At 38.1% G+C, this 57,671-nt stretch carries 56 protein-coding genes, 1 tRNA gene and 1 pseudogene (1 of these 58 running past the window's edge); 50 read left to right on the top strand and 8 right to left on the bottom strand.

Going from position 1 to position 57,671, the window contains the following annotated elements:
• The 35 genes from IYQ23_RS03980 to groL all read left to right on the top strand — a co-directional run.
• Positions 1-183, top strand: partial view of a hypothetical protein gene (locus IYQ23_RS03980; protein WP_195674152.1) — the 3' portion only. The gene continues 408 nt to the left of window position 1, outside the view; the window shows 183 of its 591 coding nt (coding positions 409-591); the start codon falls outside the window, past its left edge; it ends in the stop codon at positions 181-183.
• Positions 180-476, top strand: coding sequence for a hypothetical protein (locus tag IYQ23_RS03975; protein ID WP_003074161.1), 297 nt, complete (start codon positions 180-182; stop codon positions 474-476). Before IYQ23_RS03980 ends, IYQ23_RS03975 begins: the two co-directional genes overlap by 4 nt.
• A gap of 38 nt (positions 477-514) precedes the next feature.
• Complete coding sequence (locus tag IYQ23_RS03970) at positions 515-748, top strand: hypothetical protein (RefSeq protein ID WP_195674151.1); 234 nt, start codon at positions 515-517, stop codon at positions 746-748.
• Between the two features lie 72 nt (positions 749-820).
• Entirely contained in the window at positions 821-3,361 is a 2,541-nt protein-coding gene (locus IYQ23_RS03965; RefSeq protein ID WP_195674150.1) for an SEC10/PgrA surface exclusion domain-containing protein, read from the top strand.
• A 159-nt stretch (positions 3,362-3,520) separates the two neighbouring features.
• Positions 3,521-7,489 (top strand): SspB-related isopeptide-forming adhesin, encoded by a 3,969-nt coding sequence (locus IYQ23_RS03960; protein ID WP_195674149.1) that lies wholly within the window; start codon positions 3,521-3,523, stop codon positions 7,487-7,489.
• Positions 7,490-7,554: 65 nt separating this feature from the next.
• Positions 7,555-7,860: a cytoplasmic protein gene (locus tag IYQ23_RS03955; protein WP_195674148.1), complete on the top strand. Its 306-nt coding sequence runs from the start codon at positions 7,555-7,557 to the stop codon at positions 7,858-7,860.
• A complete protein-coding gene (locus IYQ23_RS03950; RefSeq protein WP_195674147.1) occupies positions 7,860-8,318 on the top strand; it encodes a conjugal transfer protein in 459 nt (152 codons plus the stop codon). Before IYQ23_RS03955 ends, IYQ23_RS03950 begins: the two co-directional genes overlap by 1 nt.
• Positions 8,319-8,339: 21 nt before the next feature.
• On the top strand, positions 8,340-10,070 hold the full coding sequence (locus IYQ23_RS03945) for an FtsK/SpoIIIE domain-containing protein (protein WP_195674146.1): 1,731 nt from the start codon (positions 8,340-8,342) through the stop codon (positions 10,068-10,070).
• Between the two features lie 283 nt (positions 10,071-10,353).
• On the top strand, positions 10,354-11,595 hold the full coding sequence (locus tag IYQ23_RS03940) for a replication initiation factor domain-containing protein (protein ID WP_195674145.1): 1,242 nt from the start codon (positions 10,354-10,356) through the stop codon (positions 11,593-11,595).
• Complete coding sequence (locus IYQ23_RS03935) at positions 11,574-11,963, top strand: hypothetical protein (protein ID WP_195674144.1); 390 nt, start codon at positions 11,574-11,576, stop codon at positions 11,961-11,963. Before IYQ23_RS03940 ends, IYQ23_RS03935 begins: the two co-directional genes overlap by 22 nt.
• A 99-nt stretch (positions 11,964-12,062) precedes the next feature.
• The gene (locus IYQ23_RS03930; protein WP_003074182.1) at positions 12,063-12,353 is read left to right on the top strand and encodes a hypothetical protein; all 291 of its coding nucleotides are present in this window, start codon (positions 12,063-12,065) and stop codon (positions 12,351-12,353) included.
• 60 nt (positions 12,354-12,413) lie between these two features.
• Positions 12,414-12,782 (top strand): hypothetical protein, encoded by a 369-nt coding sequence (locus IYQ23_RS03925; RefSeq protein WP_195674143.1) that lies wholly within the window; start codon positions 12,414-12,416, stop codon positions 12,780-12,782.
• Between the two features lie 15 nt (positions 12,783-12,797).
• Positions 12,798-13,079 (top strand): hypothetical protein, encoded by a 282-nt coding sequence (locus tag IYQ23_RS03920; RefSeq protein WP_195674142.1) that lies wholly within the window; start codon positions 12,798-12,800, stop codon positions 13,077-13,079.
• A 41-nt stretch (positions 13,080-13,120) separates the two neighbouring features.
• On the top strand, positions 13,121-13,600 hold the full coding sequence (locus tag IYQ23_RS03915; RefSeq protein WP_195674141.1) for a hypothetical protein: 480 nt from the start codon (positions 13,121-13,123) through the stop codon (positions 13,598-13,600).
• Positions 13,601-13,657: 57 nt separating this feature from the next.
• Entirely contained in the window at positions 13,658-14,608 is a 951-nt protein-coding gene (locus IYQ23_RS03910) for a conjugal transfer protein (protein WP_195674140.1), read from the top strand.
• A 16-nt stretch (positions 14,609-14,624) separates the two neighbouring features.
• On the top strand, positions 14,625-14,852 hold the full coding sequence (locus IYQ23_RS03905; RefSeq protein WP_195674139.1) for a TcpD family membrane protein: 228 nt from the start codon (positions 14,625-14,627) through the stop codon (positions 14,850-14,852).
• Between the two features lie 10 nt (positions 14,853-14,862).
• On the top strand, positions 14,863-15,297 hold the full coding sequence (locus IYQ23_RS03900; RefSeq protein ID WP_195674138.1) for a TcpE family conjugal transfer membrane protein: 435 nt from the start codon (positions 14,863-14,865) through the stop codon (positions 15,295-15,297).
• Positions 15,275-17,782 (top strand): ATP-binding protein, encoded by a 2,508-nt coding sequence (locus IYQ23_RS03895; protein ID WP_195674137.1) that lies wholly within the window; start codon positions 15,275-15,277, stop codon positions 17,780-17,782. Before IYQ23_RS03900 ends, IYQ23_RS03895 begins: the two co-directional genes overlap by 23 nt.
• A complete protein-coding gene (locus IYQ23_RS03890; protein WP_195674136.1) occupies positions 17,782-20,166 on the top strand; it encodes a DMT family transporter in 2,385 nt (794 codons plus the stop codon). The genes IYQ23_RS03895 and IYQ23_RS03890 overlap by 1 nt, the downstream gene beginning before the upstream one ends.
• Positions 20,163-21,233 (top strand): phage tail tip lysozyme, encoded by a 1,071-nt coding sequence (locus tag IYQ23_RS03885; protein WP_195674135.1) that lies wholly within the window; start codon positions 20,163-20,165, stop codon positions 21,231-21,233. The genes IYQ23_RS03890 and IYQ23_RS03885 overlap by 4 nt, the downstream gene beginning before the upstream one ends.
• Positions 21,234-21,266: 33 nt before the next feature.
• Positions 21,267-22,016, top strand: a complete 750-nt coding sequence (locus IYQ23_RS03880) for an LPXTG cell wall anchor domain-containing protein (protein ID WP_195674134.1) — start codon at positions 21,267-21,269, stop codon at positions 22,014-22,016.
• A 34-nt stretch (positions 22,017-22,050) separates the two neighbouring features.
• Positions 22,051-22,320 (top strand): DUF3850 domain-containing protein, encoded by a 270-nt coding sequence (locus tag IYQ23_RS03875; RefSeq protein WP_195674133.1) that lies wholly within the window; start codon positions 22,051-22,053, stop codon positions 22,318-22,320.
• Positions 22,298-22,531 carry a hypothetical protein gene (locus tag IYQ23_RS03870; RefSeq protein WP_195674132.1) on the top strand — a complete coding sequence of 78 codons (234 nt, stop codon included), beginning with the start codon at positions 22,298-22,300 and terminating at the stop codon, positions 22,529-22,531. The genes IYQ23_RS03875 and IYQ23_RS03870 overlap by 23 nt, the downstream gene beginning before the upstream one ends.
• A 51-nt stretch (positions 22,532-22,582) precedes the next feature.
• A complete protein-coding gene (locus IYQ23_RS03865; protein WP_195674131.1) occupies positions 22,583-23,734 on the top strand; it encodes a tyrosine-type recombinase/integrase in 1,152 nt (383 codons plus the stop codon).
• A 191-nt stretch (positions 23,735-23,925) separates the two neighbouring features.
• On the top strand, positions 23,926-24,912 hold the full coding sequence (locus IYQ23_RS03860; protein ID WP_195674130.1) for a sugar ABC transporter substrate-binding protein: 987 nt from the start codon (positions 23,926-23,928) through the stop codon (positions 24,910-24,912).
• Positions 24,912-26,225: a sensor histidine kinase gene (locus IYQ23_RS03855; protein WP_195674129.1), complete on the top strand. Its 1,314-nt coding sequence runs from the start codon at positions 24,912-24,914 to the stop codon at positions 26,223-26,225. Before IYQ23_RS03860 ends, IYQ23_RS03855 begins: the two co-directional genes overlap by 1 nt.
• The gene (locus tag IYQ23_RS03850) at positions 26,218-26,901 is read left to right on the top strand and encodes a response regulator transcription factor (protein WP_195674128.1); all 684 of its coding nucleotides are present in this window, start codon (positions 26,218-26,220) and stop codon (positions 26,899-26,901) included. The genes IYQ23_RS03855 and IYQ23_RS03850 overlap by 8 nt, the downstream gene beginning before the upstream one ends.
• The gene (locus tag IYQ23_RS03845; RefSeq protein ID WP_195674127.1) at positions 26,898-28,184 is read left to right on the top strand and encodes an ABC transporter substrate-binding protein; all 1,287 of its coding nucleotides are present in this window, start codon (positions 26,898-26,900) and stop codon (positions 28,182-28,184) included. Before IYQ23_RS03850 ends, IYQ23_RS03845 begins: the two co-directional genes overlap by 4 nt.
• Before the next feature lie 198 nt (positions 28,185-28,382).
• A complete protein-coding gene (locus tag IYQ23_RS03840) occupies positions 28,383-28,817 on the top strand; it encodes a PTS sugar transporter subunit IIA (RefSeq protein ID WP_049516995.1) in 435 nt (144 codons plus the stop codon).
• 24 nt (positions 28,818-28,841) lie between these two features.
• Positions 28,842-29,336 carry a PTS system mannose/fructose/N-acetylgalactosamine-transporter subunit IIB gene (locus IYQ23_RS03835; protein ID WP_049513158.1) on the top strand — a complete coding sequence of 165 codons (495 nt, stop codon included), beginning with the start codon at positions 28,842-28,844 and terminating at the stop codon, positions 29,334-29,336.
• A 32-nt stretch (positions 29,337-29,368) separates the two neighbouring features.
• Complete coding sequence (locus IYQ23_RS03830; RefSeq protein ID WP_195674126.1) at positions 29,369-30,220, top strand: PTS mannose/fructose/sorbose/N-acetylgalactosamine transporter subunit IIC; 852 nt, start codon at positions 29,369-29,371, stop codon at positions 30,218-30,220.
• A gap of 1 nt (position 30,221) precedes the next feature.
• Positions 30,222-31,052, top strand: a complete 831-nt coding sequence (locus tag IYQ23_RS03825) for a PTS system mannose/fructose/sorbose family transporter subunit IID (protein ID WP_003026914.1) — start codon at positions 30,222-30,224, stop codon at positions 31,050-31,052.
• Between the two features lie 13 nt (positions 31,053-31,065).
• Positions 31,066-31,356 carry a PTS fructose transporter subunit IA gene (locus IYQ23_RS03820; RefSeq protein ID WP_106383925.1) on the top strand — a complete coding sequence of 97 codons (291 nt, stop codon included), beginning with the start codon at positions 31,066-31,068 and terminating at the stop codon, positions 31,354-31,356.
• 144 nt (positions 31,357-31,500) lie between these two features.
• A complete protein-coding gene (gene groES, locus IYQ23_RS03815) occupies positions 31,501-31,782 on the top strand; it encodes a co-chaperone GroES (RefSeq protein WP_003030877.1) in 282 nt (93 codons plus the stop codon).
• A 31-nt stretch (positions 31,783-31,813) separates the two neighbouring features.
• Positions 31,814-33,436: a chaperonin GroEL gene (groL, locus tag IYQ23_RS03810; protein ID WP_195674125.1), complete on the top strand. Its 1,623-nt coding sequence runs from the start codon at positions 31,814-31,816 to the stop codon at positions 33,434-33,436.
• An 89-nt stretch (positions 33,437-33,525) separates the two neighbouring features.
• Here the strand turns inward: groL and IYQ23_RS03805 are convergent.
• A pseudogene (locus tag IYQ23_RS03805) lies at positions 33,526-33,723 on the bottom strand (tyrosine-type recombinase/integrase); the annotation flags it as partial.
• 444 nt (positions 33,724-34,167) lie between these two features.
• Here IYQ23_RS03805 and IYQ23_RS03800 point away from each other — a divergent pair.
• The 3 genes from IYQ23_RS03800 to IYQ23_RS03790 all read left to right on the top strand — a co-directional run bounded on the left by IYQ23_RS03800 (position 34,168) and on the right by IYQ23_RS03790 (position 36,483).
• Positions 34,168-34,935 (top strand): epoxyqueuosine reductase QueH, encoded by a 768-nt coding sequence (locus tag IYQ23_RS03800; protein WP_195674124.1) that lies wholly within the window; start codon positions 34,168-34,170, stop codon positions 34,933-34,935.
• A 185-nt stretch (positions 34,936-35,120) separates the two neighbouring features.
• On the top strand, positions 35,121-35,759 hold the full coding sequence (locus tag IYQ23_RS03795) for a deoxynucleoside kinase (RefSeq protein ID WP_003026903.1): 639 nt from the start codon (positions 35,121-35,123) through the stop codon (positions 35,757-35,759).
• Between the two features lie 64 nt (positions 35,760-35,823).
• On the top strand, positions 35,824-36,483 hold the full coding sequence (locus IYQ23_RS03790) for an HD domain-containing protein (RefSeq protein WP_195674123.1): 660 nt from the start codon (positions 35,824-35,826) through the stop codon (positions 36,481-36,483).
• A gap of 71 nt (positions 36,484-36,554) precedes the next feature.
• Here the strand turns inward: IYQ23_RS03790 and IYQ23_RS03785 are convergent, their stop codons facing one another.
• From IYQ23_RS03785 to IYQ23_RS03775, 3 genes are all read right to left on the bottom strand, one after another.
• Positions 36,555-37,070 carry a DUF308 domain-containing protein gene (locus IYQ23_RS03785; protein WP_195674122.1) on the bottom strand — a complete coding sequence of 172 codons (516 nt, stop codon included), beginning with the start codon at positions 37,068-37,070 and terminating at the stop codon, positions 36,555-36,557.
• 346 nt (positions 37,071-37,416) lie between these two features.
• Positions 37,417-37,489: transfer RNA gene (locus tag IYQ23_RS03780), tRNA-Lys, on the bottom strand.
• A 272-nt stretch (positions 37,490-37,761) separates the two neighbouring features.
• Complete coding sequence (locus tag IYQ23_RS03775) at positions 37,762-39,033, bottom strand: replication-associated recombination protein A (RefSeq protein ID WP_195674121.1); 1,272 nt, start codon at positions 39,031-39,033, stop codon at positions 37,762-37,764.
• A 101-nt stretch (positions 39,034-39,134) separates the two neighbouring features.
• Here IYQ23_RS03775 and IYQ23_RS03770 point away from each other — a divergent pair, with 101 nt between their 5' ends.
• From IYQ23_RS03770 to dtd, 8 genes are all read left to right on the top strand, one after another.
• Positions 39,135-39,605, top strand: coding sequence for a DUF3013 family protein (locus IYQ23_RS03770; protein WP_195674120.1), 471 nt, complete (start codon positions 39,135-39,137; stop codon positions 39,603-39,605).
• 49 nt (positions 39,606-39,654) lie between these two features.
• Positions 39,655-40,098: an NUDIX hydrolase gene (locus IYQ23_RS03765; protein WP_195674119.1), complete on the top strand. Its 444-nt coding sequence runs from the start codon at positions 39,655-39,657 to the stop codon at positions 40,096-40,098.
• Positions 40,095-40,574: a GNAT family N-acetyltransferase gene (locus IYQ23_RS03760; RefSeq protein ID WP_195674118.1), complete on the top strand. Its 480-nt coding sequence runs from the start codon at positions 40,095-40,097 to the stop codon at positions 40,572-40,574. Before IYQ23_RS03765 ends, IYQ23_RS03760 begins: the two co-directional genes overlap by 4 nt.
• Before the next feature lie 3 nt (positions 40,575-40,577).
• The gene (gene prmA / locus IYQ23_RS03755) at positions 40,578-41,531 is read left to right on the top strand and encodes a 50S ribosomal protein L11 methyltransferase (RefSeq protein ID WP_195674117.1); all 954 of its coding nucleotides are present in this window, start codon (positions 40,578-40,580) and stop codon (positions 41,529-41,531) included.
• Complete coding sequence (locus tag IYQ23_RS03750) at positions 41,532-42,272, top strand: 16S rRNA (uracil(1498)-N(3))-methyltransferase (RefSeq protein WP_195674116.1); 741 nt, start codon at positions 41,532-41,534, stop codon at positions 42,270-42,272.
• Positions 42,273-42,438: 166 nt separating this feature from the next.
• Complete coding sequence (locus IYQ23_RS03745) at positions 42,439-42,585, top strand: hypothetical protein (RefSeq protein ID WP_003070706.1); 147 nt, start codon at positions 42,439-42,441, stop codon at positions 42,583-42,585.
• 173 nt (positions 42,586-42,758) lie between these two features.
• Entirely contained in the window at positions 42,759-44,975 is a 2,217-nt protein-coding gene (locus IYQ23_RS03740) for a RelA/SpoT family protein (RefSeq protein WP_195674115.1), read from the top strand.
• A gap of 88 nt (positions 44,976-45,063) precedes the next feature.
• The gene (gene dtd / locus IYQ23_RS03735) at positions 45,064-45,507 is read left to right on the top strand and encodes a D-aminoacyl-tRNA deacylase (protein WP_195674114.1); all 444 of its coding nucleotides are present in this window, start codon (positions 45,064-45,066) and stop codon (positions 45,505-45,507) included.
• Between the two features lie 121 nt (positions 45,508-45,628).
• Here the strand turns inward: dtd and IYQ23_RS03730 are convergent, their stop codons facing one another.
• The 4 genes from IYQ23_RS03730 to IYQ23_RS03715 form a co-directional block, all read right to left on the bottom strand.
• The gene (locus tag IYQ23_RS03730; protein ID WP_117645186.1) at positions 45,629-46,276 is read right to left on the bottom strand and encodes a metal-dependent transcriptional regulator; all 648 of its coding nucleotides are present in this window, start codon (positions 46,274-46,276) and stop codon (positions 45,629-45,631) included.
• 153 nt (positions 46,277-46,429) lie between these two features.
• Entirely contained in the window at positions 46,430-47,359 is a 930-nt protein-coding gene (locus IYQ23_RS03725) for a metal ABC transporter substrate-binding protein (RefSeq protein WP_195674113.1), read from the bottom strand.
• 34 nt (positions 47,360-47,393) lie between these two features.
• On the bottom strand, positions 47,394-48,242 hold the full coding sequence (locus IYQ23_RS03720) for a metal ABC transporter permease (protein WP_021001264.1): 849 nt from the start codon (positions 48,240-48,242) through the stop codon (positions 47,394-47,396).
• A gap of 1 nt (position 48,243) precedes the next feature.
• Positions 48,244-48,963 carry a metal ABC transporter ATP-binding protein gene (locus tag IYQ23_RS03715; RefSeq protein WP_195674112.1) on the bottom strand — a complete coding sequence of 240 codons (720 nt, stop codon included), beginning with the start codon at positions 48,961-48,963 and terminating at the stop codon, positions 48,244-48,246.
• A gap of 176 nt (positions 48,964-49,139) precedes the next feature.
• Between IYQ23_RS03715 and IYQ23_RS03710 the strand changes: the two genes are divergently transcribed.
• The 4 genes from IYQ23_RS03710 (at position 49,140) to leuS (ending at position 57,382) form a co-directional block, all read left to right on the top strand.
• On the top strand, positions 49,140-51,035 hold the full coding sequence (locus IYQ23_RS03710) for a M13 family metallopeptidase (RefSeq protein ID WP_195674111.1): 1,896 nt from the start codon (positions 49,140-49,142) through the stop codon (positions 51,033-51,035).
• 221 nt (positions 51,036-51,256) lie between these two features.
• Entirely contained in the window at positions 51,257-53,020 is a 1,764-nt protein-coding gene (locus IYQ23_RS03705) for an ABC transporter ATP-binding protein/permease (protein ID WP_195674110.1), read from the top strand.
• Entirely contained in the window at positions 53,010-54,677 is a 1,668-nt protein-coding gene (locus IYQ23_RS03700) for an amino acid ABC transporter ATP-binding/permease protein (protein ID WP_022526993.1), read from the top strand. Before IYQ23_RS03705 ends, IYQ23_RS03700 begins: the two co-directional genes overlap by 11 nt.
• Positions 54,678-54,880: 203 nt before the next feature.
• Entirely contained in the window at positions 54,881-57,382 is a 2,502-nt protein-coding gene (leuS, locus tag IYQ23_RS03695; protein ID WP_195674109.1) for a leucine--tRNA ligase, read from the top strand.
• Positions 57,383-57,671 lie beyond the last annotated feature (289 nt).

Genomic DNA, 57,671 nt, shown 5'->3' with positions numbered 1-57,671 from the left:
ATTTATAAAACAGATGATTTCTTAAGAGAAATGCGTAAAATTTTTGGGTACAAAATAAGTGGCAGAAAAAAGTTGAATGATATTATTAGTTTTTTATTCTTAAGTGAAGGCATTTTATATGATAAAAAGATAAGAAAAATTTTACTTTTAAGAAGTATTGAAATTGAGGTAGTTTATGAATGATATTTAAAGAATGGTTGAAAAAGCAACAGTTACTATTGCTTTTGAGAGACAGAGGCAAAAAGAATGATGTAGCTGTTTATTTTGATAATGATAATTTAATTTTTGTTAAAACAGGGAAGCATTTGAATAAGTATTTTGCGGTTCGTTTACCTAAACATGATATAGAGATGATTCATCAGTATTTATTGGATGGATCTTTTTTAATTTATTCTGGAGTAGTTCAATCAGGAATTTATAATTATGTGATGAAGACTAGATGGAAATGGCGAGATATAGTGACTTGGGAAGACTAAGTTAGAAATTGATAGATAGTGAGGTTGAGTAAAATGTGATGGAGAATTATGAGTATTTTGAGAAAGGATATGAGCGAATTTGGCAAAATTTTAAATTTTCTTTTAGAGTGTATCAAGCAAATATTGTTTTTCAGCGTCGTTTGTGTGTAGAGACATTGGAGGAAATTGATAGATTACATAAAGAATATTTGCGTTGTTATGGTGTTTCAACTTATGGATTGTATCGACGTTATTTGAATATGGTGGAGAAAAATTATGAGTTAATTAGATAGTAGTATATAATTTTTGTAGAAATGTTTATATTGTTATAAAATAAATAAAAAATAGATTTAGGAGAAATTAAAATGAATAAAGTTAGTAAAACATTGATGACAACAGTTGCGACTGTTGCTGTGGTGGGCGCTGGTCAAGTGGTGCAGGCAGAAGATGTACAACCAAAAGAAATTAAAGGTACAGAAGTCACTCAATCAAAAGCAACTGTAACCAAAGAAGAGGTGGCAACCAGTCAAACAAAAGTAGATACCGCAACTGCAGCAGTCAAAGCACAAGAACAAGTAACTAATCAAGCAAAAATAGAAGCAGAAAATGCTGAAAATACGGTCAAAACAGAAACAACGAATGTCGCTCAAGCTGAAAAAGTCGCTCAAGAAGCGACTCCAGAAAATGTGGCTAAAGCAGAAACTTCTGTTAAAGAAGCTACTGGTCAAGTCACCCAAGCTGAAAATGCTGTATCTGCTAGTCAAACAGCCCAACAAACAGCTCAAAGTGAAGTGACTAAACAAACAGAAGCGGTCGCAAAAGTACAAGAGACAGTTACTAAAAAACAAGCAGAAGTAACTCAAGCAGAAAAGAAAGTAGCCGAAAAACAAGCCATTTTAGATGGTACGGGTACTAAAGAAATTATTGCTAAAGCTGAACAAACACAAGCAAAAGTAAACGCTGATAAAGAAGCAGTTGCTAAGGCTCAGACAGATTTAGCTAAAGCAAAACAAGATGACCGGAAACGTACTTCCGATTTAGATGAAGCAGAAAAAGTAGTAACTCAATCTCAAAAGGTGGTAACTACTTTCAAAGCTGATTTAGATAAAAAGGTTGCTATGGCAAACAAAACAGCAGAAGCTTTAGAAAAGGCAACAGTTGATTTGACAAAAGCTAATCAAGATGTTGAAGCTATCAACCAAATCAAATTGACTCAAGAATATATTGCCGCTTTAAGAGACTATGCTTCAAAAGTCGCCACAGCTTCTCCAGCTGAAGAAAAAGCCATGACGGATAAATTAGTGGCTCTTGGAAAAGTCTTGGCGAAACAAAATCGCTTTAAAGCGAATAAAAATGATAGCCAAGAAAAACTTGACTTGAATAATCTTTCAGAAGCAACGAGAGAAGAATTGTCCCTCTTTGCAGCGGACTTATTAAATCAAATTCATGCAGCTTTTGGTACATCAAAGGTTGAAGTGACAAAAGATGTAACTAAAATTATTAACGACCATGTTTCAACTTCTAAAACAAATGGCGTGAAAGGTCATGACACTGAACATCTTAATAAACTTCTAGCACAATACAATATTACTTCTTCAGAAACAGATGAAAATATTGGCTTAATGGGCGGTAGTGGTATTTATAGTGCGAAAAAGTTTGTAACAAAAGCAGAATTAAAGCGTTTGGTGTATAACACTATTTTGAATTTGATGTTTAATGCTTTTGATGATGTAGAAGATAATGTGAATAATGAATTCCTACATGCCTCAAGTATGGCAGGGTTGTTTGCCCCAGAAGCTAAAACTTCTTATCTTGGGGTAGGAACTTCTTACAAAGATGATTTTTGGCAGGTTGTTAATTTCTTGTTTGTACATGATAAAGCACTAACAAACAGTACCTTTAATCGTACAGCATTAGCTAATCCATTTGATAGCCAAGAATTATTGAATACTCAAAAAGAAGCTCAAAGTACTTATGATGCTGCAAAACAAGATGATGAACGTGCACAAGCAGATAAGTCGAAAGCAGAAACTTCTGTTAAAGAAGCTACTGCTTATTTAACAGGAGTAACGGCACAACGTGACGCTATTAAAGCTATAGAAGTTAAAACTCCTGCAGCACAAACTCAATTGGATCAAGCACAGGCAACTTTAAAAGCGGATGAAGTTGAAAATAAAGCAGCCCAAGAAGCCGTTGCTCAATTGAATGCGGACGTGAAAGCTAAACAAGCAGCTTTAGCACAAGCCAAAGCTGAATTAGCTCAACAACAGTCAGAGCTAGAAGTTCTTAAAAATGACCTTTTGATGGAACAAAACAAATTAGCTACTAAGAAAGCTGATTTAACAAAAGCACAAGCATTGGTTAGCCAACGTAACAATGAGTTGGTTCAAGCTAAAGCACGTTTGACAGCGGCTCAAGAAAAAGTGCGTCAATTGAAAGATGCACCTGCACGTTTAGATCAAGCAAAACAAAGCTTATTGACAGTTAAACAAACTTTAGCAGAAAAGAAAGTTCTGCTTGAGAAAGAAGAAGCAAAATTGCAAGTGTTAAAAGCAACTCAAGCAGAAGTGGTCGCTCAACATACTAAGCTTGTAAAAACATATCAGGCTCAATTGGAAGCAGAACGCTTGGCAAAATTAGCAGCACAAAAAGCAGCGATTGAACAAGCAGGCGGACAAGCAATTCCGGTTGTGGACGAAACAGGAAAAATTACAAGTTATGTGGACGGAAAGAAACAAGCTGTTACACCAACACTCACTCCAATCAATCATAAGCAAGTGAAAGTTAATTATAATGTATCCACTAATCACTTGCCTTCTACTGGAGAAACAACTTCTTTATTGGGATTGTTTGGAGGAGTCATTCTTTTAGCTCTTAGTTTTGTTTTTCGCAAACGTGTAAAATAACGATAAAACAAAGTCATCCTATGTGATGGCTTTTTAAAATAGTTAAAGAAGGATAAAAAATGGTTGTATTATTTTTGAAGAAGGCTCGTGCGCCTTCTTCTGTTTTTTTAGAAGCATAAGAGTAAAAAAATAAAAAATAGATTTAGGAGAAATCAAAAAATGAAATCAAATGAAACAAAAACGTATGGTTCTATCCGCAAAATTAAAGCCTATGGAGCTTGTGGAGTTATTTTAGGGCTTGCAGCACTAGCTGTAGCGACAACTAATGGTGTACAAGCAGATGAAGTCGCTAAAACAGAGCCTACAACGGTTGCACCTGCAAATACAGCTACTAATTTGCCAGATAGTCAACCAGCTAAAACAGCTGAACAACAAAATCAGTTGAATCAAGCTGGTCAAGCACAAGGTACTGTACCAGCGCAAGTTGACAATAGTCAAGTGAATCAAGCAGCACAAGCAGCTCAAAATGAAGGTGTAAAGGTTGTTCAAGATGCTCCTGTTGATAAAGGGACTACAAATAGCCTAGCTGAAACTCAAAAGGCTCAAGCGGAAATTGCGCAAGACCAAGCAAAACAAAAAGCTGAAGTTGAAAAAACAACTGCAGATTATGCAAAAGCAAAAGAAGACCATGCAAAAGCGGTTGAAGAAACTAAACAAGCAAATGCTAAAATCAATGCTGATAATGCAGCATTGAAAGAAGCGCATGATAAAGCTGAAAAAGCAGGTCAAGATGTCAATCAAGCTACCGCAACTGCGAAAGAAAAGGTAAAAGCTGAGTTTAAAGATGCTCAAGTATCTGAAAGTTCTAAAACCCTTAAAGTAGAAGCGACCAAGGATTCTTATGACGCTTATACAAAAGAAGTTACCAAGGTAAAAGAAGACAACCAAAAGGCAACTGATACTTATGTTGTAGAAAAACGCAAAGAAAACAAGGATATTGCGGATACAAAGGCTTATAATGAAGGTGTTCGGAAACGTAATGTAGAAGGAAAAGCAAAAGTAGATGCAGAAAATGCCGAAATTGCTAAACGAAACAAGGCTCAATTAGATCATAAGAAATCAGTTGAAGCAGAAAATGCAGAAATTACTAAACGTAACGAAGCAGGTAAGGCTAAAGTCGATGCAGAAAATAAAGTAATTGACGCCTATAATAAGACAGTCACTGAGCACAATAAAGCGGAAGATGCTCGTGTTGCAAAAGAAAAAGCAGAAGCTGAGAAAAACAGAGTAAAAGATGGGTATTTGAGTGAAGTTGTTTCCCAAGGTCTTGTTTTTAAGAATGAAGCTGACGCTCATATTGATGTAAAAGGTGCTGATAGTTACATTAGTGCTAAAGGTTTGCATGAAGCATTTAAAGATATTACGAAATCTATGGGTCTAGGAGAAGATCAATTACAACAATATGTAACATACTTCTCTTTACCAAGTGCACAAGATTTAAAAATTAGTAAAGATCCTAGTCGTCTAACTTCAAAATTTGAGTTGTATAAAGCTAAAGCAGGCTTTGCCTTCGGTGGAGAAGGTAATCAGTTTGGTGCAGTTAACTCTAAAGTTGGTAAAACAGTTACTGTTACTTATACAAATCTAAAAAATTCATCATATAAAGGTAAAGCTATCTCTAAGATGGAATTAGATATTACTGTTAAATCTACTTCTGAGAATATCCAAGATGATGTGGTCTTTGGTTTTTCTAAAAATCCGTCTAAGGGTATTGAGGTAGCAGCTCGCTATAAAGATACTAATAAAGATTATAAGTTAGATCTTGGTTTAAGAACTCGGTTCTATGATGCAGATGGAAATCTTATTAACTTTGAAGATAATAAAGATAATCCTAATGAAGCAAAAGGTCTTTTGTCTCTATCAAGTTTGAATGCTTATAAGAATCACGTAGAGACAGCCCGTCCATCAGATACTGCTCGTTTCATTCAGATTTCTGGTTCGTCTATTGTTAAGCATGATAATGGGTTGGTTTACTCAAACGAACGAGATAATTCAAATGGTAATCACTTTGGATTAAACCAACATAACATTATTGATAGCACTACCAGTCCTTATTATTGGTATCTTGCAGGTGCTTTAGCCTTGAAGGGTACTAACCCAGAATATGGTATTACAGTTACATCTTGGGATAAATTAGGTGATCGTAAAGGTGAAGGTCGCTTTACACCATCTATTTGGTTCACAGTTACAAGTGAGCTTGCGGCGACTGGTGTTCCAACACCTCCACGTTATCAAAAGACAAAAGAACCTAAGAACTTCATACCAGAAAAATTGAAAGAAGTTCCAACTCCTAAATTGGAAACTCCAAAGAACTTTACTCCAGAAAAGGAAAAAACAGTTCCAACTCCAAAAGCTAAATTGAATTTGGTAACAGTGAATGGTGTTCCAGCTCCAACTTATAAACCAAATGAAAAGATGCCAACTCCTCCGGTAGTACCAACAGTACATGTGCATGATTACAAGTTATCTACTCGTCCTCAAGTGCAAAAAGCAGTTGAAAATGCAGATAAGGTGAACATCAATGGTCAATATGTTGCGAAGAACTCATTAAATAGATTTGTTTTGCAAACGGAAACTTTGCCATCTTCTCGTAAGACAACAACACAGCTAGTCTTTAATGATCATTTACCTCAAGGATTTAAGTTGGATGTAGAGAAAACCAAAGAAGCCAACAAGGGGTATGATGTTTCTTATGATGAAAAGGCAAACTTGCTGACATTTAGGGCAACTATAGCTACTCTTACTTCGGTTAATAAAGATTTAGCTAAAGAGTACAAATTAGCTGACTTGTCTGTTTGGGGTCGTCCTCAAAATGACGCAGCTGACTACGAAAACGTTTTTGAAATGGTCGTGAACGGTGGTGGTTCAAATGGCTATGTTCGTAAGTCGAACAAGGTCTTGGTTCACACTCCTGGTAAACAAGATCCAAACAAACCAAATGACCCTAAGAACCCTAATCGTGACCCATTGAAACCAGAAAAGCATAACTATAATGAACAAGGAAAACTTGTTGACGGGAAAGAAATGTTACCTGAAGGAATCAACTACTACGTTTCTAAGTGGACGAATCGTCCAAATAAGGGTGATAAATCTGGTAAAGAAGCGATTGCGAAAGGATTTGCTTACATTGAAGATTATCAAGATGATGCCGTCACACCGCTTGAAAGTCGTTTCCAAGTAAAAGATGCTGAAGGCAAAGCTGTGAATGGATTGAAGATGTATCATGTATTAGACCGTAAAACACTTTCTAAGGCTTTGAATGACATGATTGACAAATCAGGTATTTCCCCTAAAGGCGCATTTTACATGTGGGTAGTAGAAAAACCAGAAGAGTTTTACAAAGCCTACGTACAGACGGGAATGGATTTGTATTTCCATACACCAATGCAAAATAAGAAAGGTTTTACTGGAAAATATACCAACCAAACTTTCCAAGTACAGTTCGGCAATGGTTATTATTCAAATGTGGTGGTAAATCATGTACCAGAGCTAAAAGTCCAAAAACAGGTTTATAATAAACTTGGTGATGGTCAAAATCTTGATGGTAAATTGATTAAGCTGGGTGATAAATTCTATTACTATTTAGATGGAGCTAAATTGCCATCTGACCGTGGAGAAGCACTCAAAGAATACCGATTCTTTGATGATTTTGACCAAAAAGGTGATGAATTTACTGGCGAATATAAAGCTATTGCAGGGGTTGATATTAAGCTCAAAGATGGTTCAGTGATTAAAGCTGGTACAGACTTGTCACAATACGCTTCATTGAAATACGATAAAGCAAAAGGTATTGTTGAAATTTCAATGAAGCAAGATTTCTTGGATAAAGTAGACAATGCTTCTGAGTTTGACGTGAATGCGGCTATTCAGATGAAACGGATTTCAGCTGGAACATTTGAAAATACCTACAAAAATGTGGTAAATGGTCATGAGCTTGTTTCTAACACAGTTAAGACAACGACACCTGAACCAGAGAAACCACAACCTAAGAAACCAACTCCAGCTCCAAAAACACCAGCTCCAGCTTTACCACAAACAGGTACAGCTTCATCGGTTGGACTTTCAGTTTTGGGAATGATTCTTGCAGGCTTTGGTCTGTTTGGTTTGAAAAAACAAAAAGAACATTAAGAATGAAAGTAGGCATGATAAATAAGTTGTCATGCCTTTTATTTATAGAAAAGAGGAAAAATAGTATGGATATTGCAACTTTAAAATTAGATCCAAAATTTATTGGACAAGCATATTATGAATGTTTAGGGACTGCCCCTCGTCAAGTTGAAGGACAGGCAGGACAGTATCAACGTCATGTTTTAAGTAATGAAAAACATGGGGTATTTCATGTGATTACACCAGCTTCTAATGAAGTATTTGAGGAAGATTCTTTGGTAGAAGTGGTTGAGCCACGTTTCTTTGAAGATCGTAGTTTGAATGGTCGTAATGTTGCGCCAGCGTTGAATGTATTGGCGAAAGGTTTGAAAAAAGTGGGAGGAGTTAACTAATGGCAAAAGTAGGATTGAATTTTGGTGAAAAATTGCAGATTGCTGATAAACAGTATCGTGTTTTAAATGATGGTTTGATTGATTTAAAACAAATTTTTGGGAAAATGGTGTTTTTGAGTGTTGAAGGGCAAGATGTTATTTATGAAGAAGATACAACTCAACCACGTCGTCAAGATGGCTCTTATCCTACAGTTTCTACTGGGGAAGTTCGTGGAATTGTGGTTGGTGTGAAATCTTATGTACAACATCAACCAATTTTTGTAACAGTTACAGATCAATCTTTATCAGATATTGAAGCTTTAAAATTAAAAAATCGTGAAGAGGTAGATTTTGATAATATTGTGGTAACGTATTCTTCTGTTGGGAATAATCAGTTTAAGTTGTTTGCTTCTGCAATTAAACGTGTAGGAACTAATCAAGCTCCTAAACAACAGAAACAAGAGGAGCATAAAGGATAATGTGAAATAAGGAGGAATTAGATGGTACGTTTGTTACCGCAATATCGTGGAGTAAGGATAAAACCTTATATGCGGCATATGAATTATATTTTATTTGGTTTCTTTTTTTCTCCTTTTTTTATGGCTGTATTATTTTATATGTATATACATATAAAAGATTATCAAGTTCTTGATTATGTTCAAATTGGTTTAACAGTAGGTTTCTTTTTATTATCTGTTTTTTTCTCAATTTATTTAACTTGGTTTTTGCAGGAAGTCACACCATTTTTTAAGAAAATGGAACGATTGGGCAAATTGTCTTTTTATTTATTTGAACATGGTTATGTTTATGAAAAGACGAAGCAGGGGAGTAAGCAGAAGTCTATTAAATTTCCGCCTGTTTATATGCAACAAGGTAAATATGACTTATCTATCTCATTTAAAATGGCTGGAAATAAGTTTCAGGAAAAATTTAAAAAAATGGGTGGAGAACTAGAAGATACATTTTTTATGGATTTCATGGAAACGTTAGATGAACCAAAGTTTAAAACCTATAAACTGGCTTATTCCGCTTATTTGAATCGGATTTCAATACCAGAAGTTATTTGGGATAAGGAAAAAGGGGTTCGTTTAATGAAAAATCTTTATTGGGATTTTATTAGTGATCCTCATTTGCTTGTTGCAGGTGGTATTGGTGGAGGTAAGACGGTTTTACTACGTTCATTGATTGATTGTTTGGCAAAGATTGGTGTAGTAGATATGTGTGATCCAAAACGTGCAGACTTTGTGACTATGACAGATATGCCAGCTTTTCAAGGTCGTGTTGTTTTTGAAATTCAGGATATTGTTCAGCGTTTTCAAGATGCTGTTGTTATAATGATGGCTAGATACGATTTTATGCGTAGTGAAATGAAACGTTTGAGGCATAAGGATTTGAAGAAATATTATGAGTATGGGTTAGAGCCATACTTTTTTGTTTGTGATGAGTACAATGCTTTAATGTCTATGCTGGATTTTAAACAAAGGAATTTAGTAGATGATGCAATTGGTCAATTTCTATTGTTAGGACGTCAAGCTGGGTGTTTTGGGATTATAGCTATGCAAAAGCCATCTCGTGATGATTTAGGTTCGAAATTACAAGCAAATATTAACTTTCGGATTTCTGTAGGTCGATTGGATGAGTATGGTTATGATTCTTTATTTGGTGCTGAAAATCGTAATAAGGAATTTAAGTATGTGAAATACGTTTCTGGTCGTCGTGTCTATGGGCGAGGATATGCAGCTGTTTTTGGAGAAGTAGCACGAGAATTTTATTCACCATTGTTGACAAAAGGTTTTTCATTTTATGATGAATTTGTGAAAATTAAACGTCATGAAAATCAATTTGATCCAGTGGAGAATACACAATTACAAGCAGATTTGCTGATGAGTGATGATTTGTTAGAGTTTGCGAAGAAGGCGACGGAAGGTCAATCTATTGTTCAAGAGAAATTAGAACCATTTGATGTAGAAGAAATGGAGGAAATGCCATTGGAAGATGAAGTATTGTTTAGTGTAATGGATGTGGCTAAGGAATCAAAAAAATCCTTTAGTCAAGTTACAAAATTGGTAGCTCTCCTGGAAGAGGAAAACTATCATCAGTTTACACGTGAGGAAGGAAATATTATTTTTTCAGATGATGAATTGCAGTTGGTAAGTCGTCTTTTTGAAAAGAAAGAGAATTTTACAGGCACGTGGAAACAACTATTATCTCAGTATTTTACGGGAGAATAGTAGAAGAAGGGCTATTGAGCTCCTTCTGATGAGAGATAGGATAGGTGTAGGGATAGGTCTGACCGTAGGGCAGCCGTTTATCCCGATACACCGGTTATCCTATCTCTCATCAGAGGGATTTTCAATTTTCAACCCCCGATTTCTAATAGGGGGGTAATATTTGAAAAAATACAAATTACAACCCGCCTTGTCCTAAGTGTATCAAGGGTTTGCGAGTTTTTGATACTGTAAACTTTTGGGCAAAAAACTGTAAACTTTATGAAGAAAAAAGGAGAAAATTTGCATGAATCCAATGTATTTAAAGGATTTTAGGAAGAAACGAAAACTAACTCAAAAGAAGTTTGCATTATCTGCAGGGATTAGCTTGCAGAGTTTAAAATTCTATGAAACTGGTCGTCGTGAATTGACACTAGATAAGTTTCGTGAAATAAAGTCTAAGTTTGGTTGTTTAGAACATGATCCGTCTCGATTACGTGTGATGGTGGACTATGTGAGAATTACGTTAATGAGCATACGAGACTTAGAATTTTTTTGTAAGAAATTTTTGCATGTTGCTTTTAAAGATTTTCAGTCGTATGAATCTAAGCTGATGAATTATAACCACTTGTGGAAACGGGGTGATATTTGGATTTTTGATTATTTTGATAAATTTGAAACGGGTAATTATCAAATCACAATGCAGCTGTCTGGGAAAGGTTGTCGTCAAATGGAACTCATTTTTGAAAATGAGGGAATTACTTGGCTTGATTTTTTTCAAGAATTAAAGATAGCTTACGGAGAAGATATGCGTGTTACTCGCTTAGATTTAGCAATTGATGAATTATATCAAGGATATGAAAAGGAAACAGAACAATTCTTGTTATCAGATATGATTACAAAGTATTATCATAAAGAATTGGATTTTAATAGTATGCGGACATGGAATTACATTGGTGGTGGTTCTTTAAACTTTGAAGATGAACAGGAAATTGAGGAAAATCGTCAAGGTATTTCTCTTTATTTTGGCAGTCGTCAATCTGAAATGTATTTTAACTTTTATGAAAAACGATATGAGTTAGCGAAACAAGAAAATCTAAGTGTAGAAGAGTCCTTGGAAGTATTTGGAATTTGGAATCGGTATGAAATTCGTTTATCTCATGGAAAGGCTCAAGGAGTAGTGGAAGAATACTTGTTAGGTGTAGACCTAGCAGAAATTGCACGAGCTTTAATCAATAGTAAAATCAATGTTTATGACGGTTTGAATGATTATGGCGCTTATCTTATGGATAAAAAATGGCAATTGTTATTTGGCGGAGTTGAACCGTTGAAATTATCAACTCAGCCTGAATCGTATAACATTGAACGTACGATTCGCTGGTTAATGCACCAGGTATCTGATTCACTTGCTTTGGTAGAAGAATATGACAAATTAGTTTGTGAAGAAAATTTGCGAATGATTATCAATTCAGGAGAGCTAAATGATCGAGGTGAGAAAATTTTAAATTCAGTAAGGAGCAGTCTTTCATGTATGCAGAAAAGCAGTTGAAGTTATTTTTGGAAAGCAGAAAGGACTTAGAACCAATTGTAAAAAGTTGTGTTTTGATGATTCCAGATAGAGTATTTTATCATCCTGAAATAGAACAAGGGACAATGAATACTTATCAGATGGATATTCAAGAATTGGTTCGTCAAGCTCGTTCTTCTTGTGATAAAGATACTTTTGCAGGTTTATTTGTTTTACAACAAGATTATGAACGGGATTTAAGACAGTTAGTTACTTTGAAAAGAAGGTTATTGATTTTTGGGATTTTAATGCAGTCTGAGAAAAAACAAAGGGAAGTTGTATTAAAACTTTGTGCGGAACATCGTTTGTATAAGCGCTTGTTAGCACGAAGGGAATCCTTTAGAAAGTAGAGATAAAAAAGATGAGAATGATTCGTTCACCTACAAAAAAGAAAGTTAGTTGATATAAAAGTAAAGCTATAAATAATATAATAAAAAGGAGAAACAAAAATGGCTGAAACAACAAAAACATTTATTAAACAAGTAAAAGGCACTTCTTCTGAATTGGGCGAACTTTTACAGGCAAATAAATTTGAGGAAGCATTTGACGCTTCCCAACGTTTAAATAATCTTTTGAAAAGTGAACAGTTTGAGGAATTGACTGGAAAACAGATTAAAGAATCAGGACTTGAAGATATTCAAAGCGAACTTAAAAAATACTGGTGGGCTAATAAAGAAATGCGACGTTTCCAAGGGATTCTTCGTGGGCGTGGGAAAGCATTGTCTGAGTTGGCGAATTAGTTAAAAAAACTTGAGAGGTAAAAGCCTCTCTTTTTTTATTTAAGAATAGGAGATGACGAGATGTCTGTAAAAGTGACTTATAACTGTTATATCAATTTATGCGAAGATTATATGTATGGTAAAAACTTTTTGGATTTACCAGAAGAAATTCAAGATGCTGTAGATGAATATTTTAATGGTGCAGAAATTGAAGCGTTTGGAGATGGAAATCCAGATGATATGTGGGTGAATCATTATGAAGGTTTAGATGCAGAAGATGTTTTGACTTATCAGACAAGGATGTTGACTGACGAAAACTATCAAGAACTTCTTGAAAGTGGTGAGTTAGAGGGCTATATTGAACAGCACTTAGAAGAAATTAATGAGCGATTAAGTGATAGATGTTCTCTTTTGGGTTATGTTGATAATCAATGGCATGTGTTTGTATGAGAGAGAGAAAATGAAATGACTGCAGAAGAGATATTTGAACGATTGGTTTCGTTGGCACATGGCAAGAGAATGTCTTATCATCGTGCTAAAGTTCGCACTAATGCTAGGAAAATAAGATATGATTTGACGTTTTTTAAAAATGGCAAATATGTCTTAATGGTATTTTTTGTACTTGATGAAGGTGGTCAAGAGATAGTTAGAGATTTTGGCTATATGCCTTCTGTCTTTGTGGAAATTTTTGGTGAAGAGCAGCTTGAGGAAGTGAAAAGTATTGTTAAAAGATGGAATGGAAAATAAAAATGTAAGAAATCTTATTTTCTTATTTATGAGGTAGAAGGATGATTGCAAATATTCGAGTGCATGCAGACGGTCAATCCAGTTCATTGTGTCAGTTAGATATTATGAAATATCCTAAAGAGGTTATTGAGGCTAGAATGGTAGAAAGAGGATTCAGTGGTGAATCATTTTTTATTTGTGGCTTTGAAGATTGGCAGGTAGATACAATGATGAGCCTTGATGAAGCGTATTTGTTAAGACGGGTGATTGAAGGATTGTACGCTGGAGATGATTTTATTATTGTTCATTGTTTGAAAAATCATTGGTCGGTTAGTGACATCATTAGTCATCATTATTGTTTTGTGACAAAGGACGAAGTGCAGCTAATGACAAAAATTTTGAATCAATGTGAAATGTCCTCGGTTGTTGAGTTTTTTTACAAGGCTAATAATTGGGTGACAGCTGTTCAGGCTTATATAGAGAAAGGAGTGGTACTCAATACAACACGAGGGTTTTATGTAGATGTAGACAATTTCCTTTAGAGCGGAAATTTTCAAAAATTTCCGCTCTAAAGGAAATAATTTGAAAGGAGAAAACAATTGAGAGGGTTGAAATTCTTTTCTTCTAGGAAAGAAAAGAAAAAAATAAAGTTTCCAAAACGGAAACAAGAAAATGTGCAGATAAGACCAAGAAAGATTAGTCAAAGAGCGGCTAATTTTTTATTGCTTGGTTTTATAGTTGGTGTGGTTGGCTTGGCTGGTTTAGTAATTGTTTCTAATGCAGTTAGAACGTTGCGAGGTGAAAAGAAAATAGTCCAGGTAACAAATCAAGATTCACGGAACTTGTCAAATAAAGTTGGTTTATTCATGACAGATTTCTTAAACTCTTATTTTTCAGATAATAGTCCTGAAAATCAAGAGAAATTAAAGAAGTTTTATGGTGCAGGAATCGATGTGAAAAGTACAAAAACAACGAATCTTGAAAGTAAATTGACAGGTGCAGTTTTGATTGAAATTACAAATCATCTTGCGACTTATCGTGTGGGTTATTCCGTAAATGTCAATGATGAATGGAAAAATAATGTTGGAGTGATCAATATTCCTTATGGAGTAAAAAATAACAAATATTATGTTTCTGACTTGCCTTATTTTACAGATGAAGATTCTTATATTGCGAAAAATCCGAAAAATAAGGTGCAGTTGAATCTTCAAGCGGATGATTCAAAATACTCTAAGGCTAAAGAATATGTAGAAGCATTTTTCAAGGCTTATGCAAGTGGTGACGAGACGCAAATGTCTCCTTTTTCTAAGGAAGTTCGTCCAGTAAAAGGTTATGTCTTTAAGTCCGTAGATTATTTTTATTTTATTCAGGATAAGCAAAAAGAAGATGTGCTAGTGAATGTGGTACAGGTTACTTTTACAGACGGATTAGGGCTAACTCACCAAGAGAATTTCGTAGTAACTTTACAAGTAGATAAAAAAGAAGAAACGTATCGTGTTCAAAAACTAGAGCATGGTATCTCAAAAAAATATGCAGCAGAATTGAAATAGTGGAGGAAAAGAATAAATGAAAGATTTAGTAACAACGTTTTTAAAGGAACAAGGAGTATGGGTTGCGTTAGGAATTGGTGTTGGTGCTGGGATTTATGAATTTATGAAAACCAAGAGCTTTGGAAAAGCTTTGACGGTTTTGTCGGCTGGTTTTGTGATTGCATTTTTCTGTTTATATCCAGAACAAGTTTTAGCGAAATTTGGGGAATTCATGAATTGGGCATTGAGTCATCTTAAATTTTAAGGGGTAAGTAATGGCAGAAAAACAGCGAGTAGATAAAAAAGTCTATAATTATCGGTCGGCTTTGGAACAACCGATTTGGATTCAGAAGCTGTCTGAAAAAATATCTCTGTCAAATGCGATTAAACTATCAACGATTGGTTGGAGCTTAACTTTGTATGTTTTGTATTTGTGGATTATGTCTCGTGTAGAAAAGGCGATCCCGATTCCGTTGATTTTTTGGGCAACCCTGGGATTTCTTCCAATCTGGAGTTTGGGAATCATTTTATCAGATTTGAAAATTGAACAACAGCCAGTGGTAAAGTTTTTAAAAGATTATGTTCGTTTTTATTGGAGATATGGACGAAAGCGAAAACGTTTCTATTTGAATGATGGTTTATTGTATTTTAAACCATCTTATATTTTAAAGAAAGAGAGGAAAAAGAATGGCATTAAACAACGAAGTTGAAGATATTGTTGAAAATCTGATCTTAAAGAAAGATGGAAGTGTCTTTGCTTTGTATGAAGTTGAACCACAAGTTCTCAATCCAGTGGATGAAGTTAAAAAAGAAGCTTCTAAGAATTTAGTGGTAGATTGGTTGCAAGAAATAAGAGGGTATGGTGATTTTGATGTTGTCATGTTACCTTTTCCAAAAGATTTGTTGGGGAAATTTAGACAGTTATCTTATAAATTTTCTAAAGATACGGAAGAAATGGCGTATTCTGTGTTGGAAAAGTCCTATGATTATTTGATGTCTACGAAAGAATTGTGTGATTATCATTATTTTATTTCGATTCCGTTAAAATCTTTTTCTATTTCGGTAGATGTAAAAGAAGTGATTCAATCTTCTATTCAAGCCGCTTCTGATTTATTGATTGAAAACTTGGGCTTTCAAAAGAATGTGTTGGATGGCTGGGAAGAAAGGTATGTTCGTCAACGTGAAGAATTAGAAAAAAAGCTAGATTTGTTAGAGTTTAGACGGCTAGAAACCCAAGAAACGATTTTTGTCAATCGGTATGCTTATCTTCATTCTTTAAACGTAGATAAAGAGTATGAAGTGAAGTTGGTTGAAAATTATATGGGAAATCTAGGGGATAAGTCAGTTGACTTTAAGAAGATGAATGTTTTGGAGTTGTTTAATGAGGAAGGTAGTCAGTATGTGGTATTTTTGCCAGTGGCTTATAAAGCAGAGAATGCTTCTTATTTGCATACAATTGAACGAGCCAGAGCATTAGGATTTCCAGTTGAGGTGTGGACGAAAGCAAAGTTTGCGAAAACAAAGGGATTGCCATTTAATAATATTCGTACAAAAGGACGTTTTGCTCGTGAAAGATTAAAGGGAGCACAAACAGAAGCCCAACAGGCGGATTCGGTTGGGAAGAAGTCGGTCGGTCAATCAAAATACTTGGTTGAAAAAATGGAAGAGAAGATTGATGAAGGGATTCCAATGATTAGTTATTTGCAGACGATGGTTGTATCGGATGCAGATTATACGGTTTTAAAACAAAAAATCAATATTCTCATGGATTCCATGAAAGATAGTAAGATTAGTCTTTCCAGGGCAACACCTTATCAGTTATATTTGTTTTCAAAAAATCGTTTTGGTGAAATTCTTATGCCAGGAGATAAGAATTTTATTCAGCCAGTTGAAGCGGGAGCTTTTGCGGAAGACTTGTTTTTTACAAGTCAAATGGTTGGTGAAGAAATTGGTTTTTATTTTGGCATGATTGATAATCAAAGAAAATCTTGGCATTCTCGTTTTGAAAAAGCGATTGCAGCAAGTGATAAACCAGTCTTTGTTAATATTTTAGAAGCGAATGAGCAGGCAGACGGTAGAGAGACAAACAATCCTCATATTTCTATATCGGGAGATACAGGAAGAGGGAAGACTTTTGCGGCTAGTATGCTTCATTTTTACTCTAGTTTACTCAATGACCAAACCTTGTATATTGATCCGAAAATGGAAAAGCGTTATTGGTATGAAAAGATGTTAAGAGAATTAGAGGAGACAGATCGTTTTCCAGAAATTCAAGATTATATCCGAAGTCTTCATTTTATCACATTAGATTATACTAAGGAAGAAAATGCTGGAGTATTGGATCCGCTTGTCTTTTTAGATCGTACACAGGCAAAAGGCTTGATTATTTCGATGATTGATGAGTTTATGCCTCTTGACAAAGAGAAAAAATTCAAGACAGAGTTATCAAAAATGATTCGAGAGTTTGCGGAAAGACGGGCAAAAGGAGAAAAAGTTGGGACACTTTCTGTTTTTAAGGCTTTAGCTAAACATGAAAATGAAGAGGTTCGAGAGACAGCGGAACTGTTGATAGAAGAAACGAAGGATTCGGTTTTAAGCTTGATTTTTTCTGACGGTATCAATCCAGCAGTTGACTTCACAGCTCGAAATACAATCTTGGAAATTGCGAACTTAGATTTACCAAATGATGAAAAGGTGCAATTATCTTATGAAAATAAGAAGTCTTTGGCGGTAATGTATGCTTTAGGTCATTATTGTATCAAGTTTGGTGAACGGGATTATGCTAGTAAGACGGTAGAGTTTATGGATGAAGCCTGGTTGTTTAAAATTACGGCTTATGGTCGTGGTTTGTTAAATCGAATCAAACGGGTTGGACGCTCTCAAAATAATTTCTTGGTCTTTATTTCGCAAGAACCAGATGATTCAAACCGAGAAGATGGAGAAACCTCTGCCTTTGGGACGTATTTCTGTTTTCATAATGAAGCGGAGAATGCGGCAGAAAAGGTACTCCGTCGCTTGAAAGTGCAAGTTACAGAAGATAGTAAAGAGTGGTTTAACAATATGACTAAGGCTCAATGTCTCTATAAAGATACTTATGGTCGCGTAGAGCGAGTGACGGTTGATGGTTTGTTTTTCCCAGAAATTGCGAAACTGTTTGAAACAGTACGGAAACCTGAAGAGCAGGAGGTAGCTTAATGAATAAAACAATGAAACAGATATTATTTGTTAGTCTGTTTCTATTATTTCTTCCAATCAGTGTTTTGGCAGATACTCCAGGAATAAATGGTTATAATACTGTTCCAAATCCAAATGAGAAAATCATTCCCAAAAATTCAAATCAGGGTTATGTACCTGCCAATGTCCAGGAAAGTCAAAGTCAGGAAGCAGCTAGAAAGAAGCAAGCTCAAGAGAAAAAAGAAAAAAACGAGCGAGCGATTCAAAAGGATTCTTCCTATGAGAGTGTTAAGCAAGTAGCTGAACGCGTAGACCAAACACTAGAGAAAAAATCTCCAACTGTAAAAGAATTGGAACAGGCTGCAAGAGATATTGAAAGTATTAAAAATTACATTGCAAAGAATACGGATAAAAATGATTCAAGCCAGATACAAGGTTTGCAGACAACCATTCGTAACTATGAAGAAAAATTTGTTTCTTTAGAAGAAACTGCTAAAAAGCGGGAAGAAGCACAGACTTATTTGGAACAGGCTAAAAATACGGTAGATCCAACAAAATTGTCTAAATTGACGAGTTATATTTATTTAGAAGATGGCTTTTTTGGAATAACAGATATTTTCCCCAAAGTAGTTAATGCCATTGTGCAGGGCTTGTTTTTTGTGACAAAAACATTGTATTGCTTGGTGATTATTATTTTGGAACAAGTCTTTAGTGCAAATGTCTATCAAGTATTGGATCAGATTGTTTCTTTCTCGGCTCAAATGTTTCAAAACTTTATGGATGATTATCAGTATTTGGTTTATGCGTTAGCGATGATAGGTGGCTTGGTAGAGTTCTTTAAAACGAAACGTTTCCCTTTTCGAATGTTTCGCTTCTTATTGGTTTGGTTTTTAGCGCTATTTTTGTATCGCCCGTCTATCTTTTCAACGAATGTCGGGAATCAACAATTTGAAGCCAAATATAATCTGTCTCGAGTGATTCAGATTGTGGATGGCGTTTCTTCGGATATGACAAAGATTGCGATTTCTGGCTTTGATCAGCTGGATAAAGAACATCAATCTATTGGCACAAATGCCAATAACTTGGCAACTGTTAAAGAAGCGATTTTTCAAGAAATGGTCTATAAACCATTTCTCGCTTTAAACTTCAATACAACAGATGTCCCAGAAGAGAAAGTGAGGGCTTTGTTTGAAACAGAGGGGAAAACTAAAGATGTAAAGACATTTTCAGATGAAAATGAAAAAATATCCAATTTATCTTGGTCAAGTATTGGTAGCAAGTTCCTAACTGCTTTTGCGTCGTTAGTCAAAGCTATGGTAGTTGGTCTGGCTTTAATTATGATTGGTTTGATTTCACTAGTCTTTAAGTACATGGTACTTCTGATGATTGTAGCCTTGGTTTTCTTACTCTTTATTGCCATGATTCCGAGTTTTGAGCAGGTCTTGGGGAATGCAGGAAAGAAGATTCTCCAGTTTGCTTTTTTAGGTGGTTTGGGTCTCTTTGGGATTCGGGCTTTTCTCTTTGTCAATAGTTTGATTGAAGGGGTCGCAGGCGGTATGAGTAAGGTTTATTTCTGGGTAGCAATTCTGCAGGGCTTGATTTGGTTTGTCCTTTGGCGTTGTCGCTCCATGTTAATGGGTTTGTTTGTTCGAGGTACGTTGTCTGCTCAAGAAGTGGCACAACGTGTTCAACAAAATCTTGGACACTTGTACCAACCAGATTTAATTCCGACGGTGAATCCTTTCTCTAAAAATCGAACTCTAGATCGTTCAACAGTTGATTCGTCACAACCTTTGACAGATAGTCTAGGGAATGAAGTTTTAGAGCCATCTATTCCATCATCTTCTGGGGTGCGAACGTTGTTTCGAGCAACTAAAAACACCATGAAGCAAGGAGCTAATCGGGCATTAGAAGGTTATGATACGCTTCGGTATGGTGCAGGTGAAACATTGGATAAACAGGTGGCTTTGGATAAGAGAGCAGAATTTAAACAGCGTTTATTAGATACGGCAGATCATTTACGTCATGTCGCAACTATTCCAAAAGGAGAACGTCTTCGGTCTAAGTTACATGATTTAGCTGGAGATACGAATGCCCCTGCTCAAGTAGCTTTCAAAGAACGAGAAAATCGTTACTTGGAACGTCAAGAAAGACAAGAAGAACGAAAAAGAGAACAAGTCGCTTTTAGGGAATATCAACAACAGTCTGATGAGAAGCCAACGCTTTCTTCTATGATTGAAAACGAGTTGGTGAAGCCGCAAATGAAGCGAGAATTTCATAAGGAACAATTGAAACGGAAACAGGAAATGCCGTCCATTCAGTCTAAAGAACCTTTAGAAAGTTCTCCTATTGTAGAAGAAAAATCGGCTATCTCAAGAGAATTGTTTGAAAAGAGGAAAAAATGAAATTAGTAAAACGTAGCTTGGTTGGTCTGTTTTTACTTCTTACTCTTTTTTTAAGCTTTATGATTTTAATTGTTGGAGGTGGAGCTGCTGATTCACAAACATTTGAATCTACAACAGGAGGCATTACCATCTCTGCTAAAGACTTTGCGCAACAATTTACAGAAAAAACAGGTCGGCAGTTGAGTGAAGAAAATGCACAAAATGCGTTGGATTTCGCAAATCGACTTATTTCTCGTCATCATTTTACGCTTCAGGCGACCAGTGGTTCGTTGGCGGTGGCTTATCGGGAATGTGGTTTTGATGTAAGGGCGGTGAATCCTAGTGGTGGTGTAGCTGGATTTTACCAGTGGTCTGGCTGGGGTAGTACAATCAATGGCAATCGTTGGGGTCAAGCGAAAGAAAAGAAACTCGACAAACAAATTCAAATGGATTTGATGAGTACCGAGTTAGAGGGAGCTTATGCTAGAGTGGTTATAAAAATGGGCTCTAGTGGAGATCCGAAACAGGCAGCTAGGGATTGGTCACAATATTATGAAGGAGTGGCAATTTCTGATTCTCAAACGAAAGTAAGTGCGATTGAAGAATGGGCAGAGGTCATCTATGATATTTTGAAAACAGCACAAGGTACGTTTTCTAAGGATAATAATACGGGTACAAGTACCACAGCGATTCCTGCAGGTTGGGGTAATATCAGCCAATATGATGGTCACGCATACGACGGAAGTGGTTCTTATCCAGCAGGTCAATGTACCTGGTATGTTTATAATCGTGCAAAACAGTTAGGCATTCAGTTTGATTCCTTTATGGGAAATGGTGGTGATTGGTTTAGAAAAGCAGGTTTTTCTTCTAGCCATACGCCTAAGAAACATACGGCTGTTTCTTTTGTTCAAGGGTTAGCTGGTTCTGATCCGACTTATGGACACGTAGCTTTTTGTGAAGAGGTAAGAAGTGATGGATCAATTTTAATTTCAGAAATGAATGTATTTGGAGTACCAGCAATGACAGTTTCCTATCGGGTATTAGATAGGGGAACAGCTAGTCAGTTATGGTATGTAGATGGTCATTAAAATGACAATAGAAAGAAAATGAGGTAAAAAGAAATGACGAAAAAACAAGTAGTTGCAAGTTTATTAGTAGCAGTTAGCGTTTTAGGTACAAGTCCTTTGGCTGCTCTAGCAGAAGAAGGAAAGGTCACAAGTCCAGTAGATGTAGTAGTTCCTTCTCCTTCGGATAATGAAAAAGTTCCAGTTCCGACGGAAAAAGAGGAGAAACCTAAAGACGACAAAACGCAAACGGGTGAGGTGACTCCTGAGACACCAGTTAATCCGACTATTCCAGATAACTCAGGGGGAAATCAGGAACAGGTCAAGCCAAGCGAACCTTCCACAGAACCAGTTGAGCCATCAACTGAACCTTCAAAGAATGAAGAAAAGCCTGCAGAAACTCCTAAGACGGATGAGGCTACAAAACCGATTACTCCTACACCAGAGGAAAAGAAAGCAGAAGAAAATACAGGTGTCAAAGCGACTGATACTCCAAAACAAACCAATGTTACGGAAGAACAAATTGAGCAGCAACCAATTGTGACCAATACTGGTCATACAGTTGTTGGGACAAAAGAAGGTCAAGTGTATGTTCAAAATCCAGATGGAGCAGTTGAACTGAAGAATGCGTCTGAAATTGGAGCGGTTAAGCAACAAGATGGTACAGTTGCCTTGAAAGATGAGAAAGGTGAATTAAAAGTCTTGCCTAAAACGGGAACGGTTGCCAGCCTTGCTTTGAGCCTAATAGGTGTCTTGATGTTAGCTGGAGTAGCACTTTTGAAGAAATTTAATAAAGCAAGTCGTTAGTGGCTTGCTTTGTTTATTTTGAAGGGAGTAGGTTGTGATACATAGAATTAAGTTATCGTATTTGTATTTTAATGATGTTCAGAATGGGAAAAAGAACTTTGAGCTTCGTAAAGATGATAGAAATTATCAAGTAGGAGATAAATTGTTGTTGAGTGAAGTAAAGGATAATGTTTTGACAGGACGTGAAGTTGAGGTAGATGTTGTTTATAAGCTGGCAGATTATACTGGTTTAGAAGTTGGTTATTGTATTTTAGGAATAGATAGAAAGCGAGGAAATAATAATGGAAGTACAAGAATTGTATAATAATTATCCAGATAAGTTTGTTTCAAAAAAGCAATTAAAAGAGGGGTGGTTTTCAGCTATCTCTATAAAAACGATTGAACGACGCTTAGAGGAATCTAGAGCTATTAGAAAGTTTAGGAATATTTCAATTGGAACAGGTGGAAAAGTTATGATTAATGTAAGAGGTTTTTACTTGTTTTTGTTGTATAAGGAAAAGAATAAATTTAAATGATATAATTGTAGGTATTGACTAAAAATATACCTGCTAGAAATAGGAGGTTCTATGTTTTTTAAAGTAATTGATGTAAAAAAAGTACGATATTACGAGAAATATTTTGATGAAAGTGAGGGAAAGTGGAAGCAAGTATCCTGTACATTAACTTCTAAAACAAGAGCGGCACAAGCTGAGGCAAGAAAAATTTTAGAATCCAAAATTGAGCAAAAGACAAACACAGTATTTGGTGTTTCACAAGATTTATTAGTATCTGAAATAGCGAATGAATGGTTATCTATTCGGGAATCAGAATTAAAAAGAAATACGTATGTTAGACAAAAATTTATGTTTGATGCTTTTTTAAGAGAATTTGGAAAACAAAAAGTTAGAAAAATATCAAATATAATGTTGCAAAAGTATTTATTGTCAAATGATTGGTCTGTAGGTTATCGTAAATTATTTATATCTATTCTAGATGTATTTTTTGCATATTGTTTCAAAGTAGGATATATTGAAGAAAATCCAGTTAAAAGAGTAGTTTTACCTAAGGCTAAGAAAAATATAAAAGTGATGAAACAAAAAATGGAACATTTTTTATCTAAAGAAGAAATGAGTGAATATTTATTTTATTTACAAAAGTCTAACGAGGATAAAAGGTTCATTTTATTGGCGGAATTTTTGTATTGGACAGGAATGAGAGTTGGAGAAGCGTTGGGGTTGAAGTGGGAAAATGTAAATATAGAGAATAGAGAAATTCATATCCAATATACTTTAGTAACAGAAGAAAGTGCTGAAAATTATTATTTGACTTCTCCAAAAACAATTAGTTCTATTCGTACTATAGCAGTTTCTAATAGAGTAATTGAAATATTATCTGAGTATAGTCAACTTGAGGAAAAAAGTGATTTAGTTTTTATTTATGAGCAGAAATATCCTATATTACTGACTACTTTTAACACATTTTTGAAAAGAACTTTTAAGAAATCAGGGATTGATAAAAGTGAAGATTTTAGATTGACTAGTCATGTTTTTCGTCATTCCCATATTTCGTTATTATCAGAGTTGGGAGTTCCTTTAAGAGCGATTATGGAGAGAGTAGGACATTCGAACGAGAAAACAACGTTGTCAATTTATACTCATGTTACTCAGAACATGAAGTCAGAAGTAATTGATAAGTTGGAAAAAATTGATTTAAGTTTACCAGAAATTAACCAAAAATAGGAGAAACAATGGTGAATATTGTCTAATGTTGTCGTTTTAAAAAAGTTAGGAATGATTAGTAAAAGCTGATATGTCTAGGTTTGTATCAATTTTGGTAAGTAAAAATGTACATATTTTGCCATAAATATAATATAATAAACCTAGATAAAACAAAGTTTTCTGTTTAAGATTGCTGTTAATAAGGAGAAAAAATGAGAGCAGGTAAAGGAAAAAAGCAATATCGCTATTATCGTAAATATCTATTATTTTTTCTGTTTGTCTTCGTCTTGGCTGGCTTAGTTTTCCTCTATGTAAAAGGGAATTCATCAGATAGCAAGCAAGTTAAGATAGGAGCGACCTATATGACGATGAACAATGATTTTTATAAAACCTTAAATGCTGAAATTGAGAAAAAAACCAATCAACAAGGAAGTCGACTTTATGTGCGGGACCCAGAATTAGACGAAGATAAGCAAAGTCAGCAGATTGATTATTTTGTTCAAGAAAAAGTGAATGTGATTGTTATAAACCCAGTTAAGAGTGACAGTCCAAAGATTCTGACTTCTTTAAATAAAGCCAGAAAAGCGGGAATCAAGATCATTGTCGTGGATGCACCTGTTAGCAAAGATGCAAAAGTTGATACTACTATTGTGTCAGACAATTATCAAGCCGGTGTGTTGATAGCAAACGATATGATGAAACGATTGTCAAGTGCGAAGATTTTACTATTGGAACATCATAACGCTGTGTCTGCGATGGATCGGATTCAAGGATTTTTAGATACGATTAAAGGGCATCCTGCTTATCAGGTGGTTTCTGAGCGGGAAACATTGGGGCAAACGGAAGAAAGTATGCCTCAAGTAAAAAAAGCATTGAACGAAGGAATGCAATTTAATGTGGTCATGTCTTTAAATGATCGTGCTGCTATCGGAGCTCTCGCGGCCATAAAAGATCAAGGTGTGACAGATAAGATTGCAATTTATGGCGTAGATGGCTCGCCTGATATTAAGAATTTCCTTGCCAATACCAATGATATTCAAGGAACGGTTGCCCAGTCTCCGATTCAAATGGGCAGAAAGGTGACAGAAGTGATTGAGCGCATGATGAAGCATCAATCTTACAAAAAGGAGTACCTGATTCCTGTTCATTTGGTGAATAAAGATAACATCGGGCAATATACAATTACAGGGTGGCAATAATGAGACGAAATAAAAGTATTTTTTATAGCAAAATTGCTTTAATGGTCATCAATTTTATTGCCATTGTTTATAATGCCTCTATTTATCTTTTTGCGACGAATTACGTGGTCGCAAGAGGTTATGCTCATTCACTATTGGGGCGTTTGGATGCTATCCCAGGCTCGCCGAGCTTTAGTTTTTGGTTAGCTATTATCTTTTATGCTTGCTTGCTATTAGTATTTTATTACCGTGAGAAACACCCAAATCAGCTATCCGTTTATGATAAAGTAACTATTATTGAGATTTTGCTGATGTTAGTTATCTTTTCTGTCCTGCATTCTTCTTATAATGGTTTGATTCTCTTGGTTTTTGCGGATATTTTTTACGGTTCTAAAGAATTTAACACCTCAAAAGATCGGAAATATTGGTTTTCTTTTATCATTTTGAGCTTTAGTATGTTGCTCTTATCCAACTATGATTTGATGTCGCTTTTTGTTAAATTGCCTTCGTTAGATACTTACATTCGCTTTTGTCCAGAATCTATTCGCATGGCACTCCTTTTTGGAAAGAATTTTCTCTTTTCACTAAATCTGGTTGTCTTTATGATTTCTTTGCTATTCTACATTTTATCTGCAATGACCGAAAAGCACCATATTGAAGAAGAACTGCGGATGGCGGCACAAGCCAATCGCGAGTTGAATAGTTATTTAGCCTTATCTGAAAAAATTGCGGAAGACCGTGAAAGAAAGCGGATTGCCAGAGAAATCCACGATACGCTAGGGCATGCTTTGACAGGAATTTCAGCTGGGATTGATGCGGTTAAAGTACTGGTGGATATTGACAAAAATCGTGCTAAGGAGCAGTTGGAAAATGTTTCTGTGGTTGTGCGAGACGGTATCCGTGATGTGCGAGGCTCGCTCAATAAAATGCGTCCCGGCGCTCTAGAAAACAATAGTTTAAAAGAAGCACTGCTTAAAATTATTCGAGAGTACGAAGCCATTTCTAATTTAGAAATCCATTTTCTCTATGAATGGGACACGATTGATTTGGATGTTGCAAAAGAAGATATTGTCTTTCGGGTGATTCAAGAATCCATTACAAATTCGGTGCGGCATGGACACGCCAAGACGATTTGGATTGAATTATTGGAAAAAGAAAATTATATCATGACCATTCAAGACGATGGAGTCGGCTTTGATGAGCTTTACTATGGTTATGGTCTCAAACAAATGCAGGAGCGTTTGGCGATTATTGGTGGGAGTGTTCATTTTGAAAATCGCAACGGTTTCTATACTCATATTGAAATTCCTAAAATAGGAGGAAAAAATGATTAAAGTTTTAATAGCAGATGATCAAGCCTTGATTCGTGAGTCTTTACAGATTATTTTATCAGCTCATGCAGATATTGAAGTGGTGGGAACAGTCGGTGACGGCAAGGAAGTGCTCGAAAAACTTCACCATATACATCCAGATGTGATTTTGATGGACATTCGAATGCCTGTTATGGATGGCGTTCTCTGTACAAAAGCGGTCAAGGAGCACTATCCAGATATCAAAATTATCATTTTAACAACTTTTGATGACGATGATTTCATTTTTTCAGCATTGAAATACGGAGCTTCTGGTTACATTTTAAAAGGAGTTTCTACTGACGAACTGCACCAAGCCATTCAAACGGTTCACAAAGGCGGTGCTATGATTAACCCCAACATTGCTAGCAAAGTGTTTAAAATCTTTTCACAAATGGCGCAGTCGAATTTTGCCATTTCTGTTGCGGAAGAAAATGTAGAAGATATGAGTCAGACTGAGTGGAAGATTATCCAACAAATTGGTTTTGGAGTTTCAAACAAGGAAATTGCAGCGAAGTTGTTCTTGTCTGAAGGGACAGTGCGGAATTACTTGTCAGGTATTCTGACGAAATTAAATTTGCGAGATCGCACGCAATTAGCTATTTGGGCTGTGCAGACAGGTGTTACCCAACGTGATTTTAGTAAGGACAATGACAAATGAAGTGGCGGATGAGGTATTTGACGATGTTCGTCTCGGCTCTCCTTTTAGTGGCCCTTAGCTTTGTTTTATGGACTTCCAATCAAAAAAAGATTTTGCGAATTGGAGTGTATGCAGGTAGCAGCTGGGACGTTCCGAATAGTCGTGAGAATAGAGTGTTAGACAATATTATTCGCCAATTTGAAAAGTCACATCCCAATGTCAAGGTCGTCTATGAGAGTGGAATTCCTAAAAAGGACTATGACAATTGGCTAGCAGAAAAGATTCTAAAGGGTGAGCAGGCAGATGTTTTTATGGTGCCTGAAAATGATTTTTCAATGTTGGCATCTTCTGGGGCTTTTAAATCCTTAGATTCTTTGATTAGTAAGGAAGAAGCCGCGGTTTACTATCCAGTTGCCTACCAAGCCGGGCAATATCAGGGGAACAGTTATGCTTTGCCGATTGAAAGCAATCCCGTCATGATGTGTGTCAATAAGGATTTGTTGGAAAAAGAAGGTATTTCAATTCCTGACTCCAATTGGACTTTAGAGGATTTATATGCGATTTGTCAAAAAGTAACAAAGGATACAGATGGTGACGGTCTGATTGACCAGTATGGCATTACGGATTATACTTGGAAGCAAGCCTTGGTGGCGTATAACGGGCATTTAAGAAATCAAAATGGTGTTAATATTGATAGTGTCGAAATGCATCAAGCACTCTCCTTTATCAGTAAATTGGATTCATTAAATCAACGGTACAAGGTAACGTCAAATGATTTTGATGAAGGTAAGGTCGCCTTTTATCCAATGAGTTTGGCTCAATATCGAACCTACAAACCCTATCCCTACCATGTGGCAAAATATTCTAGATTTTCTTGGACCTGCATTCCTATGCCGGCCGCTAAAGCGGGCATTCCTGCGACCCAAGTGAAAACATCTCTTTTTGCTATTTCTTCAAAGACAAAACAGGACAAATTAGCTTGGAAGTTTATGAAATTGCTGTGTCAAAATCATAAAAATCAGCAAGAGCTATTTGCAAAATCACAAGGGACCTCTGTCTTGACTTCCGTAGTTAAAAGCAGTCAGACGAAAAAGATTTTACAGGCAGATGACTTTGGACTGGATTCGCTGACATCGCAACGACTGGATCATATGATGAAGCATTCGGTGTTAGATATTAGCAGAGACTTAGATTATCATTCTTTGGAACGACTGGATTATTTACTAGGAAATGCTCTCAAAAACAATGAAATAGACAGTATCTTACCAAGTATTCAAAGGGAAATGGAAGAAACAGGCAAATAGAGGTTTAACGAAGAATAAATATCAAAATAGTCAGATGAGAGATTTTTGAGCTCAAAGCTGGCTATTTTTCTTTTTGAAAACTATATGACATTTGTCATATTTTAACTAACAAATGTCATCTTTACAAAGTGACATTTGACAATGTGAAACCGGTTTCAGATTTAGTAAAATAAAGACAGAAATGAAGGAGGAAAGAACATGAAATATCTAGTACTAGTCAGTCATGGTGGACTAGCAGAAGGCGTGCAAAGCTCATTGAGGATGTTCGCTGGGGATAAGACCGACCAAGTCATTGCAGTAGGTCTAAAAGAAGGCAAGTCTGTTGAAGATTTCGCTCTTGACTTTCGTCAAGCGTTAGCAAATCTGGGAACAGAAGATACGGTTTTGGTGTTGGCAGACATTGTCGGAGGAAGCCCTTTGACGACAGCTTGCAATGTTTTATCAGAACTTGGCAAGTTAAACACTGCAGTCGTACTTGGTGGTCTCAATTTGACAATGGCACTCACAGGCTTAGTGATGAAAGATATGTTGGAAGGAAAAGAATTGGCACAAGCCATTCTCTCAGAAGCATCCGCAGCGCTGCAAGAATTTGATGTAGTTGCTAGTGACGAAGAGGATGAAGACGATATTTAAAAAAGATTAAAAAGGAGATTTATCATGACAATTTCATTTGTACGTATTGATGACCGTATGATTCACGGTCAAACAGTAACTCGTTGGGCAAAAGAATATCCTTGTGACGGCTTAGTTGCTGTCAATAATGCTGCAGCAGGAAATACAGTTTTGAAACAAGCCTACAAAGCAGCTTCTGATAAAAAAACATTCGTTTGGACAAAAGAAGCATGGAAAGAAAAATCACAAAAGGTATTGGATTCCGATAGTCGCTATTTCTTGATTACTAAAAATCCAATTGATATGAAAGAAATACTAGTTGATCAAGGTTTTGTGCCTAGTGATATCAAAGAAATCATCGTTGGTCCAGCCAATGACCGTCCAGGAGCTATTAAATTAGGAAACAACCAATCCATCACACAAGAGGAAGCGGAAGCACTTGAAGCGATTCAAAAAGCTGGCTATAAAGTGAAATTCCAACTCTTGCCAGATGTGTCTATTGGCTATTGGGACGATTTCAAATCTAAATTTGGTTTTTAACAAAATATAATAAGCATTAAGGAGGCTTTATTATGACAATTTCGTGGTTTCAAGCCGCTTTACTAGGGTTATTTGCCTGTCTATCATCTATGCCTGGTCTAGGTGGTACTTCCATTGGTAACTATACTCTTGGGCGCCCGCTTGTAGGTGGTTTAGTTTCAGGACTGATTTTAGGAGATGTGAAATTAGGTATTATCTGTGGGGTTGCTATGCAGCTCGTTTATATCGCTTTGGTAACACCTGGTGGTACGGTTTCAGCTGACGTGCGTGCGGTTTCTTATATTGGGATTCCTCTGGCAATGGTTGCCATTCAATCGCAAGGACTATCACTTGACTCTGCAGACGCTGCTAACTTGGCTAAATCAATGGGAACACTCGTTGGTACAGTCGGTACAGTTCTTTTCTATGGTACCGCTACTATGAACTTGCTTTGGCAACATATTGGTTGGAAAGCTGTTGAAAAAGGTGAATTTAAACGCCTGTACATGGTAGACTGGGGCTTCCCTTGGATTTCACACTTGATATTCTCATTCTTGCCAACCCTCATTATGTGTAAATTAGGTGCAGATGCAGTTACGGCCTTGAAAACGACACTTCCATTGGACGGTATTCCAATGAAAACCCTCTTCACAGTTGGTTCTCTTCTTCCATGTGTCGGAATTGCAATTCTCTTGAAACAAATTGTTGAAAAAGCTGTCGATTTCATTCCATTCTTTGTTGGATTTACTTTAGCAGCTTCACTAGGACTTAACCTTGTATCTTGTGCAGTAATTTCATTGATTTTCGCAGTATTATTCTATGAAATTCAAATGGCTAAAAATGTAAGAGCACAAGCAGCTTCAAGTGCAAGTTTTGATGATGACGACGATGAGGAGGATATTTAAAATGGTTAAATTAACGAAAAAAACATTAGGAAAATCTTTCCATCATTGGTATTATGGGAACTTAACTTGCTTCTCACAAGAACACATGCAAACCTTTGGTTACCTAGCTTCAATGCTGCCAATCGTGGAAGAATTGTATCCTAAAAAAGAAGACCAAGCCAAAGCAATGCATACTTACACTGCATTCTTCAACACAGAACCTCAATTAGGTACTTTGATTGTAGGGATTACAGCTGGTCTAGAAGAAGCGCGTGCTAATGGCGCTGATGGAGTGGATGACGAAACGATCAACGGTCTTCGTGCTGGTCTGATGGGACCTGTTGCAGGGATTGGTGATTCACTGATTGTTGGTACCTTGATTCCGATTATACTAGGTATTGCTCTTGGTTTGTCAAATGGTGGTTCGCCACTTGGTGCAATTTTCTATATCGTTGTTTGGAACTTGCTCGCTTATTTCGGTATGAAATTTGCCTACTTTAAAGGCTATGAACTTGGTGACAAAGCAGTTGAATTTCTTGTCGGACCTCAAGGACAAGCTATCCGTAAGTCTGTTTCTATCATTGGTGGTATGGTTATCGGTGCTGTTGCAGCGACATGGGTACCTGTTAAGACAGCTTTCAAATTGAAAGACTCTTCAGGAAAAGCTTTCTTGGTACTACAAGATCAATTAGACGGTGTCTATCCAGGTCTATTGACAGCTTTGTTTATCGTCTTTTGCTGGTGGTTGATGGCGAAGAAAAACCTTTCACCAATTAAAGTAATGTTGCTTCTCGTTGTAGTAGCTTTCCTTGGTGTATTGGTTGGCTTCTTCAACCCAGGATTGAAATACTAAATAGGAGAAAAATATGACAGAACAAGAATTGATTCAAGGATATGAAACGGAAATTCAATACCAAAAACACATGATTGAAAATCTAGGGCGTTGGTTTAGTCTCTTCTTTACTATTGCTAGTATCGGTCTTGTTCTGATCTATTTCTTCCGTCAAACCAATCTCATTGCCTTTGTTCTTGGAATAATCCTAGCAGTGTTGGGAATATTAGCCATGCTTGTCTTTGGTTATGGTATTTACAAAGGACGACTGAATCTTCAAAGAGTCATTGATGATTTTGAAGAAAAATTAAGATTGGTTCGATAAAAATTTATTTGCTTTCCCCCTAAAAACTTTGTCGTTTGACAGAGTTTTTTTCTTGACTATTTCTGACCAAGTGATACAATAGAAAATGTAAATATTAGCACTCGCACTTGTAGAGTGCTAAAACAAGATATTGGAGGTAAACAAATGCTTAAACCATTAGGCGACCGTGTGGTCTTAAAAGTAGAAGAAAAAGAACAAAAAGTTGGTGGTTTTGTCATTGCAGGTGCAGGACAAGACGCAACAAAGACAGCAAAAGTTGTAGCTGCCGGGGATGGAATTCGTACACTCAACGGTGAACTCGTTGCGCCAAGCGTAAAAGCTGGTGATACCGTTCTCGTTGAAAGCCATGCGGGAATTGAAGTTAAAGACGGCGAAGAAAAGTACCTCGTTGTCAATGAAGCAAATATTTTAGCGATTGTTGAATAAATAAAAATTTATAGAAAGAGGAATTGTAAAAATGGCAAAAGATATTAAATTTTCAGCAGATGCAAGAAGCGCCATGGTGCGCGGCGTCGATATTTTAGCAGATACCGTTAAAGTAACCTTAGGTCCTAAAGGCCGTAATGTTGTTCTTGAAAAATCATTTGGCTCACCACTCATCACAAACGACGGTGTAACCATTGCAAAAGAAATCGAACTCGAAGATCATTTTGAAAATATGGGAGCTAAGTTGGTGTCAGAAGTTGCTTCAAAAACCAATGATATTGCTGGTGACGGAACAACCACTGCGACTGTCTTGACGCAAGCAATTGTCCGCGAAGGAATCAAAAATGTAACTGCTGGTGCAAACCCAATTGGCATTCGTCGTGGTATTGAAACAGCTGTTGCAACAGCTGTTGAAGCCTTAAAAGCAAATTCTGTTCCGGTTTCTAATAAAGAAGCCATTGCGCAAGTTGCGGCTGTCTCATCACGTTCTGAAAAAGTCGGAGAATACATCTCTGAAGCTATGGAAAAAGTTGGCAATGACGGTGTTATTACTATTGAAGAATCAAAAGGTATGGAAACGGAGCTAGATGTGGTTGAAGGAATGCAATTTGACCGCGGTTACCTTTCCCAATACATGGTGACAGACAATGAAAAAATGGTTGCTGACTTAGATAATCCATATATCTTGATTACAGATAAGAAGATTTCTAATATCCAAGAAATTCTTCCTTTGCTGGAAAATATTTTGAAAACAAGCCGTCCGCTTTTGATTATCGCAGATGATGTGGATGGTGAAGCTCTTCCAACTCTTGTGTTGAATAAAATCCGCGGTACTTTCAATGTCGTCGCTGTGAAGGCGCCAGGATTTGGGGACCGTCGTAAAGCAATGCTAGAAGATATTGCTATCTTGACTGGCGGTACAGTGATTACAGAAGATCTTGGTCTGGAATTGAAAGACGCAACGATTGAAGCGCTCGGACAAGCCTCAAAAGTAACTGTGGATAAAGATAGCACCGTTATCGTTGAAGGTTCTGGCGATGCCGAAGCTATTGCCAACCGTGTGGCTGTTATCAAATCCCAAATCGAAAGTTCTACGTCTGACTTTGACCGTGAAAAGCTACAAGAACGCTTAGCGAAATTGTCAGGCGGTGTGGCTGTCATCAAAGTTGGTGCTGCAACAGAAACAGAACTCAAAGAAATGAAACTCCGCATCGAAGATGCCCTCAATGCAACTCGCGCAGCTGTCGAAGAAGGAATTGTTTCAGGTGGTGGAACAGCCTTTGTCAATGTTTTAAGTGCCGTTGAAGCGCTAGACTTGTCAGGTGACGAAGCAACTGGTCGCAACATCGTTCTTCGTGCGTTAGAAGAACCTGTTCGCCAAATCGCTTTGAATGCAGGATTTGAAGGTTCTATCGTCATTGACCGCTTGAAAAATTCGGAAGCTGGAACTGGTTTTAATGCTGCTATAGGTGAATGGGTGAACATGATTGATGCTGGGATTATTGACCCAGTCAAGGTTACTCGTTCTGCCCTTCAAAATGCAGCTTCAGTAGCGAGTCTCATCTTAACAACTGAAGCAGTTGTTGCTAACCAACCAGAACCAGCCAGTCCAACTCCAGCAATGGATCCAAGTATGATGGGCGGCATGATGTAATATATAACTAAAACCCTTGTAATATCAAGGGTTTTACTATTGTCTGAAACACGATTAAAGGCAAGGAGGGGCAAAAAAGGGGCAAAAGATTATAACTTGTTTAGAGCGTCTATAGCATTCTTTCTTGCGTCTTTTGTGACGTGATTATAAATAGCTAGAGTAGTTTCAGGGTCAGAGTGTCCTACTCGCTCCATAATTACCTTAAGTGACAGGTTTAGCACGGACAATAAAGAGATGTGAGAATGTCTGAATATGTGGCTAGTTAAATGCTTTTTGAAATGCAGCTCTTAACCATGTTCAATTTTGAGAGTGGGACAGAAATCAATCATTCGAAGAATTTGATTTTTCAGCAAGTCCCAATTTCTAGTTGCTGACCTAAAACAGTCCACTGGACTGTTTTGACTTTCACCTTCGCACAGTTGGTTAGAATAGCCGTTATCATCGGTATAACAAGGGATAAGGATATCCAACCAACCACTGCGTCTTGCAGGCCAAACTATAAATGCATGAGGTTGGGAATTTCTGTCCCAACCTCTTTTTTAGCTTGGGTTCATAGAGAAGACAAAAAGGATACAAAGTAAAAATAGAAGCTCCAAAAATGTTCGATGAATATTAGGAATTTATTGCTGTTACTTAATAATTAGTTCTGTTTGAAAAAGTTATTCTCTTTTGTCCATTTGTCTCTACTCTCTTTCTGTGGTAAAATAGTCTTACATTCTAAGGAGAGAACGATGATTGATGTTGAAGACGTTTTGAGCAAGATGAATCCCAATCAAAAGATCAATTATGACCGCGTGATGCAAAAAATGGTCAAAGTTTGGGAAGCAGACCAGAAGCGTCCTACGATTTTAATGCACACCTGCTGTGCACCTTGCTCAACTTATACGCTGGAGTATTTGACCCAGTATGCGGACGTGACGGTTTATTTTGCCAATTCAAATGTTCACCCCAAAGTAGAATACCAACGCCGCGCCTATGTTGCCCAAAAATTTGTTCACGATTTTAATGAAAATACTGGTAATCATGTTCAATATTTAGAAGCTCCCTATGAGCCTCAGGAATTTTTCCGGACAGTACACGGTTTGGAAGAAGAGCCAGAAGGTGGCGATCGTTGCAAAGTCTGCTATGATTATCGCTTGGATAAGACAGCGCAAGTGGCGGTTGATTTGGGATTTGACTATTTTGGAAGTGCCTTGACAATCAGCCCTCATAAAAATTCGCAGACGATCAATAGCGTTGGAATTGAAGTGCAGAAAGTTTACGCAACGCAGTATCTTCCTAGTGATTTCAAGAAAAATCAAGGCTATAAGCGCTCGGTCGAAATGTGCGAGGAGTACGACATTTACCGCCAATGCTATTGTGGTTGTGTATTTGCAGCACAAGCGCAAGGAATTGACCTCATTCAGATTAAAAAAGATGCGACGGCTTTTTTGAAAGGAAAAGATTTAGAAAAAGATTATTCGCATATCAAATTTACTGTCACGAATGGAGAATCCTAAAATAACGCTTGTATTGGAGTTGATTGCGCTTCTTTATACAAGGTTATTTTTGTTTGTACATTTAGAAGTTTTATATCTTGACGTCATCAATATATTGTGCTAACATTTTCTTTGGTACAATATGTGGTGGTTCGGTTGAGACTGATAACCTGATATTGGATAGATTTGGGAGGTGCAGGAAGATAGTGATTATTTTAGCGGGCATGATTGGGGTAGGCAAGACGACTTACACTTATCGACTAGCCGAGGAATTAGGAACGCAGCCTTTTTTTGAACCTGTAGAAGAAAACCCTATTTTGGATAAGTATTATGAAGACCCTGATAAATATGGTTTTGCTTTGCAGATTTACTTTCTAAACAAACGCTTTAAAATGATTAAAGCGGCCTATCATGATGACAATAACATTCTAGATCGTTCTATTTATGAAGATGCTCTGTTTACTTACATCAATACCCTCAAAGGCAGCATTAGTGAGCAAGAGTACAATATCTACTTGGAACTTTTGGACAATATGATGGAAGAAATCCAAGGTTTGCCTAAGAAGGCGCCAGATTTGTTGATTTATTTAGACGGAAGTTTCGATCATATTATGAACAATATCAAAAAACGTGGTCGCGATTATGAGCAACCAAATGAAGAAAATGGGCTCGCTGACTACTATCAGCTGCTTTACAAGCATTATCAAAATTGGTATGAAGATTACAATTATAGTCCTAAAATGAGAATTGCAACGGATGATTTAGATATTGCAAATCCAAATGACTGGAATCACGTGTATCAACAAATTCAACAAAAAATGAAAACGATTGGGCTTGAAAAGTGAGTTCAATCAAAAAATCTCGAAATCGCTTCGAGATTTTTGTGTATATAAATAAAAAGGGTGACAGATGATAACGGATAGACAAGCGAAAATTCTTCAAGAAGCGAGAGATTTTGTTTATGCTGAACTGAAAGACGAGATGAGCGGGCATGACTGGTGGCATATTGTGCGTGTCACGAACAATGCTGTAGAAATTGCTATACAAGAACAAGCAGATGTTTTTATTTGCGAGCTAGCTGCCTTGCTGCATGATATAGCTGACGGGAAATTAAATAAGAATGAAGAGGTGGGCTTGCAAAAGGTTGAGCAATGGCTACAGAATCATCAGGCTTCAGATGCGGAAATAGCTCATGTGCTGGATATTATTTCAACGATGTCATTTGAAGGTGGACATCAGCAGAAAAATGTCAGCACTTTGGAGGGGAAAATTGTTCAAGACGCTGACCGTTTGGATGCGATTGGAGCGATTGGAATAGCGCGAGCTATGGCTTATTCTGGACATACGGGCAGACCCATTCATGACCCTGCCTTGCGACCACGAGAAGATATGACGGTAGAAGAATATCGAAGCAATAAAGGAACAGCAATTCTACATTTTTATGAAAAGTTGTTGAAGTTAAAAGATTTGATGAATACAAATTATGCCAAGCAATTAGCCATGGGCAGGCATCGTTTTTTGGAAGAATACCTAGAGCAATTCTATGCAGAATGGGATGCGAAAAAGTGACAATTAAAGATACGAAAAAGCTGAGAATGTAACTTCCCAGCTATTTTAATATGCCCAAAATGGCAGCTAGATTATTTACGAAAGGCATCAACGATATAGGTGAAGCCAGCAACTAAAAATGCAAAGGCAACGACATAAACGACAAAGACACTTGTAGCTACTGGATTGAACAGAATCACTAGACCTAGTAAAAATGCAAGCAACGCTATCCACATGATATGGTTGCCAATAATAGGGAAAATCAATCCCAGACGATTGCCTTTAAAGAAAGCTATAATGGCTTCTACAATTAACCAAATTCCTAAAATAGTTGGAATGACAACCGGCAGGGTCACAAAGCCATAGGCAACGAGGTAAAGAGCTAAGAGAAGATTAACAATCCCTTGGAAAAGATAAGCTGGTGAGCGAAGCTCTTTTGGTACAGAGAAATAGCCTAAAATAGCTGCTATAGAAGCAACCAGTAAACCAAATGCAATCCACCAGCTGTAAGCAACAAGATTAGCTGCTGGGTTTGTAAATAGAAAAAGTGCTAAAAGGACAAAAACAACTCCTGCAAGGAATAGCAATAAACGATTAGAAAATTTCATTTCAATACCCCCTATATAGTATAGTTTGATAATAAAAGTATTCTACATTTTTTTATAGGAAATGTCAATAAAATAAATGGACAATTTGGAAGTTTCAGTCTGATTCATGAAAAGAAAATCAGTTTTTATCATTTTGAAAATAAAAAGAGAAGATAAAATTTGTCTTCTCTACATGAAAATATTGTATGGCATCAAAGCAAAAGTAACTGGCTTTACACTATTTGTTAAGATGTAATTTGATTCAAAAAGAAAAGATAGATTTAAAAGTGGGGCAAATGATGGGGCAAAAATAGTTGAGAGTAAGTAAAAAAGCCTATATGATAGGCTTTTGTATGTAAATATTAGATGCCCCCTACAGGGCTCGAACCTGTGACCCATGGATTAAGAGTCCACTGCTCTACCAACTGAGCTAAGGAGGCAACAGAAAAAGCTGTATTGGTGCCGGACCTTCACGATTTGTATTGAACCCGCGCAATTAAGCAGGTGGGCAACTCGCTCTAACTGAAGCTGCTTCCGCGTGAAACGGCCTGCAAGCTGTTAGAAGTCTTTTGTTTCCCTAATAATACAAAAAATAGTCGGTCAACACTTAAGTGTGAAGTCGTACACCACAGCGTTTCTATAATTATGATACCACAATTTTTGAAAAATTCAAGAGAAAAAATTGATTTTTTGCAAACGATACCACGATTTTTTAGTGGTTTTTGAGTTGTTCAATCTTATTTTTAGTCATGCCAAGGGCTCGTTCGTACTTCCCGTTTTCGTTCGGAGTGAAATAATCGGCATTTTTAATTTTTTCAGGAAGGTAGTCTTGCTGCACCCAATTACCAGGATAGTTATGTGGATATTTGTAATCTTGCGCATTTCCCAGCTCCTTGCTACCAGCGTAGTGACCGTCTCGTAGATGGCGGGGGATAGGTAAGTTTCCATTTTGTCGCAAATCAGAAAGAGCTTTATCTATAGCTACTATGGCAGAGTTGGACTTAGGAGAAAGTGCTAGGTCAATGACAATGTTGGCAATGAGGATGCGAGCTTCTGGGAACCCAATTTTTTGAGCGGCTTCAAGTGCGGTCACTGTATGAATCTGAGCATCGGGATTTGCCAAACCAATGTCTTCATAAGCAATGACCGTCAGGCGTCGTGCGAGGCTGGGAAGGTCTCCAGCTTCAATCAAGCGAGCTGCATAATGGAGACTGGCATTGACATCAGACCCGCGGATGGACTTCTGTAAGGCGGACAGGACGTCATAATGACCGTCTCCGTCTTTGTCCATAGTGATGTAGCTCTTTTGCAGGCTGTTTTCCATAATATCCAGAGAGATATGGCGAACCCCTTCAGTATCCTCTTTGGTAGAGAGAACTGCTAAATCTAGAGAATTAAAGGCTGAGCGCAGGTCACCGTTGGTGGAAGTGGTAATGAAATCCAGAGCGTCATCATCTAGCTGGACAGGAAAATCAAAACCTCGTTCGGTGTCCGTCAGGGCTGTTTGAATGGCTTGTTTAATATCATCATTTGTCAGAGGTTCCAGCTCGAAAATCTGTACCCGGCTGCGAATAGCGGGAGTGACAGAGAAAAAGGGATTTTCTGTTGTGGCACCAATCATGATGATTAGACCGTTTTCTAACAGAGGGAGGAGAAAGTCCTGCTTTGTCTTATCCAAGCGGTGAATCTCATCTAACAGCAGCACCAAACCACCAGAGAACTTGGCTTCTTCTGCAATCTCTTGCAGACGCTTCTTACTATCAACGGTAGCATTAAAGGTCCGAAAAGCAAATTTGGTAGTTCCGGCAATAGCCGAAGCAATTGAAGTCTTACCGATGCCGGGCGGTCCGTAGAGAATCATAGAAGACAGGCGATTGGCTTCAACCATGCGACGGATGATTTTTCCAGGTCCGACCAGATGCTTCTGACCGATGACCTGATTGATATTTTTAGGCCGCATACGGATCGCTAAATTTTCTGGCATACATTTTCCTCCTTACTGGTATTCTTTTCAACTGTTCTGATTTATGTTACTATAGTTGTATCTATTTTAACACATTTTAAAGGATTGGAGAGAGGCTGGCTATGGTTAAATATGGATTTTTGGATATATTAAATGAAGAAATGGAGAAATGTTTTCCATTTGACTATGAGATAAACTGGGATAAGAAGAATCATGCCGTAGAAGTGTCCTTTCTCTTAGAAGTACAAAATGCAAATGGCATCGAACTGTTAGATGTGGATGGAGAAAGCAGCACAGAAGACATTTTCTTTGAAGAAAGCGTTCTCTTTTATAATCCTGCTAAGTCTCACTTTGAAACAGAGGATTATCTAACAGTTGTTCCTTATGAGCCAAAGAAAGGCCTGTCTCGTGAATTCCTGACCTACTTTGTGGACTTCTTGAAGAAGACGGCCGAAGAGGGATTAGATACTCTCATGGACTTTCTGGCAGATCCAGCGGCAGAGGAATTTGAAATTGTCTGGAATAATAAAGTTTTTGAAAAAGCCAGAGCAGATTTGAAAGAGACAGACTTTTATCCCTATCCTAGATACTGAAATACAAGCGTGCCTAAGAAGATCACTGATTTTACGGAGGTAGGGAAGAATGAGTGATATGACTGTTTTGTATCAAACGTTTGATTTCTCAGGCTGTAAAATTGCTTTGCTGCATGGCGATACAATTTTAACCATTTTAAGAGACGATATTTCGACTATTCCTTACCCGAATATGTGGGATTTTCCCGGCGGTGGGAGAGAAAAGGACGAGACACCTTTTGAGTGCATTAGAAGAGAAGTCTTTGAGGAGCTGGGCATTGAACTCAAAGAGGAATCCATTACATGGGTCAAATGTTATCAAGGCTTTGTTCATCCTGAGGAAGTTTCTGTTTTCATGGTAGCTTCTATCTGTCAAGAACTGATAGATCAGATTGTCTTTGGTGACGAAGGACAAGGCTACAAATTAGTAAATATAGAAGAATTATTAGCGGATGAAAACGTCATCCCGCAGTTGAAAAGTAGATTGAGAGATTATTTGGAGGTGCAGAGATGATTCATATAGAACAAGCAGAAGCTACAGATTTAGAAACCATTATCAGTATTCAACGTGCTAGTTTTAAAGCTGTCTATGAAAAATATCATGATCAGTATGACCCTTATCTGGAAGATAGAGAGCGGATCAAGTGGAAGTTGGTGGAACGTCCTAATAGTTTTTACTATTTTGTCAAAGATGATGAGAAAATTGTTGGCTTTCTTCGCTTGCAGACCAATGATGCGCGAACAGCAGGTTGGCTTGGGACAGCTGCAATTTTACCTCAATATCAGCGAAAAGGCTATGGCTACGAAGGAATTCGCCTGCTAGAGAAAAAATTTCCGACGATTACTCAGTGGGATTTGTGTACAGTTTTCCAAGATGAACCTATGGTCAAATTTTATGAAAAATGCGGCTATCATCAAACGCATACTGAACCAGAGCAAGAGGGCATGGATATGGTTTATATGACGAAGAGTATTAAAAGAAAGGAATGACACATGAACACTTGGCAAGAACTAACCATTACGGTCAGCCGTGAGGCGGAAGAAGCGGTCAGTAATATTCTAATTGACCTAGGTAGTCAAGGCGTGGCTATTGATGACAGCGCAGATTATCTGGGGGAAGCTGGTCCTTTTGGGGAGGTGCTGCCTCAGGTAAAGCAGCTGAATACGGTTGCCATTACGGCTTATTACCCAGAAACAGTGAACCTTGAAATGATTCGTCAGGAAGTGAAAGAGCGTTTGGCGCAGTTGAGGGATTTTGGTTTGGATATTGGAGAAACCCAGTTAACCACTCAGCAGCTGGCAGAGGAAGATTGGGCGGACAATTGGAAAAAATATTTTGAACCGGCTCGAATCACCCATGACTTGACCATCGTGCCGTCCTGGACGGACTACGAGGTGACCACTGGTGAGAAGATTATCAAGCTGGATCCTGGCATGGCCTTTGGTACGGGCACTCACCCGACGACCAAGATGAGCCTCTTTGCTCTGGAGCAGGTCCTGCGGGGCGGAGAAACGGTGCTGGATGTGGGTACAGGCAGTGGGGTTCTCTCCATTGCCAGCTCTCTCTTGGGTGCCAAGGAGATTTTCGCCTATGACCTAGACGATGTGGCTGTCCGTGTTGCTCAGGAAAATATTGCGCTGAATGCTGGGACTGAAAATATTCATGTGGCAGCTGGCGACCTTCTCAAAGGCGTTGATATTGAGGCTGATGTCATTGTAGCTAATATTCTGGCGGATATTTTGGTAAATCTGACGGATGATGCTTACCGTTTGCTTAAGGATGAGGGCTATCTGATTATGAGCGGGATTATCTCTGAGAAATGGGATCTGGTGCGGGAGTCAGCAGAAGCTGCTGGATTTTTCCTTGAGACCCACATGATTCAGGGCGAGTGGAATGCCTGTGTCTTTAAGAAAACCAAGGAGATTTCAGGAGTGATAGGAGGCTAGATGCAGCAGTATTTTGTGAAGGGACAGGTTGAAAAGCCTGTCATTATCAAAGATAAAGATACCCTTAAGCATATGTTTTCTGTTATGCGTTTGGTAGAAGATGATGAGGTAGTACTGGTTTTTGAGGATGGTATTAAACGTCTAGCAAGAGTTGCAGATAGAGAGCGCCATGTGCTGAATCTGGTAGAAGAATTGCCAGACAACGCGGAGCTGCCACTTCATGTGACGGTTGCTTCTGGCTTTCCCAAGGGAGACAAGCTAGAATGGGTGGCTCAGAAAACGACAGAACTGGGTGCAGCTGCTATCTGGGCTTTTCCGGCAGACTGGTCTGTTGCCAAGTGGGACGGCAAGAAATTAGCTAAAAAGGAAGAAAAACTAGAGAAGATTGTTTTGGGAGCAGCAGAGCAGAGCAAACGCAATTGGGTACCAGAAGTTCGACTTTTCGAGAAGAAAATTGATTTTTTAGATTGTTTGAGCCAGTTTGACCGTGTTATTGTAGCTTATGAGGAATCTGCTAAAGAGGGAGAGTCTGCTGCTTTGGTCAAGGCTGTGACAGAACTCAAAAAAGGAAGTCGGATTTTATTTATTTTTGGTCCAGAAGGTGGCCTGTCTCCAGCAGAAATTGCCACATTGGAAGAGATGGGAGCTATACTTGCAGGGCTGGGTCCACGTATCTTGCGGACAGAGACAGCTCCACTTTACGCACTCAGTGCAGTCAGTGTACTGACAGAGTTGATGTAGTCGGAAAGTTTCATTAATAGGGCTGATCTTTATTGTTCTTAACTCCTAACTTTGGTATAATATAAGTGAAATATCTAGCTTAGCTAGAAAGGATGGAAGTACAGGAACAAATTTGCTAGCTAGATGGCGAAAATTGCTTTTGCTTGGTAAGGAGAGGAGGTTCATCATGTCTTTATCTACCTTATTTGAGTTGTTGATTGCTATGCTAGGCGTTGTATCAGCTTGCTATCTCATTTATGCTTATGTTGAATTTATCGGAGATATGTTGCATACTGAAAAACATCACTTCTTCCATCACAACCCGCCTATTTAAAGGCGGGCTTTTTACCTGAAATGGTGCCATGTTCTTTTTCCTAATATTGGGGAAATGGTATTGAATCTGCAGCTTTTAGGTATTTCTTATGATTCTATTGCTTGCTTTTGTATTTCCTTGTTTTCATATCGGTCTAAAAATGATAAAATGGTAGGAAGAACTGGAGAGAGAAAATGCCAAAAGAAGTGAATTTGACGGGCGATCAAGTGGTCGCTCTTACTAGAAAGTATTTATCATCAGAAGATGTTGCCTTGGTTCAAAAAGCTTTGGTTTATGCAGTAGATCGGCATCGTGGGCAATTTCGTCAATCGGGTGAACCATATATTATTCATCCGATTCAAGTTGCAGGAATTTTAGCTAAGTTGAAGTTAGATGCTATTAGTGTTGCTTGCGGTTTTTTGCATGACGTAGTAGAAGATACAAATGCGACTTTAGATGATTTAGATCGTGAATTTGGTCATGAAGTGCGCGTGATTGTCGATGGTGTGACTAAACTTGGTAAAGTCAAGTATATGTCTCATGAGGAGCAGTTGGCTGAAAACCACCGGAAAATGTTAATGGCGATGTCCAAGGATATTCGTGTTATTTTGGTCAAGTTGGCGGATCGCCTGCACAATATGCGAACGCTCAAGCACCTGCGCAAAGACAAGCAGGAACGCATCTCACGTGAAACCATGGAAATTTATGCTCCGTTGGCTCATCGCTTGGGGATTTCGAGCGTCAAATGGGAATTGGAAGATTTAGCTTTTCGATATTTGAATCCGACAGAGTTTTATAAGATTTCCCACCTGATGAAAGAAAAACGTCGGGAACGTGAGGAGTTAGTGGACGAAGTGGTTCATAAGATTGAAACCTATGCGTCTGAGCGTAATCTTCATGGGGAAATTTACGGTCGTCCAAAACATATTTATTCCATTTATCGCAAAATGCAAGACAAGAAAAAGCGCTTTGATGAAATTTATGACCTGATTGCCATTCGCTGCATTTTAGATACGCAAAGTGATGTGTACGCTATGCTGGGTTACATTCATGAACTTTGGCGCCCCATGCCTGGGCGTTTCAAAGACTATATCGCCAATCGCAAAGCGAACGGTTATCAGTCTATCCACACCACCGTTTATGGACCTAAAGGTCCGATTGAGTTTCAAATTCGGACGAAAGAAATGCACGAAGTGGCTGAATACGGGGTTGCTGCACACTGGGCCTATAAAAAAGGTATTAAAGGGCAGGTTGATAGCAAAGAATCGGCGATTGGGATGAATTGGATTAAGGAGATGATGGAACTCCAAGACCAGTCTAATGATGCACAGGATTTTGTGGATTCTGTCAAAGAAAATTACCTTGCTGAAGAAATCTATGTCTTCACGCCGGATGGTGCTGTTCGTTCGCTACCAAAAGACTCAGGACCGATTGATTTTGCCTATGAAATCCATACTAAAGTTGGTGAAAAGGCGGTTGGTGCCAAGGTCAATGGTCGCATGGTGCCGTTAACTACGAAGCTAAAAACTGGAGATCAAGTTGAGATTATTACCAGTACCAATTCCTTTGGACCGAGTCGTGACTGGATTAATGTTGTAAAAACAAGCAAGGCCCGCAATAAGATTCGTCAATTTTTCAAAAACCAAGACAAGGAATTATCCATTTCTAAAGGGCGCGAACTTTTACAGGCACAATTCCAAGAACATGGCTATGTAGCTAATAAATACATGGACAAAAAGCACATGGAAGAAGTCCTGCAAAAAACGAGCTACAAAACAGAAGAAGCTCTTTTTGCGGCGATTGGTTTTGGTGAGATTAGTGCGATTTCTATTTTTAACCGTTTGACCGAAAAAGAGCGCCGTGAGGAAGAGCGTGCTAAAGCGAGAGCTGAAGCAGAAGAGCTTGTCAAGGGCGGTGAAGTGAAGCGTGAGAATAAAGAAACGCTGAAAGTCAAGCATGAGGGCGGCGTTATTATCCAAGGTGCGTCGGGGCTTTTGATACGGATTGCCAAATGTTGCAATCCAGTTCCTGGTGACGAGATTGTCGGGTACATTACCAAAGGTCGTGGGGTGGCAATTCACCGTAAGGACTGTATGAATCTGCGGGCGCAGGAAAATTATGAACAGCGCTTGATTGATGTCGAATGGGAAGAAAATACCTCTACGAAGGAATACACAGCGCATATTGATATTTATGGTTTGAATCGAGCAGGCCTTTTGAACGATGTGCTACAAGTCTTGTCCAATACAACTAAAAATATCTCCACTGTTAATGCACAGCCAACGAAGGATATGAAATTTGCCAACATCCATGTTTCTTTCGGAATTGCTAATCTATCTATGCTCACAACAGTTGTAGATAAGATTAAGAGCGTGCCAGAAGTTTATTCTGTCAAACGGACAAATGGCTAGGTGAGGACAGCAGAGCGGAAATGTTTTGCTAAAATTGCGTTTTTGCGAATTAATTCACAAAATGTAACGGAAATTAGGAAGTTCAACAATGAAAATAGTGATTCAGCGTGTGAAGCGGGCTTCGGTATCGATTGATAGCGAACTTTATAATCAAATTCAGCAAGGCCTGCTGTTGCTAGTCGGTGTTGCTCCAGATGATGTTCGAGAAGATGTGGCATATGCGGCGAGAAAAATTGCCAATATGCGGATTTTTTCAGATGATGAAGACAAGATGAACTTGTCTATCAAAGATGTAAAGGGAGAGATTCTTTCTATTTCTCAATTTACCCTTTACGCAGATACAAAAAAAGGTAATCGCCCAGCTTTTACAGGCGCTGCGCAACCAGACTTGGCTAGTCAGTTATATGATGACTTCAACGAATTGCTAGGTCAAGAAATAGCTGTTAAAACAGGTGTTTTCGCAGCTGATATGCAGGTTGAGTTAGTCAATGACGGACCGGTGACGATTGTATTAGATACGAAGAATCGTTGAGAAAATGATAATAAAAACGAGTCTGGACAAAACTGTTCCAGACTTGTTTGCTTTCTAGGATAGAACTCAATACGCATTGAGCAGTCTCTAATGTGTTGATGTTATCAGCTTTGACTTCCTTTTATATTTTTTCCACATAAAGCTGTTGAGCGATAACAGAGTTGACTTGCAGCTCTTTTTCATTGACCTTGAGCGCATACAGTTGAGCGTAAGGATCGTATTGCTCCAGTATCAGCGTATCTCCCAGATGTAAATCGTGTTTTTCCAAATATTTTAATAGTTCAAATTCATCGTGAACTCGTGCTAAACGATAGGTTCCAGCATTTTCGACTTGATTTAAAGTCAATTGGTATTTTTCGACCAATAATTCACCTTTTGCAGGAATGGTTCCGCCGTGGGGACAGGTTTCTGGGAAATTCAGCATTTTTTCTAAGCGCTCGACAAATAATTCTGAAACGGTGTGTTCTAAGACTTCCGCTTCTTCATGGATTTGATCAGTCGTATATCCCAAATCATGTACGAGAAAAGCCTCGATGAGTCGGTGCTTGCGATATAGCTCAGAAACAAGATGTAAACCAAGATCTGTCAGTAAATAACCACTTGTTTTATCTTTTACAATCAATTTTTCGGCTTTCATCTTTTTAATCATTTCTGTAACAGCTGGAGGAGATACCTGCATTTGGGCGGCAATTTCTTTATTTGTAATTTTTTGAGTATGCGTACCAATCTCATAAATACATTTGAGGTAATCTTCTTTGTTTGGGGTCATGTTGTCCTTTTACTCCTTATCTTACTAGTATATCAAAAATAACTTAAGAATACAGCCGATAACCGCTTGTTTCAGAGAATGAAAGGCTTATTATTCAAGAAGAATTTCAAGTAAAAAGGAACTGGCAATCAAGTCCGGCTCCTTTTACAGTTCTTATTTGCTAAGACCTTCTGAAATCTTATCTAAGTTCCATTTCATCATATCGTAATAGCTATCGCCTTTTTCGCCTTTTTCAGCAACTGAGTCGGTGAAAATTTTAGCATAAATTGGAATCTTCGTATCTTTTGAAACAGTCTTCATTGGACGGTCATCAACACTACTTTCAACAAAGAGTGATGGCACTTTTGTTTTACGAAGTTTTTCAACCAATGTTTTGATTTGGTCTGGAGTTCCTTCTTCTTCTGTGTTGATTTCCCAGATGTAAGCAGATGGCACGCCGTAGGCTTTAGAGAAGTATTTGAAGCAACCTTCGCTGGTAACAATCATTTTCTTTTCAGCAGGAATGTTGTTGAATTTTGCTTTTGCTTCCTTGTCCAATGCTTCAAGTTTCGCAGTATAGGCTTTCAGATTCTTTTCGTAAGTTTCTTTGTTTTTAGGGTCTTTTTCAATCAACCGTTTTGCAATATTTTTTGCATAGATAACTCCGTTTTCAAGATTGAGCCAAGCGTGTGGGTCTTCTTTTCCTTTTTCGCTTTGACCTTCAAGATAAATGACCTCAACACCGTCACTTACAGCATAGTAATCTTTGTTTTCTTTCTTTTTCGCGTTTTTAACTAATTTTGTAAACCAAGCATTTCCGCCTGTTTCCAAATTGATACCATTGTAGAAAATCAAATCAGCTTTTGATGTTTTTTTCACATCTTCTGGTAATGGTTCGTATTCATGTGGATCTTTTCCGACAGGAACGATACTGTGCAGATTGATTTTATCACCGGCGATATTTTTTGTAATATCAGCGATGATCGAGTTGGTAGCAACAACATTCAATTTTGAATTCTTGGTAGAAGTTCCTTTTTGACCAGCGCAGGCAAAGAGTCCTACGACAGCCAAAAACAGAACGGCGATAAAACCTAATTTTTTCATATAAGGTTCTCCTTTAATAAATGAAATACTAATTTTATTTTAGCTTGGGTTTATTTTTTAGTTTGTTAAATCGTTGTTTTGGAGCGATAAAGAAACTAATGGCAAAGATAATGGCGGATGTCAGTACAATACTTGAGCCGGCCGCAACATTAAAGGTATAGCCAATGAAGAGTCCTAAGACAGATGCAATTGCCCCCAAGCTAGAAGACAAGATAATCATTGTTTTAAGACTGTTAGCGTAAAGATAAGCCGTAGCAGCAGGTGTAATCAGCATAGCAACAATCAAAATTGTTCCCACGCTTTGCATAGCTGTAACTGCAACTAGCGTCAAGAGAATCATCAAGAGATAATGATAAAAATTGACTGGCATCCCCATCGCTTTTGCCAGAAGTGGATCGAAAGATGTAATCAATAACTCTTTGAAGAATAGTCCAATAATAATTAGAACAGCGATTCCTACACCAATTGTAATCCACATATCAATGTCTTGCACAGCTAAGATATTTCCAAAAAGAATATGGAAAAGGTCGGTTGAACTATTCGCAACCCCGATCAAGATGACTCCAAGAGCTAAAAAGGAGCTAAAAGTTATTCCAATGGCAGTATCACTTTTAATAATTGAATTTCCTCTAATATAAGTAATAATAACCGAGGCTAAAAGTCCAAAAACAATGGCTCCGATAAAGAAGTTGATTCCTAAAATAAAGGAGAGCGCAACTCCCGGTAAGACCGCATGTGAAATGGCATCGCCCATCAAAGACATGCCTCTTAGAATGATGAAGCAACCAACTGCTCCAGCAACAATCCCGATGACAATGGCTGTAATCAGTGCATTTTGTAGAAAATGGAAATTTTGTAGTCCATCAATAAATTCTGAAAACATATTAGAGACCTCCATTCACAAAAAGCTGAGAGCCATAGGCTTTTTTCAAGTTTTCTTCTGTGAAAGTTGATGAAGTTTCCCCAATGGCAATGAGTTCTTTATTCAAAATTAAAACTTGATCAAAATAATGCGGGACTTTTCCTAAGTCATGGTGGACGATGAGAATCGTTTTTCCTTGTTCTTTTAGAATGCGTAGCGTTGTCATGATAATTTCTTCGCTGATCGAATCAATCCCGACAAACGGTTCGTCCAGAAAGATACAGTCTGCTTCTTGTACCAGACAGCGCGCAATCAAGACCCGTTGAAATTGCCCTCCTGACAACTGGCTGATTTGGCGTTCAGCATAATCCTCTAAGCCGACAATGCGCAGCGCATTTGTCACCTTGTCCCAGTCTGTGCTTTTTAGTCTGTGAAACAATTTCACTTTTGGATACAGTCCAAGCGACACACATTCTTTTACTTTGATAGGAAAGTTGTAGTCAATGTGAATTTTTTGTTCCACATAAGCTACGTGACTGAGCACTTTTGAGAATTCTTTATCATCAAGATAAGTTTGTCCAGCGTGGTCAATGATACCCAACATTCCTTTTAAAAGAGTGGATTTACCAGCTCCGTTTGGACCGATAACTCCCATGATAGTTGGGCCTTGGATTTCCAAAGAAATCTGATTGAGAGCAAGCGTTTCCTGATAAGAGACACTTAAATTTTCGATACGTATCATTTTTATACACCCCTACTGTTAATATACATTAAAATAAAAATTAAGTCAAGTTAATTTTTAGAATTTTTAAGAAAAATCAGAAGCAAGGTTTTCCAGAAAACTCCCTTTTGATAAAAGTTTGATTATTCAGAACTTTTTTGATAGGATTAAGATAAAACAATGAAAGCGAGAACAAGATGACACGTTTACAAGATGATTTTTTTGACTATGTTAATGGTGAATGGGAAAAAACAGCAGTTATTCCTGATGACAAGCCTATGACAGGTGGATTTATGGATCTGGATCAAGATATTGAAAAATTGATGCTAGCTACAACTGATAAATGGTTAGCAGGTCAAGATGTACCGGATGATCCAATCTTGCAAAATTTTGTGAAATACCATCGTTTGGTAGCAGATTTTGACGGACGGGAACAAGCAGGAGTTGCTCCAGCGATGCCGCTTGTGGAAGAATATAAAGCGCTTGGCTCTTTTAAGGAATTTGCAGATAAGATTGCTGAATATGAAATGGCTGGAAAGCCAAATTTCTTTACTTTTGATGTTGCTCCAGACTTTATGAATGCGCAAATGAATGTTCTCTGGGCCGATGCGCCTGGGATCATTTTGCCAGATACAACCTACTATGAAGAAGGAAATGAAAAAGGCAAGGAATTGCTGGTAATCTGGCGGAAAATGCAGGAAGAATTGTTGCCTAAATTTGGCTTTTCGACAGAGGAAACAAAAGATATTTTGGATAAATATCTGGAATTGGATGCTAAATTAGCCAAGTATGTCCTCTCTAATGAAGAAAGTTCAGAATATGTGAAATTGTATCATCCTTACGATTGGGCAGATTTTACGAAGCTAGCTCCAGAATTGCCGCTTGACGCGATTTTTACAGAGATTTTGGGACAAGTCCCAGACAAAGTGATTGTTCCTCAAGAGCGCTTCTGGAAAGAATTTGCAGCAGAATGTTATTCAGAAAAGAATTGGGAGCATTTGCATGCGGCACTGAAGTTATTCTCTACTGGAGCATGGACTTCTTTGCTCACTGAAGAAATTCGTGTCCTTTCAGGTACCTATGCACGCGCTATCTCAGGTGTCCCAGAACCCCGTCCGAAAGAAAAGGCAGCTTACCAGCTAGCGCAAGGTCCGTATAACCAAGCACTTGGTTTGTGGTATGCGGGAGAAAAATTCTCACCTGAAGCCAAAGCTGATGTAGAGCATAAAGTTGCTGCTATGATTGATGTTTATAAGTCGCGTCTGGAAAAGGCAGATTGGCTTGCTAAGGAAACACGTGATAAAGCGATTGTCAAGCTCAACGTCATTACACCGCATATCGGCTATCCAGAGAAATTGCCAGAAACCTATGCTAAAAAAGTGATTGATGAGAAATTGAGTTTGGTGGGGAATGCTCAAAACTTAGCAAAAATTTCTATTGCGCATACATGGAGCAAGTGGAATAAGGAAGTGGATCGCAGTGAATGGCACATGCCAGCCCATATGGTCAACGCGTATTATGACCCACAGCAAAATCAAATTGTGTTCCCAGCAGCCATTCTCCAAGCGCCATTTTATGATTTGCATCAATCTTCATCAGCTAATTATGGTGGAATCGGTGCGGTAATTGCTCATGAGATTTCTCATGCTTTTGACTCAAATGGAGCTTCATTTGATGAACACGGAAGTTTGAACAATTGGTGGAAGCCAGAAGATTACGAGGCCTTCCAAGCACGTACTCAAAAGGTGATTGAGCAATTTGACAGACAGGATTCTTACGGTGCTAAAGTCAATGGGAAACTAACTGTTTCAGAAAATATTGCAGACCTTGGTGGGATTGCGGCAGCATTGGAAGCAGCTAAGAAAGAAGCAGACTTCTCTGCAGAAGAATTCTTTACTAACTTTGCCCGTATCTGGCGCATGAAAGCTCGTCCAGAATACATGCAAATGCTAGCAAGTGTGGACGTTCATGCTCCCGGAAAACTCCGTACAAATGTACAATTGCCAAACTTTGATGATTTCTTTACGACTTTTGATGTTAAAGAAGGCGATGGCATGTGGCGCAAACCAGAAGACCGCGTGATTATTTGGTAATGGTTCACTTTACTCAAAACCAGTTGGAAGGGCCAGCTGGTTTTTTGTTTCCTAGCGTAGAAAGGCTGACTAATTCTTTATCTTATGAATAGATTTCACAAGGAAGGAAAGTTTTCATGGACTGTACAAATTAAAAAAACTGAAAATTTAATTTATTTCTCTGCTTGGGAGTGTTATAATGAATAAATGTAGGATAGAATGAAGAATATGAGGAGAAAGTGATGGCACAAGAGCAAGAAAAAATATCACGGAGCAGAAAGAAAGAGCTGATTGCTCGTTTGAAAGAACAGATCCAGCCTAAAATGAAACTGGTTTATCTATCGGCTTTTTTAGCCTGGCTTCAATTTATCATGCGGATTTTGAGCTTTGCATTGATAGCAAAAGTTTTATCGGATTTATATGAGAGAATACCATTGAACTTTTTGTCGGTTCTTTTTTGGCTGTTCTTCTTTTCTAGCTTAGGTTTTACGCTTTCGCTTCTGGCGAAAAATTTCCAAGGAGTAGCTTCGCAGTTTGCTCGCAATAAACTAAAAGCAGCATTTTTTCAGGCTTTCGTAGATAAAGATGGAGAATTTCAGGATAGTAAGACGGCTGCAGATGTGCTGACGGTAGCGTCACAAGGAATTGACAGTTTAGATACGTATTATTCTTATTATCTCCCCTTAAGTCTACGAACGTATTTGAATTGCTTGACAGTGTTGGTGGTTGTGTTCTTTCTGTTCCCTGCTGGCGGTTTGATTTTTATTCTCTCACTGCCTTTGATTCCCATTTCTATCGTTCTCATGCAGAAGCGTTCGCGCAGGATTATGAATCGTTACTGGGCTTCTTATATGGACGTTGGTAATCTCTTTTTAGATGATCTTCAAGGGCTGAATACTCTTTATTCTTATCAGGCAGATGCTAAATATGAAAAGGAGTTTGCAGCGCAGGCAGAGGATTTTCGTGATGCAACGATGGAACTTCTAGGATTTCAGCTACAGTCGGTTGGCTACATGGATGCCGTTATGTACTTGGGGATTGGTGTGTCAGGCTTCGTTGCAGCTTCCATGTTACAAGCAGGAAATTTATCACTATTTGCTATGATTTACTTTGTGTTCATTGCAACTGAGTTTTTCACGCCGATTCGTGAAGCCGGTTATGGAATGCATTTAGTGATGATGAATACCAAAATGGCTGATCGAATTTTTGGGTTTTTGGATTCGATTGAAAAAGAATCAAAAGAGGAACGGCAGGAATTGCCTCCTTTTAGTGAATTGACAGTTAGTGGCTTGGATTTTGCTTTTGCGGATAGAAAATTATTTGAAAATCTAAGCTTTAAAATGAAACGTGGACAAATCTTAGCAATTGCAGGAGAAAGCGGTCGTGGGAAAACGACGTTAGCCAAGCTGTTGTTGGGAAAACGACAGGCGGACAGAGGCTCCATTTTCTTAGGAGAAAAAGAAATCAAAAGCCTATTCAAATCAACCATTTATCAGGAAGTCATGTACGTGTCAGCAAACAGTGTCCTTTTAAACGCATCCATTATTGAAAATTTACAGTTGGCAGTAGATTGGTCGCGGGTTGAATTAGAGGACTGGCTGGCTGAAAAAGGCGTTTTAGCATTTGTAAGAGAGCTGCCTCAAGGTTTTGATACTTTTGTGGGAGAAAACGGTAGTCAATTGTCACTGGGGCAGCGTCAGCAGATCATTTGTGTGCGAGCTATCTTGGCCAAGCGTTCGCTCTATCTGTTTGATGAAGTAACGTCCAGTGTAGATAAAGACAATGAAGCGGCTATCTATGATTTGCTAAATTTGGTAGCGCAAGATGCGCTTGTCATTGAGATTACCCATAAGATGAAACAAGTCGCTAAAGCAAGTCAAGTTCTCTTTATAGGAAAAGAAAAAACGGTTTTGGGAACACCGACAGAAGTCTATGAACAGAGTGAAGAATACCGCCAATTGGCAAATACCCAGCAAGAATTGGAGGAATTAACGCATGGAAACTAAAAAACGTTACACAACGCGTGTTATCCTCAGCAGATTTTTTCAGGTGATGAACCATTTGCTCCCTTTTATCGCTCTAGCGGTTTTCTTTGCGGTGCTTGGCTTTATCACGACGGTGGCAATTCCAACTCTGGTGATTGTACTAGGTTTTCATGCTTTAAATGGTCAGCAGCCTGTTTGGTGGAGTCTGATTTTACTGATTGGACTAGCCTTGGCTCGGGGCGCCTTTCGTTATGGCGAGCATTATTTTGGGCATTTTGTTGCCTTCTATTCTCTGGCAGATTTACGTAAGCTCATTTTTGCGAAGTTACGCCGTCTGGCACCAGCAAAGTTGGATCGTCAGGACAGCGGCAAATTGCTCAAGATGATTAGTGAAGATATTGAAGCGCTGGAAATCTTTTTTGCACATACGATAGCTCCTATCTGTACAGGGTTCTTGACAGCTCTTTTGATGGGAATGTATTTTGCACATTTCTCGTTTTGGTTTGCTTTAGTGGCTTTAGTGACCTATGGGATTTTAGCTATTATTTTACCGAGAATGTTTGCTCTCAGTTTGCAAGATATTCTGCAGAAACAAAATCAGGAACGCTCGAATTATGTTTCCTTTTTCTTGGAAAGTCTGAAAGCGATGGGCGATTTATCTCAATTTGGCAAGAGTCACGAGCGATTTGCAGAATTGACGGGCAAAAGTCAGGCTGTGAACCAGTTGGAAAGGCAGGTTGCCCAGAAACAATATCTACAGCAAACGGTAACCTTTTTGGTGGTGGGACTGTCTCTTACAAGCGTTGCTCTTTTGGCATTCTATCAAGTGGAAAATCATCAGTTATCTTGGCAAGAAGCGGTTCTCGTGTTAGTTGCTTTTTCTAGCTCTTTTGCTCCTTTTTTAGAATTAGGACGCCTGCCTTTAGGTTTTAAACGTGCTATGAATGCTGGTCGTACTGTTTTTGCTCTTTTAGATGAGGTAGAGCCCGTCCAAACTGGTCAGGAAATAGCTGTCACTTTAGACGATGTTCTGATTGAGAATATGGATTTTGCTTACGACAATCGTCAGCAAAAGCTGTTTAATAATTTCTCTGCGCATTTTAAAAAAGGGAAGATTATTGGCTTGATTGGTAAGAGTGGTAGTGGTAAATCAACCCTGATGAAGCTCCTTATGCGTTGGTATGACAGCAATGCTGGTTCAGTTTTTCTTACTGGTGTAGACTCCAGAGAAGTTAATCGTCAGCGTTTGCAAGCTTCATTTGCCTATGTACCACAGATAGCTCAGCTTTTTCATCAATCTTTGAGAGAAAATCTCTTACTGGGGAGAAACGACATTAGTGATGAGAGTATCTGGAAGTTGGCAGAAAGATGCCGACTAAAAGAGTGTCTAGAAAGATTGCCGGATGGTTTGGATACAATTATTGACGGTGAGCGTGACTTTTCAGCTGGAGAAAGACAGCGTTTAGAGCTTATGCGGGCACTCTTGAAAAAGGCGGATTGTTATATCTTTGATGAGCCGACTAGCAATCTTGATTCGCTCAACGAAGCGGCGTTTCTATCTATTGTAAAGGAAGAATGCCAAGGGATGATTTTTATGATTTCACACCGTCCGTCAACAGTGGCATTTGTAGATGAAATCTATGAATTGGATGCATCGCAGTTAAAACGACTGCAATAAAAATGTCAGAATAAATGCTAGACTTCATATCTGAGGATTTTCTATTTAGCTATGGAGTTAAAACTTCTCAATAAAATGAGCTAGAAAACAAATCCAGTTAGTAAAGTATTCTTTTTTGATTATGTTCCCTCTTTCCCTAATTATGCCTTTTAAAATCGCCTAAAAATGGTATAATAATAACATCACAAAATTGGAGTGAATCAATGACTTTTTATAATCACAAATCAATTGAAAAAAAATGGCAAAATTATTGGGCGGAAAATCATACGTTTAAAACAGGAACAGACGCTGACAAACCAAATTTTTATGCGTTGGATATGTTCCCTTACCCGTCTGGTGCTGGTCTTCACGTAGGACACCCAGAAGGCTATACTGCAACTGATATTCTTAGCCGTTTCAAACGTGCTCAAGGTTATAACGTTCTTCATCCAATGGGGTGGGATGCTTTTGGACTTCCAGCAGAACAATACGCAATGGATACGGGGAATGATCCTGCTGAGTTTACGGCAGAAAATATTGCCAACTTCAAACGTCAAATCAATAGCCTTGGTTTCTCATATGACTGGGATCGTGAAGTCAATACAACTGACCCTAACTACTATAAGTGGACACAGTGGATTTTTACAAAATTGTATGAAAAAGGTTTGGCATATGAAGCAGAAGTACCAGTTAACTGGGTTGAAGAACTAGGAACGGCTATTGCCAACGAAGAAGTGCTTCCCGATGGTACATCTGAACGTGGTGGTTATCCAGTTGTTCGTAAACCAATGCGTCAATGGATGCTTAAAATCACAGCTTATGCTGAACGCCTCTTGGAAGATCTAGATGACCTTGATTGGCCAGAATCTATCAAAGATATGCAGCGGAACTGGATTGGTAAATCAACTGGTGCAAATGTAACGTTCAAAGTAAAAGATACTGATAAAGATTTCACCGTTTTTACAACTCGTCCAGATACACTCTTCGGTGCTACCTATGCTGTTCTAGCACCAGAACATGCTCTTGTTGATGCTATTACAAGTCCTGAGCAAGCTCAAGCCGTTGCCGATTATAAACGTGCGGCTAGCCTTAAATCTGACCTCGCTCGTACAGATCTTGCCAAAGAAAAAACAGGTGTCTGGACTGGTAGCTATGCTATTAACCCGGTTAATGGTAAGGAAATTCCAATCTGGATTGCCGATTATGTGCTTGCTAGCTATGGGACAGGAGCTATTATGGCAGTTCCTGCGCATGATGATCGCGACTGGGAATTTGCAAAACAATTCGATTTGGATATCATTCCAGTTCTCGAAGGTGGAAATGTTGAGGAAGCAGCCTATACAGAAGACGGTCTTCACATCAACTCTGGCTTCCTAGATGGTCTTGATAAAGCGCAAGCTATTGATAAAATGGTTGAATGGCTTGAAGCAGAAGGTGTTGGCAACAAGAAAGTCACTTACCGTTTGCGTGACTGGCTTTTCTCACGTCAACGTTATTGGGGGGAACCAATCCCAATCATTCATTGGGAAGATGGCACAACAACAGCTGTTCCAGAAGATCAACTACCACTTGTATTGCCAGTAACAAAAGATATCAAACCTTCAGGAACAGGTGAAAGTCCACTTGCTAACTTGACAGACTGGCTGGAAGTTACGCGTGAAGATGGTGTCAAAGGCCGTCGCGAAACTAACACCATGCCGCAATGGGCAGGTTCAAGCTGGTATTATCTGCGCTACATTGACCCACACAATACGGAAAAATTAGCTGATGAAGAACTGCTTAAGGCATGGTTACCAGTTGATATTTACATTGGTGGTGCAGAACACGCTGTGCTTCACCTTCTTTACGCTCGTTTCTGGCATAAATTCCTTTATGATTTAGGTGTCGTTCCAACTAAAGAACCATTCCAAAAACTCTTTAACCAAGGGATGATTTTGGGAACAAGCTACCGCGATCACCGTGGTGCACTTGTAGCGACAGATAAAGTTGAAAAACGTGACGGTTCTTTCTTCAATATCGAAACAGGTGAAGAATTGGAACAAGCTCCAGCTAAGATGTCTAAATCTTTGAAGAATGTTGTTAATCCAGATGATGTAGTGGAGCAGTATGGTGCAGATACTCTTCGCGTTTACGAAATGTTTATGGGGCCGCTGGATGCATCTATTGCTTGGTCTGAAGAAGGACTTGAAGGCTCACGTAAATTCCTCGATCGTGTTTATCGTTTGTTGACAACAAAAGAAATTGTGGCTGAAAATAATGGTAATTTGGATAAAGTTTATAATGAAACTGTCAAATCCGTTACAGAACAACTTGAAGCCATGAAATTCAATACAGCTATCGCTCAATTAATGGTTTTCATTAATGCTGCAAACAAAGAAGACAAACTTTTTGCTGATTACGCTAAAGGTTTTATACAATTGTTAGCACCATTTGCGCCACACCTTTCAGAAGAATTGTGGCAAACATTGACACAATCTGGTGAATCAATTTCATATGTTCTTTGGCCAACATGGGACGAAGCCAAGTTGGTTGAAAACGATGTAGAAATCGTTGTTCAAATCAAAGGTAAAGTTCGTGCAAAACTTGTCGTACCAAAAGACTCAAGCCGTGAGGATCTTGAAAAACTTGCTCTTGCCAACGAAAAAATTCAAGTAGAAATTGCTGGCAAGCAAGTCATCAAAGTCATTGTCGTACCTAACAAATTGGTTAATATTGTTGTCAAGTAATAGGTTCTGTTAGCCTTATCTGCAACCTTCAATAACGTTTCAAGTTGTTGGAGCTACCTAAATTGGTGAATATTGTTGCGAAATAAAAGAAAAATGAGGATTCTGATAACATTTGGAATCCTTTTTTGCTGCTTTAAACTAAAAAAGCATAAACTTAAAAACAAGAAAAGTAAAAAAAGATGAAAAAAGGTATTGACAAGAAGAGAAGGAGATGATATACTAAGATAGTTGTCGCTTGAGGGGCGACAAAGACCTTTGAAAACTGAACAAGACGAACCAATGTGCAGGC

Origin of the sequence: Streptococcus sp. HF-100, from assembly GCF_015594635.1 — a bacterium.
In the GTDB taxonomy this organism is placed as follows: Bacteria; Bacillota; Bacilli; order Lactobacillales; family Streptococcaceae; genus Streptococcus; species Streptococcus vaginalis.
Note: the sequence above shows the minus strand (reverse complement) of the source record. Positions and strands in the feature narration are given on the sequence as shown.

Excerpts from the sequence above, each read along its gene's own strand:
- IYQ23_RS03845 (WP_195674127.1), top strand. The coding sequence starts at position 26,898 with ATGAAGTGGCGGATGAGGTATTTGACGATGTTCGTCTCGGCTCTCCTT.
- IYQ23_RS03720 (WP_021001264.1), bottom strand. The coding sequence starts at position 48,242 with ATGTTTTCAGAATTTATTGATGGACTACAAAATTTCCATTTTCTACAA.
- IYQ23_RS03825 (WP_003026914.1), top strand. The coding sequence starts at position 30,222 with ATGGTTAAATTAACGAAAAAAACATTAGGAAAATCTTTCCATCATTGG.
- IYQ23_RS03885 (WP_195674135.1), top strand. The coding sequence starts at position 20,163 with ATGAAATTAGTAAAACGTAGCTTGGTTGGTCTGTTTTTACTTCTTACT.
- IYQ23_RS03775 (WP_195674121.1), bottom strand. The coding sequence starts at position 39,033 with ATGCCAGAAAATTTAGCGATCCGTATGCGGCCTAAAAATATCAATCAG.
- IYQ23_RS03880 (WP_195674134.1), top strand. The coding sequence starts at position 21,267 with ATGACGAAAAAACAAGTAGTTGCAAGTTTATTAGTAGCAGTTAGCGTT.
- IYQ23_RS03765 (WP_195674119.1), top strand. The coding sequence starts at position 39,655 with ATGAGTGATATGACTGTTTTGTATCAAACGTTTGATTTCTCAGGCTGT.
- IYQ23_RS03750 (WP_195674116.1), top strand. The coding sequence starts at position 41,532 with ATGCAGCAGTATTTTGTGAAGGGACAGGTTGAAAAGCCTGTCATTATC.
- IYQ23_RS03785 (WP_195674122.1), bottom strand. The coding sequence starts at position 37,070 with ATGAAATTTTCTAATCGTTTATTGCTATTCCTTGCAGGAGTTGTTTTT.
- IYQ23_RS03930 (WP_003074182.1), top strand. The coding sequence starts at position 12,063 with ATGGCTGAAACAACAAAAACATTTATTAAACAAGTAAAAGGCACTTCT.
- IYQ23_RS03740 (WP_195674115.1), top strand. The coding sequence starts at position 42,759 with ATGCCAAAAGAAGTGAATTTGACGGGCGATCAAGTGGTCGCTCTTACT.
- IYQ23_RS03710 (WP_195674111.1), top strand. The coding sequence starts at position 49,140 with ATGACACGTTTACAAGATGATTTTTTTGACTATGTTAATGGTGAATGG.
- IYQ23_RS03840 (WP_049516995.1), top strand. The coding sequence starts at position 28,383 with ATGAAATATCTAGTACTAGTCAGTCATGGTGGACTAGCAGAAGGCGTG.
- IYQ23_RS03925 (WP_195674143.1), top strand. The coding sequence starts at position 12,414 with ATGTCTGTAAAAGTGACTTATAACTGTTATATCAATTTATGCGAAGAT.
- IYQ23_RS03940 (WP_195674145.1), top strand. The coding sequence starts at position 10,354 with ATGAATCCAATGTATTTAAAGGATTTTAGGAAGAAACGAAAACTAACT.
- IYQ23_RS03870 (WP_195674132.1), top strand. The coding sequence starts at position 22,298 with ATGGAAGTACAAGAATTGTATAATAATTATCCAGATAAGTTTGTTTCA.
- IYQ23_RS03850 (WP_195674128.1), top strand. The coding sequence starts at position 26,218 with ATGATTAAAGTTTTAATAGCAGATGATCAAGCCTTGATTCGTGAGTCT.
- groES (WP_003030877.1), top strand. The coding sequence starts at position 31,501 with ATGCTTAAACCATTAGGCGACCGTGTGGTCTTAAAAGTAGAAGAAAAA.
- IYQ23_RS03730 (WP_117645186.1), bottom strand. The coding sequence starts at position 46,276 with ATGACCCCAAACAAAGAAGATTACCTCAAATGTATTTATGAGATTGGT.
- IYQ23_RS03770 (WP_195674120.1), top strand. The coding sequence starts at position 39,135 with ATGGTTAAATATGGATTTTTGGATATATTAAATGAAGAAATGGAGAAA.
- leuS (WP_195674109.1), top strand. The coding sequence starts at position 54,881 with ATGACTTTTTATAATCACAAATCAATTGAAAAAAAATGGCAAAATTAT.
- IYQ23_RS03820 (WP_106383925.1), top strand. The coding sequence starts at position 31,066 with ATGACAGAACAAGAATTGATTCAAGGATATGAAACGGAAATTCAATAC.
- IYQ23_RS03715 (WP_195674112.1), bottom strand. The coding sequence starts at position 48,963 with ATGATACGTATCGAAAATTTAAGTGTCTCTTATCAGGAAACGCTTGCT.
- IYQ23_RS03865 (WP_195674131.1), top strand. The coding sequence starts at position 22,583 with ATGTTTTTTAAAGTAATTGATGTAAAAAAAGTACGATATTACGAGAAA.
- prmA (WP_195674117.1), top strand. The coding sequence starts at position 40,578 with ATGAACACTTGGCAAGAACTAACCATTACGGTCAGCCGTGAGGCGGAA.
- IYQ23_RS03835 (WP_049513158.1), top strand. The coding sequence starts at position 28,842 with ATGACAATTTCATTTGTACGTATTGATGACCGTATGATTCACGGTCAA.
- IYQ23_RS03760 (WP_195674118.1), top strand. The coding sequence starts at position 40,095 with ATGATTCATATAGAACAAGCAGAAGCTACAGATTTAGAAACCATTATC.
- IYQ23_RS03970 (WP_195674151.1), top strand. The coding sequence starts at position 515 with ATGGAGAATTATGAGTATTTTGAGAAAGGATATGAGCGAATTTGGCAA.
- IYQ23_RS03955 (WP_195674148.1), top strand. The coding sequence starts at position 7,555 with ATGGATATTGCAACTTTAAAATTAGATCCAAAATTTATTGGACAAGCA.
- IYQ23_RS03725 (WP_195674113.1), bottom strand. The coding sequence starts at position 47,359 with ATGAAAAAATTAGGTTTTATCGCCGTTCTGTTTTTGGCTGTCGTAGGA.
- IYQ23_RS03965 (WP_195674150.1), top strand. The coding sequence starts at position 821 with ATGAATAAAGTTAGTAAAACATTGATGACAACAGTTGCGACTGTTGCT.
- IYQ23_RS03935 (WP_195674144.1), top strand. The coding sequence starts at position 11,574 with ATGTATGCAGAAAAGCAGTTGAAGTTATTTTTGGAAAGCAGAAAGGAC.
- IYQ23_RS03945 (WP_195674146.1), top strand. The coding sequence starts at position 8,340 with ATGGTACGTTTGTTACCGCAATATCGTGGAGTAAGGATAAAACCTTAT.
- dtd (WP_195674114.1), top strand. The coding sequence starts at position 45,064 with ATGAAAATAGTGATTCAGCGTGTGAAGCGGGCTTCGGTATCGATTGAT.
- IYQ23_RS03745 (WP_003070706.1), top strand. The coding sequence starts at position 42,439 with ATGTCTTTATCTACCTTATTTGAGTTGTTGATTGCTATGCTAGGCGTT.
- IYQ23_RS03800 (WP_195674124.1), top strand. The coding sequence starts at position 34,168 with ATGATTGATGTTGAAGACGTTTTGAGCAAGATGAATCCCAATCAAAAG.
- IYQ23_RS03905 (WP_195674139.1), top strand. The coding sequence starts at position 14,625 with ATGAAAGATTTAGTAACAACGTTTTTAAAGGAACAAGGAGTATGGGTT.
- IYQ23_RS03700 (WP_022526993.1), top strand. The coding sequence starts at position 53,010 with ATGGAAACTAAAAAACGTTACACAACGCGTGTTATCCTCAGCAGATTT.
- IYQ23_RS03900 (WP_195674138.1), top strand. The coding sequence starts at position 14,863 with ATGGCAGAAAAACAGCGAGTAGATAAAAAAGTCTATAATTATCGGTCG.
- groL (WP_195674125.1), top strand. The coding sequence starts at position 31,814 with ATGGCAAAAGATATTAAATTTTCAGCAGATGCAAGAAGCGCCATGGTG.
- IYQ23_RS03975 (WP_003074161.1), top strand. The coding sequence starts at position 180 with ATGATATTTAAAGAATGGTTGAAAAAGCAACAGTTACTATTGCTTTTG.
- IYQ23_RS03890 (WP_195674136.1), top strand. The coding sequence starts at position 17,782 with ATGAATAAAACAATGAAACAGATATTATTTGTTAGTCTGTTTCTATTA.
- IYQ23_RS03915 (WP_195674141.1), top strand. The coding sequence starts at position 13,121 with ATGATTGCAAATATTCGAGTGCATGCAGACGGTCAATCCAGTTCATTG.
- IYQ23_RS03830 (WP_195674126.1), top strand. The coding sequence starts at position 29,369 with ATGACAATTTCGTGGTTTCAAGCCGCTTTACTAGGGTTATTTGCCTGT.
- IYQ23_RS03790 (WP_195674123.1), top strand. The coding sequence starts at position 35,824 with ATGATAACGGATAGACAAGCGAAAATTCTTCAAGAAGCGAGAGATTTT.
- IYQ23_RS03860 (WP_195674130.1), top strand. The coding sequence starts at position 23,926 with ATGAGAGCAGGTAAAGGAAAAAAGCAATATCGCTATTATCGTAAATAT.
- IYQ23_RS03920 (WP_195674142.1), top strand. The coding sequence starts at position 12,798 with ATGACTGCAGAAGAGATATTTGAACGATTGGTTTCGTTGGCACATGGC.
- IYQ23_RS03895 (WP_195674137.1), top strand. The coding sequence starts at position 15,275 with ATGGCATTAAACAACGAAGTTGAAGATATTGTTGAAAATCTGATCTTA.
- IYQ23_RS03960 (WP_195674149.1), top strand. The coding sequence starts at position 3,521 with ATGAAATCAAATGAAACAAAAACGTATGGTTCTATCCGCAAAATTAAA.
- IYQ23_RS03855 (WP_195674129.1), top strand. The coding sequence starts at position 24,912 with ATGAGACGAAATAAAAGTATTTTTTATAGCAAAATTGCTTTAATGGTC.
- IYQ23_RS03950 (WP_195674147.1), top strand. The coding sequence starts at position 7,860 with ATGGCAAAAGTAGGATTGAATTTTGGTGAAAAATTGCAGATTGCTGAT.
- IYQ23_RS03705 (WP_195674110.1), top strand. The coding sequence starts at position 51,257 with ATGGCACAAGAGCAAGAAAAAATATCACGGAGCAGAAAGAAAGAGCTG.